The organism is Corallococcus sp. BB11-1, assembly GCF_026626625.1.
Classification (GTDB): Bacteria; Myxococcota; Myxococcia; order Myxococcales; family Myxococcaceae; genus Corallococcus; species Corallococcus soli.
Genome location: NZ_JAPNJY010000023.1, coordinates 1 through 55,190, shown reverse-complemented (window position 1 = coordinate 55,190; position 55,190 = coordinate 1). Strand labels below are relative to the sequence as shown.

The 55,190-nt window shown below is 67.8% G+C and carries 53 protein-coding genes, 1 tRNA gene and 3 pseudogenes (1 of these 57 running past the window's edge); 25 read left to right on the top strand and 32 right to left on the bottom strand.

The features are described 5' to 3' along the window. Positions 1–1,348: the 5' portion of an HD family phosphohydrolase gene (locus OV207_RS18705; protein ID WP_267556521.1), read on the bottom strand. It extends 167 nt beyond the left edge of the window; 1,348 of the gene's 1,515 nt are visible here — the first part of the coding sequence; its start codon is at positions 1,346–1,348; its stop codon lies beyond the left edge, outside the window. Positions 1,349–1,522: 174 nt separating this feature from the next. On the opposite strand from OV207_RS18705, the gene rpe reads away from it, so the two are divergent. Beyond that, positions 1,523–2,179, top strand: a complete 657-nt coding sequence (gene rpe, locus OV207_RS18700; protein ID WP_267556520.1) for a ribulose-phosphate 3-epimerase — start codon at positions 1,523–1,525, stop codon at positions 2,177–2,179. Positions 2,180–2,186: 7 nt separating this feature from the next. Here the strand turns inward: rpe and OV207_RS18695 are convergent, their stop codons facing one another. Continuing rightward, positions 2,187–2,573: a response regulator gene (locus OV207_RS18695; RefSeq protein WP_193429021.1), complete on the bottom strand. Its 387-nt coding sequence runs from the start codon at positions 2,571–2,573 to the stop codon at positions 2,187–2,189. 253 nt (positions 2,574–2,826) lie between these two features. Between OV207_RS18695 and OV207_RS18690 the strand changes: the two genes are divergently transcribed. Further along, a tRNA-Pro gene (locus OV207_RS18690) sits at positions 2,827–2,903 on the top strand. Here the strand turns inward: OV207_RS18690 and OV207_RS18685 are convergent. Both OV207_RS18685 and OV207_RS18680 read right to left on the bottom strand, forming a co-directional pair. Beyond that, complete coding sequence (locus OV207_RS18685; protein WP_267556518.1) at positions 2,882–3,091, bottom strand: hypothetical protein; 210 nt, start codon at positions 3,089–3,091, stop codon at positions 2,882–2,884. The two genes, OV207_RS18690 and OV207_RS18685, sit on opposite strands and share 22 nt — an antisense overlap. 10 nt (positions 3,092–3,101) lie before the next feature. Next, positions 3,102–3,650: a tyrosine-type recombinase/integrase gene (locus OV207_RS18680; protein ID WP_267556517.1), complete on the bottom strand. Its 549-nt coding sequence runs from the start codon at positions 3,648–3,650 to the stop codon at positions 3,102–3,104. Between the two features lie 872 nt (positions 3,651–4,522). Between OV207_RS18680 and OV207_RS18675 the strand changes: the two genes are divergently transcribed. Continuing rightward, entirely contained in the window at positions 4,523–5,491 is a 969-nt protein-coding gene (locus OV207_RS18675) for a hypothetical protein (protein WP_267556516.1), read from the top strand. Between the two features lie 161 nt (positions 5,492–5,652). Here the strand turns inward: OV207_RS18675 and OV207_RS37810 are convergent. From OV207_RS37810 to OV207_RS18665, 3 genes and pseudogenes are all read right to left on the bottom strand, one after another. Further along, positions 5,653–5,874: pseudogene (locus OV207_RS37810) on the bottom strand (IS701 family transposase); the annotation flags it as partial. Between the two features lie 32 nt (positions 5,875–5,906). Further along, a pseudogene (locus tag OV207_RS18670) lies at positions 5,907–6,197 on the bottom strand (transposase); the annotation flags it as partial. Continuing rightward, on the bottom strand, positions 6,157–6,867 hold the full coding sequence (locus OV207_RS18665) for a DUF2306 domain-containing protein (RefSeq protein WP_267556515.1): 711 nt from the start codon (positions 6,865–6,867) through the stop codon (positions 6,157–6,159). The pseudogene OV207_RS18670 and the gene OV207_RS18665, both read right to left, overlap by 41 nt. Positions 6,868–7,005: 138 nt before the next feature. On the opposite strand from OV207_RS18665, the gene OV207_RS18660 reads away from it, so the two are divergent. Together OV207_RS18660 and OV207_RS18655 are read left to right on the top strand one after the other, a co-directional pair. Beyond that, a complete protein-coding gene (locus OV207_RS18660; RefSeq protein ID WP_193429017.1) occupies positions 7,006–7,893 on the top strand; it encodes a LysR family transcriptional regulator in 888 nt (295 codons plus the stop codon). 444 nt (positions 7,894–8,337) lie between these two features. Next, positions 8,338–8,589, top strand: coding sequence for a hypothetical protein (locus tag OV207_RS18655; RefSeq protein ID WP_267556514.1), 252 nt, complete (start codon positions 8,338–8,340; stop codon positions 8,587–8,589). A 112-nt stretch (positions 8,590–8,701) separates the two neighbouring features. Here the strand turns inward: OV207_RS18655 and OV207_RS18650 are convergent, their stop codons facing one another. Further along, positions 8,702–9,973, bottom strand: a complete 1,272-nt coding sequence (locus OV207_RS18650; protein ID WP_267556513.1) for an acyltransferase family protein — start codon at positions 9,971–9,973, stop codon at positions 8,702–8,704. A 116-nt stretch (positions 9,974–10,089) separates the two neighbouring features. On the opposite strand from OV207_RS18650, the gene OV207_RS18645 reads away from it, so the two are divergent. Then, on the top strand, positions 10,090–10,695 hold the full coding sequence (locus OV207_RS18645; protein ID WP_267556512.1) for a Crp/Fnr family transcriptional regulator: 606 nt from the start codon (positions 10,090–10,092) through the stop codon (positions 10,693–10,695). Here OV207_RS18645 and OV207_RS18640 read toward each other — a convergent pair. Beyond that, the gene (locus OV207_RS18640; RefSeq protein ID WP_267556511.1) at positions 10,673–11,338 is read right to left on the bottom strand and encodes a DUF4386 domain-containing protein; all 666 of its coding nucleotides are present in this window, start codon (positions 11,336–11,338) and stop codon (positions 10,673–10,675) included. The genes OV207_RS18645 and OV207_RS18640 overlap by 23 nt on opposite strands. A 254-nt stretch (positions 11,339–11,592) precedes the next feature. Here OV207_RS18640 and OV207_RS18635 point away from each other — a divergent pair, with 254 nt between their 5' ends. Continuing rightward, positions 11,593–11,985 carry a hypothetical protein gene (locus OV207_RS18635; RefSeq protein ID WP_267556510.1) on the top strand — a complete coding sequence of 131 codons (393 nt, stop codon included), beginning with the start codon at positions 11,593–11,595 and terminating at the stop codon, positions 11,983–11,985. Between the two features lie 82 nt (positions 11,986–12,067). After that, the gene (locus OV207_RS18630; protein ID WP_267556509.1) at positions 12,068–12,601 is read left to right on the top strand and encodes a hypothetical protein; all 534 of its coding nucleotides are present in this window, start codon (positions 12,068–12,070) and stop codon (positions 12,599–12,601) included. A gap of 308 nt (positions 12,602–12,909) precedes the next feature. Here the strand turns inward: OV207_RS18630 and OV207_RS18625 are convergent, their stop codons facing one another. Continuing rightward, the gene (locus OV207_RS18625) at positions 12,910–13,236 is read right to left on the bottom strand and encodes a UBP-type zinc finger domain-containing protein (RefSeq protein ID WP_193429010.1); all 327 of its coding nucleotides are present in this window, start codon (positions 13,234–13,236) and stop codon (positions 12,910–12,912) included. 67 nt (positions 13,237–13,303) lie between these two features. Further along, entirely contained in the window at positions 13,304–14,896 is a 1,593-nt protein-coding gene (locus OV207_RS18620) for an FAD-dependent oxidoreductase (RefSeq protein ID WP_420715235.1), read from the bottom strand. A gap of 464 nt (positions 14,897–15,360) precedes the next feature. Here OV207_RS18620 and OV207_RS18615 point away from each other — a divergent pair, with 464 nt between their 5' ends. The 3 genes and pseudogenes from OV207_RS18615 to OV207_RS37805 form a co-directional block, all read left to right on the top strand. Next, the gene (locus OV207_RS18615; protein WP_267556508.1) at positions 15,361–16,425 is read left to right on the top strand and encodes an aldose epimerase family protein; all 1,065 of its coding nucleotides are present in this window, start codon (positions 15,361–15,363) and stop codon (positions 16,423–16,425) included. Positions 16,426–16,457: 32 nt separating this feature from the next. Further along, positions 16,458–17,594, top strand: a complete 1,137-nt coding sequence (gene galK, locus OV207_RS18610; RefSeq protein ID WP_267556507.1) for a galactokinase — start codon at positions 16,458–16,460, stop codon at positions 17,592–17,594. A gap of 115 nt (positions 17,595–17,709) precedes the next feature. Continuing rightward, positions 17,710–18,054: pseudogene (locus OV207_RS37805) on the top strand (ATP-binding cassette domain-containing protein); the annotation flags it as partial. A gap of 177 nt (positions 18,055–18,231) precedes the next feature. Here the strand turns inward: OV207_RS37805 and OV207_RS37800 are convergent. Both OV207_RS37800 and OV207_RS18600 read right to left on the bottom strand, forming a co-directional pair. Beyond that, positions 18,232–18,708, bottom strand: coding sequence for a dihydrofolate reductase family protein (locus tag OV207_RS37800; RefSeq protein ID WP_420715239.1), 477 nt, complete (start codon positions 18,706–18,708; stop codon positions 18,232–18,234). Positions 18,709–18,788: 80 nt separating this feature from the next. Beyond that, positions 18,789–20,141: a DUF418 domain-containing protein gene (locus OV207_RS18600; protein ID WP_267556505.1), complete on the bottom strand. Its 1,353-nt coding sequence runs from the start codon at positions 20,139–20,141 to the stop codon at positions 18,789–18,791. Positions 20,142–20,567: 426 nt separating this feature from the next. On the opposite strand from OV207_RS18600, the gene OV207_RS37795 reads away from it, so the two are divergent. Further along, positions 20,568–22,781: a Kelch repeat-containing protein gene (locus OV207_RS37795; RefSeq protein WP_420715234.1), complete on the top strand. Its 2,214-nt coding sequence runs from the start codon at positions 20,568–20,570 to the stop codon at positions 22,779–22,781. 116 nt (positions 22,782–22,897) lie between these two features. Further along, entirely contained in the window at positions 22,898–23,350 is a 453-nt protein-coding gene (locus OV207_RS18585; RefSeq protein ID WP_267556504.1) for a hypothetical protein, read from the top strand. Between the two features lie 19 nt (positions 23,351–23,369). On the opposite strand, the gene OV207_RS18580 is transcribed toward OV207_RS18585, so the two are convergent. Together OV207_RS18580 and OV207_RS18575 are read right to left on the bottom strand one after the other, a co-directional pair. Next, positions 23,370–24,965, bottom strand: coding sequence for a hypothetical protein (locus tag OV207_RS18580; RefSeq protein WP_267556503.1), 1,596 nt, complete (start codon positions 24,963–24,965; stop codon positions 23,370–23,372). 25 nt (positions 24,966–24,990) lie between these two features. Next, positions 24,991–27,111 (bottom strand): OTU domain-containing protein, encoded by a 2,121-nt coding sequence (locus tag OV207_RS18575; RefSeq protein WP_267556502.1) that lies wholly within the window; start codon positions 27,109–27,111, stop codon positions 24,991–24,993. A gap of 339 nt (positions 27,112–27,450) precedes the next feature. Between OV207_RS18575 and OV207_RS18570 the strand changes: the two genes are divergently transcribed. Further along, positions 27,451–28,278 carry a crotonase/enoyl-CoA hydratase family protein gene (locus OV207_RS18570; RefSeq protein ID WP_420715238.1) on the top strand — a complete coding sequence of 276 codons (828 nt, stop codon included), beginning with the start codon at positions 27,451–27,453 and terminating at the stop codon, positions 28,276–28,278. A 58-nt stretch (positions 28,279–28,336) separates the two neighbouring features. On the opposite strand, the gene OV207_RS18565 is transcribed toward OV207_RS18570, so the two are convergent. Further along, the gene (locus tag OV207_RS18565) at positions 28,337–29,155 is read right to left on the bottom strand and encodes an SDR family NAD(P)-dependent oxidoreductase (RefSeq protein WP_267556500.1); all 819 of its coding nucleotides are present in this window, start codon (positions 29,153–29,155) and stop codon (positions 28,337–28,339) included. 142 nt (positions 29,156–29,297) lie between these two features. On the opposite strand from OV207_RS18565, the gene OV207_RS18560 reads away from it, so the two are divergent. Next, complete coding sequence (locus OV207_RS18560) at positions 29,298–30,080, top strand: alpha/beta fold hydrolase (protein WP_267556499.1); 783 nt, start codon at positions 29,298–29,300, stop codon at positions 30,078–30,080. Between the two features lie 23 nt (positions 30,081–30,103). Here the strand turns inward: OV207_RS18560 and OV207_RS18555 are convergent, their stop codons facing one another. The 4 genes from OV207_RS18555 to OV207_RS18540 form a co-directional block, all read right to left on the bottom strand. After that, a complete protein-coding gene (locus tag OV207_RS18555; RefSeq protein ID WP_267556498.1) occupies positions 30,104–30,691 on the bottom strand; it encodes a hypothetical protein in 588 nt (195 codons plus the stop codon). After that, a complete protein-coding gene (locus OV207_RS18550; protein ID WP_267556497.1) occupies positions 30,669–31,730 on the bottom strand; it encodes a hypothetical protein in 1,062 nt (353 codons plus the stop codon). The genes OV207_RS18555 and OV207_RS18550 overlap by 23 nt, the downstream gene beginning before the upstream one ends. Positions 31,731–31,825: 95 nt before the next feature. Further along, positions 31,826–33,133 (bottom strand): neutral/alkaline non-lysosomal ceramidase N-terminal domain-containing protein, encoded by a 1,308-nt coding sequence (locus tag OV207_RS18545; RefSeq protein ID WP_267556496.1) that lies wholly within the window; start codon positions 33,131–33,133, stop codon positions 31,826–31,828. A gap of 195 nt (positions 33,134–33,328) precedes the next feature. Further along, positions 33,329–33,772: a bacteriocin fulvocin C-related protein gene (locus OV207_RS18540; RefSeq protein ID WP_267556495.1), complete on the bottom strand. Its 444-nt coding sequence runs from the start codon at positions 33,770–33,772 to the stop codon at positions 33,329–33,331. Positions 33,773–34,397: 625 nt separating this feature from the next. On the opposite strand from OV207_RS18540, the gene OV207_RS18535 reads away from it, so the two are divergent. Then, positions 34,398–34,790: a RidA family protein gene (locus OV207_RS18535; RefSeq protein WP_267556494.1), complete on the top strand. Its 393-nt coding sequence runs from the start codon at positions 34,398–34,400 to the stop codon at positions 34,788–34,790. 70 nt (positions 34,791–34,860) lie between these two features. Here OV207_RS18535 and OV207_RS18530 read toward each other — a convergent pair whose 3' ends face one another. Continuing rightward, positions 34,861–35,031, bottom strand: coding sequence for a hypothetical protein (locus tag OV207_RS18530; protein WP_267556492.1), 171 nt, complete (start codon positions 35,029–35,031; stop codon positions 34,861–34,863). A 64-nt stretch (positions 35,032–35,095) separates the two neighbouring features. After that, a complete protein-coding gene (locus OV207_RS18525) occupies positions 35,096–35,905 on the bottom strand; it encodes a helix-turn-helix domain-containing protein (RefSeq protein ID WP_267556491.1) in 810 nt (269 codons plus the stop codon). Between the two features lie 121 nt (positions 35,906–36,026). Between OV207_RS18525 and OV207_RS18520 the strand changes: the two genes are divergently transcribed. After that, positions 36,027–36,413, top strand: coding sequence for a hypothetical protein (locus OV207_RS18520; protein ID WP_267556490.1), 387 nt, complete (start codon positions 36,027–36,029; stop codon positions 36,411–36,413). A gap of 37 nt (positions 36,414–36,450) precedes the next feature. On the opposite strand, the gene OV207_RS18515 is transcribed toward OV207_RS18520, so the two are convergent. From OV207_RS18515 to OV207_RS18495, 5 genes are all read right to left on the bottom strand, one after another. Further along, positions 36,451–38,877 carry a PAS domain S-box protein gene (locus tag OV207_RS18515; protein ID WP_267556489.1) on the bottom strand — a complete coding sequence of 809 codons (2,427 nt, stop codon included), beginning with the start codon at positions 38,875–38,877 and terminating at the stop codon, positions 36,451–36,453. Between the two features lie 352 nt (positions 38,878–39,229). Further along, positions 39,230–40,099 carry a hypothetical protein gene (locus OV207_RS18510; RefSeq protein ID WP_193428990.1) on the bottom strand — a complete coding sequence of 290 codons (870 nt, stop codon included), beginning with the start codon at positions 40,097–40,099 and terminating at the stop codon, positions 39,230–39,232. Positions 40,100–40,188: 89 nt separating this feature from the next. After that, complete coding sequence (locus OV207_RS18505) at positions 40,189–40,962, bottom strand: hypothetical protein (protein ID WP_267556488.1); 774 nt, start codon at positions 40,960–40,962, stop codon at positions 40,189–40,191. An 85-nt stretch (positions 40,963–41,047) separates the two neighbouring features. Continuing rightward, on the bottom strand, positions 41,048–42,691 hold the full coding sequence (locus OV207_RS18500; RefSeq protein WP_267556487.1) for an Ig-like domain-containing protein: 1,644 nt from the start codon (positions 42,689–42,691) through the stop codon (positions 41,048–41,050). Between the two features lie 253 nt (positions 42,692–42,944). Further along, on the bottom strand, positions 42,945–43,388 hold the full coding sequence (locus tag OV207_RS18495; RefSeq protein ID WP_193428982.1) for a DUF4437 domain-containing protein: 444 nt from the start codon (positions 43,386–43,388) through the stop codon (positions 42,945–42,947). Positions 43,389–43,488: 100 nt separating this feature from the next. Here OV207_RS18495 and OV207_RS18490 point away from each other — a divergent pair, with 100 nt between their 5' ends. Continuing rightward, complete coding sequence (locus OV207_RS18490; protein ID WP_267556486.1) at positions 43,489–44,448, top strand: LysR family transcriptional regulator; 960 nt, start codon at positions 43,489–43,491, stop codon at positions 44,446–44,448. A 9-nt stretch (positions 44,449–44,457) separates the two neighbouring features. Then, complete coding sequence (locus tag OV207_RS18485) at positions 44,458–45,063, top strand: hypothetical protein (protein WP_267556485.1); 606 nt, start codon at positions 44,458–44,460, stop codon at positions 45,061–45,063. A gap of 1 nt (position 45,064) precedes the next feature. Here OV207_RS18485 and OV207_RS18480 read toward each other — a convergent pair whose 3' ends face one another. Further along, positions 45,065–45,568 carry a nuclear transport factor 2 family protein gene (locus OV207_RS18480; RefSeq protein WP_267556484.1) on the bottom strand — a complete coding sequence of 168 codons (504 nt, stop codon included), beginning with the start codon at positions 45,566–45,568 and terminating at the stop codon, positions 45,065–45,067. 110 nt (positions 45,569–45,678) lie between these two features. Between OV207_RS18480 and OV207_RS18475 the strand changes: the two genes are divergently transcribed. Both OV207_RS18475 and OV207_RS18470 read left to right on the top strand, forming a co-directional pair. After that, positions 45,679–46,137 (top strand): hypothetical protein, encoded by a 459-nt coding sequence (locus OV207_RS18475; protein ID WP_267556483.1) that lies wholly within the window; start codon positions 45,679–45,681, stop codon positions 46,135–46,137. A 70-nt stretch (positions 46,138–46,207) separates the two neighbouring features. Then, on the top strand, positions 46,208–46,729 hold the full coding sequence (locus tag OV207_RS18470) for an SHOCT domain-containing protein (RefSeq protein WP_267556482.1): 522 nt from the start codon (positions 46,208–46,210) through the stop codon (positions 46,727–46,729). Between the two features lie 74 nt (positions 46,730–46,803). Here OV207_RS18470 and OV207_RS18465 read toward each other — a convergent pair whose 3' ends face one another. From OV207_RS18465 to OV207_RS18450, 4 genes are read right to left on the bottom strand one after another with little or no spacing between them, the layout of a single operon-like run. Further along, on the bottom strand, positions 46,804–47,562 hold the full coding sequence (locus OV207_RS18465) for an ABC transporter ATP-binding protein (protein WP_267556481.1): 759 nt from the start codon (positions 47,560–47,562) through the stop codon (positions 46,804–46,806). Then, on the bottom strand, positions 47,559–48,530 hold the full coding sequence (locus OV207_RS18460) for an iron chelate uptake ABC transporter family permease subunit (RefSeq protein WP_267556480.1): 972 nt from the start codon (positions 48,528–48,530) through the stop codon (positions 47,559–47,561). The genes OV207_RS18465 and OV207_RS18460 overlap by 4 nt, the downstream gene beginning before the upstream one ends. Further along, on the bottom strand, positions 48,520–49,584 hold the full coding sequence (locus tag OV207_RS18455; protein ID WP_227027761.1) for an ABC transporter permease: 1,065 nt from the start codon (positions 49,582–49,584) through the stop codon (positions 48,520–48,522). The genes OV207_RS18460 and OV207_RS18455 overlap by 11 nt, the downstream gene beginning before the upstream one ends. Beyond that, a complete protein-coding gene (locus OV207_RS18450) occupies positions 49,547–50,560 on the bottom strand; it encodes a siderophore ABC transporter substrate-binding protein (protein WP_267556479.1) in 1,014 nt (337 codons plus the stop codon). The genes OV207_RS18455 and OV207_RS18450 overlap by 38 nt, the downstream gene beginning before the upstream one ends. A gap of 191 nt (positions 50,561–50,751) precedes the next feature. On the opposite strand from OV207_RS18450, the gene OV207_RS18445 reads away from it, so the two are divergent. The 4 genes from OV207_RS18445 to OV207_RS18430 form a co-directional block, all read left to right on the top strand. Then, positions 50,752–52,410, top strand: coding sequence for a hypothetical protein (locus tag OV207_RS18445; protein ID WP_267556478.1), 1,659 nt, complete (start codon positions 50,752–50,754; stop codon positions 52,408–52,410). 69 nt (positions 52,411–52,479) lie between these two features. Then, on the top strand, positions 52,480–54,117 hold the full coding sequence (locus tag OV207_RS18440) for a glycoside hydrolase family 43 protein (protein ID WP_267556477.1): 1,638 nt from the start codon (positions 52,480–52,482) through the stop codon (positions 54,115–54,117). Between the two features lie 24 nt (positions 54,118–54,141). Further along, a complete protein-coding gene (rnhA, locus tag OV207_RS18435) occupies positions 54,142–54,609 on the top strand; it encodes a ribonuclease HI (RefSeq protein WP_267556476.1) in 468 nt (155 codons plus the stop codon). A 141-nt stretch (positions 54,610–54,750) separates the two neighbouring features. Then, on the top strand, positions 54,751–55,190 hold a 440-nt coding region (locus OV207_RS18430; protein WP_267556475.1), incomplete at its 3' end, for a contractile injection system protein, VgrG/Pvc8 family.

Sequence of the window (55,190 nt, the reverse complement as noted above, 5' to 3'; positions counted from 1 at the left end):
CGTAGATGTCGCAGATGGACATCATCCGGGACTGCACGGGGATGGTCGTGTCCGGGATGGCGCGCGGGTAGCCCGTGCCGTCCAGCTTCTCATGGTGCGCGTAGGCGATCTCCGGCACGCGGCGCAGGGCGCGTGTCCAGGGGATCTGCGACAGGAAGCGGTACGTGTGGTCCACGTGGCTCTCGATTTCCCGGCGCTCCTCCGGTGAGAGCGTGCCGCGGGTGATGGAGAGGGATTGGATCTCATTGGGCAACAGCAGCGGCTGCCCGCGGTCGTGCGCGTCCGTGAACGTGAGCTTGCCCAGCTCCAGCAGGCGCTCGAAGTTGCCCTGGGCCAGCACCGTGGGCTTGTTGCAGGTGAGCAGGAAGCCCATCACCTCATCCAACTGGGCCAGCTCCGTGGCCAGCCGCGCGTCCTCCTCCTGGTGGATGGAGGGCAGGGCGGCAAGGCCCCGCGCCTCCACGGCGGAGAGCCGGCGGCGGGAGCTCTGCAGTTGCAGGTCTTTGCGGGCGAGCTGGAAGCGGGCGCGCAGGTTGTCCAGCTCATGCGGGTAGAGCTTCTCCGCCTTGACGAGCACGTTCTCGCGCACGCCCACCTTGCCGAAGTCGTGCAGCAGCGACGCGTAGCGCAGCTCCTGCAGCTCCACGGCGGAGAAGCGCACCTGGGCGTAGGGGCCGGTGGTGTGGTGCTCCAGCGCCTGGGCCAGCGACACGGTGAGGTCGGCGACGCGGCCGGAGTGGCCCGCGGTGGTGGGGTCGCGCGCTTCGATGGCGACCACGGACGCGGAGACGAAGCCCTCGAAGAGGCGGTTGATCTCCTCGTGGAGGAGGGCATTCTCAATCGCGCCGGCGGCCTGGGCGCCCAGGGCGAGGAGCAGCTCCTCGTCCTCGGCGTCGAAAACGATGCCCCCGCGCTTGTTGAGGGCCTGGATCACGCCGGTGACGTCCCCGTTGGCGTCGCGCATGGGGACGCAGAGGATGGTGTGGGTGCGGTAGCCGCTGGAGACGTCGAAGCTGCTGTTGAAGCGGGGGTCGGCGTAGGCGTCGGGGATGTTGATGACGGCGCCGGTGTGGGCCACCTGGCCGGCGATGCCGCTGCCCATGGGCAGGCGGATTTCGTTCTTGGAGCCCTGGGCGACCTTGCTCCACAGCTCCTCGCGCTCGCGGTCCAGGATGAAGAGCGAGCAGCGGTCCGACTCCACGACCTTGGTGGCCTCATAGAGGATGAGGGGCAGCAGCAGGTCGAGGTCCCGCTCGGCGCTCATCGCCTTGGCGACATCCAGGATGGACGTCAGCTTGGCCAGCCGGCGGGACAGGTTGGGGGAGGCGGGCACGGACTGGGGAAGCACCGAGGCGGGCTCCGGAGGATGCGGCGGACGGCCGCGTTGCGTCCCAGGTTGTAGCACGCACCGTGCGGCGGCCGCCCGACCCCCCCACCTGTTGGGTCCACCTCTGTCCGCCAGCCTCCTGTCCAGTCGGGCGGAGGTTCCGGAGCCGTCCGGAAGCGACTATGAAGCGCGGCCATGAGCCGCCCCGTCCGCATCTCGCCTTCGCTGTTGTCCTGTGATTTCAGCCGTCTGGCAGAAGAGGTCCGCGCCATCGAGGCCGCCGGAGCGGACTGGATTCACGTCGATGTCATGGATGGCAGGTTCGTCCCCAACCTGACGTTGGGCCCGGTGGTGGTGGAGGCCATCAAGCGGGTGGCGACGAAGCCGTTGGACGTGCACCTGATGATCGTCGAGCCGGAGAAGTACGTGGAGGCCTTCGCCAAGGCGGGGGCGGACGTGCTGACGGTGCACCAGGAGGCAGGGCCGCACCTGCACCGCACGCTCCAGCAGATCCGTCAGGCGGGGGCGAAGCCGGCGGTGGTGTTGAACCCGGGCACGTCGCTGTCGGCCATTGAAGAGGTGCTGGGCGAGGTGGAGATGGTGCTCCTGATGAGCGTGAACCCGGGCTTCGGGGGCCAGTCGTTCATCGAGTCCACGGTGGACAAGGTGCGCCGGCTGCGCGCGATGCTGGATGCGCGCGGGCTGGACGTGGACATCGAGGTGGACGGCGGCATCAACGCCGAAACGGCCAAGCGCGTGGTGGCCGCGGGGGCGACGGTGCTGGTCGCGGGCAGCTACGTGTTCGGCTCGAAGGACTACGCGCAGGCCATCCGGTCGCTGCGGCCCGCCTGAGGGAGGCTCAGGCGGCGCGGCTGTGGGTGACGGCGGTGGCGAGCCGGGCGATGCGGGTCATGAAGGTGGGGTCGAACGGCTTCACTTCGTAGTCGTCCGCGCCCAGCTCGAAGCACACGTGGCGGGTGAACTGATCCTCCACGCCGCTCAGGATGATGACCTTGCAGTCGCGGGTGGCGGGGTCCTTCTTGAGCTGCGCGAGCAGGTCCCGGCCGTCCTGGTGCTGGTTCAGGTCCAGGATGATGACGGCGGGCTGATGGAGGCGGGCCAGCTCCAGCACGTGCTCGGACGTCGTGTCGGAGACGCACACGAGGCCGGAGCGCTTGGCCTCTCGCGCGAGGGCGGAGACGAGGAGGGGCTCATCATCCGAGATGAGGACGGTCGGGGGCGTCATGGTCCTCTGTGGGGGAACAGGGGGGAATCAACGTGTGACTCCATGGAACTACAGGAAGCCCCGGATCTTGTGAAGAGGGTGAACATTGTCCCGTCCTGAAGGGTAGGTAGGACAACAGTCGAGGGAGCGCCTGGGGTGGGGGTGGGGAGGAAGGGGTGGGCGAAAGAGGGCGTTGACTCAAGAAAGCGGGTCGGATAGATCCGCCTCCGCTTCGCCGGGCCCGAAGGGCAGTTCCTGGCGCAGCACCGGATATCGGGGAGTGGCTCAGCCTGGTAGAGCACTTGGTTCGGGACCAAGGGGTCGCAGGTTCAAATCCTGTCTCCCCGACCATCAGTGAAGCGGGCTGGAGATCTCAAGATCTCCAGCCCGTTTTCATTTTGGGGCTCCGGCTTTGGCGCCTCCAGCATCCGGATGGCCGCCGATCTGGCCACCGGGCTCAGGTGCATGTACCGCTGGGTGGTGGAGAGGTTGTGGTGGCCGGTCAGTTCCTGAACGGCCTTCGCCGGGGCGCCCGCCATGGCCAGCCGCTCAATGCCGGCTCATCCACTTGTTCAGCAGCACCTGGGGCACCTGCGGGTGGCCATCGGCCTGCCAGAGGATGCGCTCGCTCCGGAGGTGTCGCTGCTTGCGGAGTGCGTCCGCCAGTCGGGCGGTCATGTTCACCTGCCGGGCCCGTCCGCCCTTGGGCAGGGTGACGTGCCCTTCCCACTCCGAGGGGCGGATGTGAATGACACCTTGGGTGAAGTCCACCTCCGTCTGCTCTAGGGCGATGATCTCCCCGCAGCGCAGCCCCGCCTCCCCGCCGAGAAGGATGAAGACGAGGTGCTGGTGGTCCACCTTCGCTGCTGCTTCCACCAGCCGCTCGTACTCATGCGGCTCGTAGAACTTCATGGTGGAGGGAGCCACCTTCAACAGCTCGATCATGCCCGGCATCTGCTCGATGACGCCCCACTTGAGCGCCGTCTTGAGGACCGTGTTGAGCACCACCAGCACGTTGTTGACCGTCTTCGGACTGCAGTCCACCAGCTCCGCCTTGAGCTTCGCCACCTCGGCGTTGCTGATGACGTCCAGTCGCATCTCGCGTGGCTCCGGCTCCGGCGGGGGAGCTTTCCCGCGCCGCGTCCTTAGCCCGCCCCGCCCCGGCTTCTTCCTGGCTGGGAATGCCTCCTTCTCCTTGACCTAGTTCCACGGCCGGAGCACCACGTCCTGCTCGCCTCCCTCGCCACTGTCCGGAGTGACGTCGTTGTGTGGAGCCCATAGGTACTGGGGGTCCTCCTCTCCGCGAAGCACCCGCTCGACCTGATGAGGCCGGAGTTCCCGCCAGCACGATGATGGCGCTGATGGAGACGGGCGCTTGTAGCTCCCGCTCTCGACTATGCAGCGAGTGCGTGGCCAGTGCCTCCGCGATGAAGCGCGTCCCCTCGATGGCACACCTCACCTCGGCCGGTTCGGCGGTGAGGCTGATGGCCCCTTGTGCATTGTGCAGTTCTCCCTGGGGTGAGTGGCGTGGCCGCACCTCGACAATGCGACCTTCTCCAAGGGCAAGAGGAGTCCCACTCCATACGCAGCGGGGCTTCCTCCCCGGGTACTACTGCCCGTGCCTCACCCGTTCCCGAAGATGCTCGGCCAGCGCGAAGACGACGGCCGCTACCATCTTTCGGGTGAGTGTCGAGGCCAGCAGCTTCCTCACGGCGCTCAGCATGGCGTTCACCCCCTTCCCGCCCAACTGATCGCGCCTCGCCCGACCCGTGACAGATACGGGTACGAAGCCTTCTCCTGGAGCCTTATTCCGCGAAGGAGTGGGGAATTGCTTGTTTGAGGTGGGCGCCGTGCCCAGCCTGCTCAGGGCCTTGGCTTGCCCTGGAGTGAAGGACTTGGGCTATTATCCGATTATGGCCGCAGTGGCATGTTGCCGAAGTAATGCGGTCCAACTCGCACCTGGGGGGAGTATGCGTAGTGTTTTCATTGTCGCCGTCATCCTGTTGGTGGGCTGCAAGAACCCTCTTCACGAGGGGTGCAAGTACGCAACTGGCCTGACAGAAAAATGTGGCGTCGAGCGAGGAGGTGATTGGTTCAAAGTTCCTCATGGTTTTTCTGCAGAAGACCTGGGCGACGAAGCAACCGAAACAGAGAACCGTGCTGTCGAACAACTGGAGGCCCTAACCCAATCGCCGCAAGTGCCCGAGACAGAAGCAGACGCCGGCCCCGCAGCGAAGCGCCCCCTCGATTCTCTTGAGCAATACGCCGCAGCGACGTATCTTTTGCATTATACGGACGGAAACTCACCTGAAACCTGCATCATGTTTGACGATGCAAAGCGAAAAGCTGCTTACGAATTGCTGACGTCCCGAGACCAGAGCGGTTATTACAATTTTCTTTCCCTTGGGACGCGCTCCTCGCTCTCCTCCAAAGTCTTTGAGTCCACTTTCTTTGCCGCTGACGTGCGCGGCAAGTTGGAGGCAGAGTTTAAGCAGCGCATCAGTGATTCCGCCAAGGCGAAGCTCGCCGCAGATGCAGCCTTTAGTGCGATGACGCAGAACATACGCAGTGAGTTCTCCGCTGGTGTTTATCGCTACTTGGTTCTCAAGAACAAGAATGCCCTCTGGGGAGAACTTGCGCGACAAGGTTTACTGAAGGAGGACTGCCGAGGGAAGAAGAAGTCGGTCTCTTTGGGGATCGTCCTCGTCGCTCTCCACAAGAACACTTATCTTTCGGAAAAGACGCTTGGGATTAACTTTGAAGCCGCAGTGACTGCGGCTGTTCCGGACCTCCAGTCGGCAGTTGCCTCCCAGGTGAAGGCAGCCGTTCAGGCCCAACTCGCGATTACCATCCGAAAAGAACTCCAGAAACAGTACTCGGTGACACTTGACCGCCCAGCTCTCATTCCGTTGACCTGGAAGCCTGACAAGATGGAGTGAGCTGGCTATAGATTAGCCGCTGTCGCGTATCAATCGGGTAGAGAGGGCCGCTGAGGGCGTGACGCAGAGGCCGAAGATGGCCTCCGCCAGTTCCCTCAACTGTGCGCCAAGCTAGTCTTGGAGGCCGTGCAGAAGATTGGGCGCATACGCCTGCCCTAATACTACTTGATCAGATGCGTGACGGCCCGAGAGGAGGAGCGCGGGGATTGAGGTGACGCAGGCAGAGGGGGCAGTGGCCGATGCGGCTGAGCAGCAAATGCTGAAGGCGACGCCGCACCATGGGCAGCGTCCATTGCACTTGCTTCCGGGGGAAAAAGCGCTCGACGTAGCGCGAGGAAGCTGTGGGCCACCATGCAGAGGGTGGCGTGGTGATGAAGGCCTTGAAGTTGCCCCGATTCCGCAGAGCGTGCCGCAGCTTTTTTAGGATGTCGCGCTCCTCGCGCAGCACCCGCACCTCGCACCGCAGCCGCTCAAGCTCGGCGCGCTCATCCGTGGCGGCACTGCTCGCCTTGGGAGCAGCCCTGCTTTCGCCGGTGCTGCTGGGGGGGCCACTGCCACTCCCCTCCAGCTGCTTCTTCCAGTTGCGGATGCTCTGCTCGGTGCAACCGAACTCTCTTGCGAGACTCTTGCCGGACGGGCCGGCCATCATCAGCTCGACGACCCGCTCACGGAACTCCGGCGGGTATGGGGGGCGTGACTTCGGCATCGTGGGACCCTTTTCGCACAGCGGGTGGGACTCCACGAAACCGGGGCAACTTCAGTCGACGAATGACCCGCTCGGCCACGGCGAGGTTGATGACCCAGCCGGCGCCCAACAGCAGCGCTCTGGCGAGCTCTCCCGGTGTGCCGACGATGAGGAACCAGGGCGCGGAGACCAGCACCTGCGTGCCCGCGCCCAGGCCGATGGCGTAGCCTCGAATCATCCAGGCCCGGTGGCCGCCGACGTCCCGCCGCAAGATCGCGGCCAGCCCCAGGATGAGGGACAGGACCATCGCCGAGCCGAACAGGAGTCGCAGGCCGTCGAGGAGCTCACCGTCGCCTTCGGCGCGGGGATAGAACAGCGTCATCCACAAGCCCGAGAGCCCTGCCACGAGGCCGCACGCGACCAGGAGCCGCCCGGCGACGCGGTGCCAGTCGGGCCGTCGGCGGCGAAAGCCCGGGGCGAATTGGAAGGCACCCAGGGCGCAATACACGCTGGCGCTGAGGACGTGCAGCACCACCGGTAGGGGCGATGCGAAGAACCGCGCGTTGCGAGGCGTGAGCTCGGCGCCGCCCGTCAGCTCGGCCAGACGGGCGGCGCCGGCCAGGATGGGCACGAGCGAGAGCGCGACCAGCGCAGCGGGCACGAGCCGCTCGGCCTTGGTGGTGGAGGTCATTGAGGCGCTTCTCCTGTCGGTGTCGGAACGATGGGCAACGCGCGTGATGACGGCGACGCCTCGTCCCATGCGAACAGATAGCCCTCCGCGACCATCAACGGAATTGACTGAGTTCCTTCACCTGATATGCGAAAATGCATGGATTGGCGGGCGGTCAACTTCGATTGGAATCGGGCGCGGGCCTTCCTGGTCACCGCGGAAGAGGGCTCGCTCACGGCGGCGGCGCGTGCGCTCGGCATGGCGCAGCCGACACTCGGGCGTCAGGTGAGCGCGCTCGAGGACGAGCTGGGCGTGGTGCTGTTCGAGCGCGTGGGGCGGAGCCTCACGCTGACGCCGAGCGGGCGCGAGCTGCTCGAGCACGTTCGAGCCATGGGCGACGCCGCGGGGCGTGTCTCGCTGGCGGCCGGTGGACAGTCGCAGAGCGTCACCGGGCTGGTTCGCATCACGGCCAACGAGATCTATTCGGCCTTCCTGCTGCCGGCCCTCGTGGAGAAGCTTCGGCGCGAGGCGCCGGGCATCGACATCGAGCTCATCGCAACCAACACCGCGGTCGACCTGCGCCGGCGGGAGGCGGATATCGCGATCCGGAACTTCCGCCCCACCCAGCCCGACCTCATCGCCACCAAGGTCAGGGACGACCCGATGCGGTTGTATGCGGCGACCCGCTACCTTGCGCGCATCGGCAACCCACGTACGCCGAAGGCACTGAGCCGCGCCGACTTCATCGGGATTGGCGGGACCGACGTCATGCTCAACGGGCTGAACGGGCTGGGCTTGAGCCTGACGCGACGGAACTTCCCGGTGCTGACGGGGAACCACCTCGTGCTCTGGGAGATGGTCAAGCAGGGCATCGGCGTGGGCGTCGCTCCCGAGCGCGTGGGAGACGCCGAGCCGCTGGTCCGGCGGGCCCTCCCCAGCCTCGCCCCGTTGTTCCTTCCCATCTGGCTGACGACCCACCGCGAGCTGAACACCAGCAAGCGAATCCGACGGGTGTTCGACCTGCTCGCGACCGAACTCGGGAAATGAGTGACGGAGCGCTCCTCAGGCCACCGCCGCATGCCGCACAGGTGCTTGTGACAACCGCTTTCCGAGTCCAACGGACCCGCGGCGAGCTCGCGGCAAGGGGAGGCGCGAGGGCGATCTTGCCGTTACCTGTAAAACCCGTTATAGTCAATGAATCAGGATTTCACTGCCAATGAGAATGGTGGTGATTTGCTGGTGATGCTGTGCAGCACGCCTGCTTGAAGAGCCCTTTGATGATGCAGGCGTCTGGTTTTGTGTATGCCGTGCTGTCGCTGGTCGAAGATCCGGGCGGAGCCAGTTCTTTCTTCGCCATGAACCTGCTTGCGCGCCAAGGCCTGTCGCTGGTGAAGCGGATCAGTGAGCCTGTATCAATCCTCCGCGTGTACCAGGGGCCAGCTCGGGTCGGGAGTTCGAATGCCCGTCCGGATCCATCTCGGGAGAGTGAACATGAAAAAGCAGCCCATCGCCCTTGCATTGATGCTTCTGCTGTCCATTCCCGGCTCGGCCCTGGCTGCCGTGGTGTACGTCACGGGCAGCGGACAGAGCCATGACCCCGGCGTCGCGTTGGCGAATGCCCGCGCCGATGCCATCGCCGAATGCACGGCGCAAGGCGGGACGCCTGTGGTGGAGGTGTACAACCACGTGTCTCGGGCCGCCCTGTGGCTCGCATCTTCGGTCTGGAAATGCGAGACGCCCTGACACGCGTGTGCGCGAAACACACGTAGCAGGTAGAGCCGTCTTTCTGGTTCGCTCCTGACGTGCACGGGCCGCCGGCGTTCGGCGGCCCCCTTGTCCTGCTCAGCGTCTTCGCTCAGCCCGGTCGAGGGGGCGCATGGGCGATGGGCGTGCTCAGCAGCCTCGACTTCAGCCGCAGCCACGGCGCCTCGTAGAAGCGGTACGAGAGCATCGCGATGGCGATGACGGGCGGCGCGGACGCGACCAGCATCGCGAGCCACACCAGCGGCAGGCTCCCAGTGGACAGATAGAGCGGTGCGGCGATGTAGCTGGCCAGTGTCCAGAGCACCGGCTGCTGCAGCAGGTAGATGCAATAGCTGTATTTGCCCAGGAACGAGAGCGACACCTGCAACGGGGAACGCTCGGAACCCGGCTGTGGTTCCGCACGCCCCAAGACAAGCCCTACGATGCCGCCGAACGCCAGTGGCATCGCCGTCGCCCAGCCCAGCGCCGGGTGCGCAGCGAGCGAAGGTGTCACGGTGAGCGCCACCGCGACGACAAGCCCCGCGCCAGCGAAAGCGGCACCGGCCTGCGTGGCGCGGCGTCGCGACGAGACGCAAGCGAGCAGCGCGCCGTACATGATTCCATCGAGGTGCGAGAGCGTGAACGTGCGGACCACGGCCTCCCCGGCCCCCGAAAGCGTGAGCTGGAAGCGCAGGGCGATGCTGCCGAAGGCGATGAGCGCGGCGACGTACGGAATGGCGCGCCGAGGCATCAGCGCGATGACGACCGGCCACACCCAATAGAACTGCTCTTCAATCGCGAGAGACCACGTGTGGTCGAGGATGGGCGACTGCCAGGAGCCGCGCGAGAAGATGAGGTGGTTCGAGAGATACGTCAGGTACCACGGCACGTCCCCGAGCGGCGGGTGCTGCCAGAGCGGCAGCGCCAGGCAGAGCGCGAGGAACAGGTAGTACAGCGGGAAGATCCGGCACGCGCGCGAGATGTAGAAGGCGCGGTAGTAGCCAGCGTTGCCTCGCGTATGTAGCAGGATCCGGGTGATGAGGAACCCGGACAGGACAAAGAACAGGTCCACGCCCGACGCAAGCCACTCGGTGACCTCGACGGCGAGCGTCTGCGCGGGGGTGAAGTGGAAGCCGGGTATCCGAACGATCGCCGCCCAGAAGGGAAAAGCGAGCGCGTGGTGGATGAACACGGCGGCAATCGCGATGCCACGGAGCGCGTCGAGCGCGGGGATGTAGCGGAGCCCGCCTTCTTCGACGGAAGCAGACGCGGCAGCAGGGACGGACAAGTCGCTCTCCAGCTTCGTGATGAGGCCGAGGATGCCACAAGGCGCTCCCGTCAGCAGCCGGGGGGCCCCGGTGTTCGGGAACCCCTGGTGCGTCATCGTCCCATCCGGGGCTGCTTTCGGAGGGGCCGCTGTGACGTGCCTTGCTTCCTTTTCGGGCCACGTCCGCCGACTTGGTGGGATGATGGGGCTCCCGCCGGTCGCGCAGGGCTCTCATGAAGCACAAGCTCGTCGACTACTTCCGCCGCATCGCTCCTCTGTCGGACGAGGAAGCCCAGGCCATCCTGGACAGCATGGTGGTGAGGACCTGCCCGAAAGGCACGCACCTGCTCATGGCGGGTCAGGTCAGCACAGAGGCCTACTTCGTCCTCCAGGGCTGCGTCCGCCAGTACTCCGTCGTCGATGATGAGGAGCGGAGCAACGGGTTCTTCACCGAGGACGAATGGGTCCTCTCGATTCACAGCATGCTGAGTCAGACCCCAGCGGATCACTTCCTGGTCTGCGCGGAGGACACCACGGTGGTGGTGGGCACCGAGCAACGCGAGGGGGACCTGTATCGACGCTTCCCTCGCTTCGAGAGCATTTCCCGGAGGGTGATGCAGAAGGTCCTGGCGGAACAGCAGGAGCGGTTCGCTTCCCATCTCACCGATGCCCCGGAGCAGCGCTACCTCAAGCTCGCGAAGACGCGGCCGGACATCCTCCAGCGGATTCCCCAGTACCAGCTGGCCAGCTACATCGGCGTGAAGCCCGAGTCTTTGAGCCGGATCCGAAAGCGCATCGCCACGCGCGGCAAGCCGGCTACGCCGCGACGGAAGGCGTGACCGTCCGGAACCCCTTGGCGATGAGCCAGCCGGCGAGGAGCAGCTCGAACAGGCCCCCGGGCCCGGAGAAGAGGATGCCCCACGGCAGCCCGAAGAGCTCGAACACGGCCCCCAGCGACAGAAGCCCGTAGCCCACCGCGCCCAGCAGTGAGAGCCACGATGGAAGAAGTCGGGATTGATACAGCGACAGGCAGAACGCCACGCTCCCGACTCCCAGGATGATCATCGCGAGCTGGTACGCCCAGAAGTTCCCCTTCGAGAAGAGCTTGAGCAGGGTCATCAGCTCCGGTGTCGTCTGCCCTTGCGCGGATTCTCCGAGCTGAAGGATGCACAGGAGGAACACCACTCCGATGATGAGGGTCAGCGCCTCCATGACCCGCGTGCAGACGTACGCGACGGCGATGCTCGGGCTCCGCTGGCGGAGGATTGGAAAGAACAGCACACCAATCCCGACGACGATGATGGAGTTCAACAGGAGCAGCAGCGCGCCCGCGACGAACGGCGCCCTCTGACCGGCCACCACGGCCAGGTGCTCCGGCTCCTTCAGGACGGAGGTGACGAGCGCGGTGCCGATGCCGTAGGCGAAGAACGCAAGGAGAAAGAGGGTTCCCAGGGAGCGGGAGTGAAGGCGGTGGGTGTTCATCGCGAGGGCTCCAGGACGTTCATCGACTTTGTGGAATCGAGAGTGGGGGAGAGCGCCCTCGCCCGCATTGATGAAGGTCAATAAACCGATCCCTTCTTCCGGGCTGGGCGCGGGTGGGCCGCCTGCCAGCGGGACTGGCGCCGCGATTCACATCGAATCCTGGTGTTCCTTGCTTGACGGGGGCTGAAACGGTCCGCTACGGAGGCCCGCTCTCCCGTGGCTCTTCGGCTGCGTCATTCCAGAGGGAAAACACCATGAAGAAGCAGACACTCATCGCCGGGCTGGCGATTGCGACGTTGGGGTTTGGCGGCACGGCCTGGGCCGGTCTGAAGCTCCCTGTGCCCGTGACCATCAGCGTCGCGGCCCGGACCGCGTTCGGCAGTCTCGGCTCTGCCCGTGCCTCGGCCGACAACAAGCAGTACATCGGTGTCTCGACGAGAATCTATGTGGGCGGCGTGGACGTATACGTCTACGCGGAGGACGCTTCCGGCAACTTCGCGACCTGCTACTCCTCCAATCCCGGGTTCGTCGCGGCGGCGCGCGCGCTGGCCAGCGACTCGTACGTCCTCTTCGCGTGGAATACGGCCGGCGAATGCACGGAGCTCAGCGTCTACACCATGTCGTATTACGAGCCGAAGACGCCGTGATCCCTCTGCGGGCCCGTCCGACGGCCGTCCTCTCCCAGGCCGGCCCACGGCGGGCCCTTCGTTCCAGGGGAAAAACGCGCCCATGAGCACCTCTCGCCTGTGGCCCTTCGTGGGCGTCGCCATTCTCTCCGGAGCCGCTGGCTTCGGCGCCGCTGCCTGGCTCGGGCCCGCGGAGGGACGCGCCGTGCAGTCCGGCGCACTGGAGCGGCAGGAGGCCCGGTTCGAGGAGGCCCTGCGAAAGCTCGAGGCATGCCAGCCCACGACGGAGGCTCCGCCCATGCGCGCGACGGTCGCCGTGGACACCTCCGGGCTGCGCGAGGAGATCCGTCAGATCCTCAAGGAGGAGCTGCGCGCCGCCACCTCCGCGCCAACGCCCCCCGCGCCGGAGCCTCGGCCTCCCCAGCCGACTCCACAGAGCGTGGCCGCTTTCAGCCAGGGGCGACGGTTGGTGGAGAACGCGGTGGCCACCGGACGATGGAGCGAGGCGCAGCGCGATGAGCTGCGCTCGCTGCTGTCCCAGCTCACCCCGGAGCAGCGGCAGGAGATCATCCGCACGCTCGTCGTCAACATCAACGGCGGCAAGGTGAAGGTCGACCTCGTCGGCGCCCCTTTCTGAGCCCCCGGTCGCACGTCGGCGACGCAGCCCATGTGGATGGCTGGAACGCGGGAGGGGGAGCGCGAACATCGTGCACCAGGGCGTGCCTCCGCCAGCGCGGCCGGCGCCTTGAGCTCCAGTGCCGACGACCTCAGTGCCTTCTACCAGGCCCTCTTTGAACACCCTCTGCTCGCCCCGACGCCGCTCGCGGAGAGGACCGCTTGGACGACGCCTGACTCCACCGTGCCCGGGCGCCGCTGGATGACGGAGCGCGGGTAACGCTCAAGGAGAGGCGCGCAGGCGCCCAAGCCCAGGTGTCTGAAGCGCGCTCATGGGGCGGAGTAGTGCGCCGACGGCGACTCGCCTGGGAAGGTGGGGATCCGCTCGAGGAGCTGCTCGTCCACGAAGCACCAGGCCCAGTCCTCCCCAGGCTCGAAGGATTTGATGACCGGGTGGGAGCTGGCGTGGAAGTGGCCAGTCGCGTGGCGTGACGGCGAGTCGTCGCAGCAGCCCACGTGCCCGCAGGTCAGGCACAGCCTGAGGTGGACCCATTCACCTCCGTCCTTCAAACACTCGACGCATCCGTGGCCGCTGGGGTGGGTGGACGCCGTCCGGTGATGCGCGGTCGCTTCCAGGTGGGAACATGCCTTCTTCATCGCTCGCGCTCCGTCTGGGGCCTCCGTCCGAGCGCCCCGGGTGTCGAACATGGGGATGTGAGAGGGCCTATCGCAACGCGTCTGGCGGCCCCTGTGTGCTGGCGCGTCGGGATTCGGACGCAGCAGCGGATGCCAGGCAGGCATGCAGCTGCGACACCACGGCCGAACCCTCGCCGATCGCCGCACCCACCCGCTTGACGGAGTCCGAACGCGCATCGCCGATGGCGAAGACGCCGGGCAGGGTCGTCTCCAACGGGAACGGTGCCCGCCCGGTGGCCGCCCAGGCCTCCGCGCGGAGTGGCTGCTCGCCGGGCGCCACGCCCGTGCGCACGAAGCCCTTCGCGTCCAGCGCGACACCGCAGCCCGCGAGCCAATCCGTGGCCGGGTCCGCCCCGACGAAGAGGAAGAGATGACGCACTTCGTGCTCCTCCTCCCGCCCGCTGGGCAGGTGCCGCCAGCGCACACTCCGCAGGCCCCGCTCGTCCGAACCCGCCAGCGCCACCACCTCCGTCTCCAGCAACAGCTCGATGCGAGGGGACGCGGTCAGGCGCTCGACGAGGTAGCTGGACATGCTCGCGGCGAGCTGCGGACCCCGCACGAGCACGCGAACCCGACGCGCGTGGCTCGCGAGGAACACGGCCGCCTGGCCCGCGGAGTTGCCACCGCCGACGAGCACGACCTCCTCGCCGTCGCACATGCGCGCCTCGATGGGGCTGGCCCAGTAGAAGACCCCACGGCCTTCGAACCGGGCGAGGTCCGCGAGCGCGGGGCGGCGGTAGCGCGCGCCGCTGGCCACCACCACGGTCCGCGCGCGCACCTTGCGCCCGTCGGTCAGCTCGAGCGCGAGCGGCGCATCAGGGTCCGCGCAGCGCAGGGAGGCGACCTCCGCCGGGATGGCCATCTCCACGCCGAACTTCTGCGCCTGCACGTAGGCGCGCGCGGTGAGCGCCTGACCGGTGATGCCCGTGAGGAACCCCAGATAGTTCTCGATGCGCGAGCTGGCGCCCGCCTGCCCCCCGAAAGCCCGCTGATCCAGGACGAGCACCCGCAACCCCTCGGAGGCCGCGTACACGGAGGTGGCGAGCCCCGCGGGACCCGCCCCCACCACGGCGACGTCATAGCGCGTCTCGAAGGCTCCCTCCGGAAGCAGGCCGAGCGCCCGGGCAAGGGTGCTCTCCGAGGGGTTCTTCAAGACCGAGCCATCGGGGCACACCACGAGCGGAAGCTCCTCCACGCGTGGCGCGTAGCGCTCGATCAGCGAAACCGCCTCGCCCCCCTGCTCCGGGTCCAGCGCGAGGTACGGGTGGCCGTTGCGCGAGAGGAAGCCCTCCAGGCGAACCCTGCCCGCGCTCTCGGGAGGGCCCACCAGGACAGGGCCACCGGCTCCTGTCTCCAGCAGGCCCACGCGGCGCAGGATGAGGGCGCGCATGATGCGCTCGCCGAGGTTCGCCTCCGCCACCATCAGCGCGCGCAGCCGGTGCGGGGGGATGACCAGCACCTCCACCTCGCCCACCGCGTGAGCGTCGACGAGCGAGGGCCGGCCGGAGAGCTGGGCCACCTCACCCAGGAACTGCCCCGGGCCCTCCTCCACGATGAGCAGCGAGTGCCCCAACCCATCGCGCCGGGAGATGGCGACGCGGCCCCGGATGACCACGAACATCCCTGGGCTCGGTTGCCCGGCTGCCACGAGGCACTCCCCATCACGGACGTGCCGGACCTCACCGAAGCGGAGCATGTGCTCTTGGTCCCTGGCATCCAGGACGGGGAACATCTGGGCGCGGCGCGACTCGAGGTCTGGGGGCAGGGGAGCGGGAATCATGAGCGTGCCCAAAGCATGGGCATGGGACGCACGGGCGACATGAACAGGGACATCGTGCACTTTCGTGCACGGCGGGGCCTGCTCCGGTTCGGTGGACAGGTGGACGTCGTCGACGCCGTCCACCGGCACGCAGCCGGCCTTGAACTCGTAGCGGCCCTGCCCGTAGCCAGCGAGGGTCTGCTCGTTCGCATCGAAGATGCGCAGCCGCCCGGGCGTGCCGGGGTTGCCGCCGTCATGGTCGGCGCAGTAGCGCTGACCATTCTTCTGGTAGGCGTCGCACGTCCATCTTCATCGCAGGAGGCACCGTGGAGCAGAGTTCCTTCGGTACGGCCCCGGGCGGACAGCCCGTTGATGTCTACACCCTCACCAACCGGCAGGGGATGGAGGCGCGCGTCACCAACTACGGGGGCCTCCTCCTCAGCCTGCGCGTGCCGGACAGGGACGGCCGCTTCGACGACGTGGTGCTGGGCTACGACTCGCTGGCGGACTACGTGGCGGAGTCCCCGTACTTCGGCGCGCTCGTCGGCCGCTATGGCAACCGCATCGCCCGGGGCCGCTTCACGCTCGACGGCCGGCAGTACACGCTGGCGACGAACAACGGGGTGAACCACCTGCACGGCGGGCTCAAGGGCTTCGACAAGGTGGTGTGGACGGCGGCGCCCTTCGAGGACGACCAGGGCATGGGCCTCGTCCTCACCTACGTCAGCCCCGACGGCGAGGAGGGCTACCCGGGGACGCTGACGGCACGGGTGACGTACACGCTCACCGCCGACAACGCGCTCGTCTTCGACTACCACGCCACCACCGACCAGCCCACGCCGGTCAACCTCACCCAGCACAGCTACTTCAACCTCGCGGGCGACGGGCGGCGCGACATCCTGGACCATGTCGTCACGTTCAACGCGGACCGCTTCGTCCCCATCGACGGGACGTCCATCCCGCTCGGGCAGCTGCGCGACGTCACGGGCACGCCGTTCGACTTCCGGCGGCCCACGGCCATTGGCGCGCGCATCCAGCAGGACGACGAGCAGCTGCGCAACGGGATTGGCTATGACCACTGCATGGTGCTCGACAAGGGCGGCCAGCCCGGCGCGCTGACGCTGGCCGCGCACGTCCTGGAGCCCACCACCGGCCGGGTGATGGAGGTCCACACCACGGAGCCGGGCATGCAGTTCTACTCCGGCAACCTCCTCGACGGGACGCTGAAGGGGAAGGGGGGCGCCGTCTACCACCATCGCTTCGGCTTCGCGCTGGAGACCCAGCACCTGCCGGACTCGCCGAACCAGCCGGCCTTTCCCTCGACCATCCTGCGCCCCGGCGAGCAGTACCGCTCGCGCACCCTCTACCGCTTCTCCGTCTCGGGCGCGTGAGCCCCGCTGTCCCCACCCTGGTGAACACCCCGATGACGCTCCGCGAGCAGGTCGAGCAGGACTTCCACACGCGCTTCGGCGCGGCCCCCACCGCCGTCGTGCGGGCCCCGGGCCGCGTCAACCTCATCGGTGAGCACACCGACTACAACGACGGCTTCGTGCTCCCCATCGCCATCGACCGCGAGGTGTGGATCGCGCTGCGCCCGCGCGAGGACCGTCGCGTCGTCGTCCACTCGCTCGACTATGGCGCGTCCCTCTCCTTCGAGCTCGGGTCGCTGTCGCGCGCCCGCACGGAGTGGGGCGAGTACCTCAAGGGATGCGCCTGGGTGCTGCAGGAGGCCGGCCACACGCTGAAGGGCTGGGAGGGGGTGATGGGCGGGGACGTGCCGCGCGGCGCGGGGCTCTCCTCGTCCGCCGCCGTGGAGCTGGCCACGCAGCGCGCCTTCGCCACCGTGAGCGGCCTGCCGTGGCAACCCGCCGCCATGGCGCTGCTGGGCCAACGCGTGGAGAACCAGTGGATGGGCCTCAACTCCGGCATCATGGACCAGATGATCGTCGCGGGCGGACGCAGCGGCCACGCGCTGCTCATCGACTGCCGCGACCTGTCGCTCCAGGCCGTGCCCCTCCCCACGGGCGCCGTGGTGGTCGTGCTCGACACGGGGACGCGCCGGGGGCTGGTGGACTCCGCCTACAACGAGCGACGGAGCCAGTGCGAGGCCGCCGCGCGCTTCTTCGGCGTCAAGGCGCTCCGGGACGTGGACGTGGGGAGCTTCGCGAAGCGGGAGCACGAACTGGACCCGCTGGTGCGCCGCCGCGCGCGGCACGTCATCACCGAGAACGACCGCACCGTGCAGGCCGCCGAGGCGATGCGCGCCGGGGACCTCACGCGGCTGGGCCGGTTGATGGACGAAAGCCATGACAGCCTGCGCGACGACTTCGAGGTCACCAACGAAGCGCTCGACACCATCGTCAGGCTGGCGCGGGCGGAGCCGGGCTGCTTCGGCGCCCGGATGACGGGCGCGGGCTTCGGCGGCTGCGCGGTGGCCCTCGTCACTCCCGGGCAGGCCGACGCGTTCGTCGGGAGCGTCCACGCGAAGTACACGCAGGCCACGGGCAACACGCCGCAGTGCTACGTGTGCCAGGCCGCGGAGGGCGCGAGCGTCGTGTGACGTGCTCCCGCCTGGGGGCTTGAATCCCTCTTGTCAGTTGGGTGGAGGGCCACGAGGCCCCGACGCTGCGCCGGGGCATTTGCCGTCCCCAGGAACGTGAACGCTGGCGGATGTGATGCTTCGGGATGTGCGGAAGCAATATGGCTCCCAGGCGGTGATTCATGGCGTCTCGCTGGAGCTGGGGCACCGCGAGCTCATCGTCTTCGTCGGCCCCTCGGGGTGCGGCAAGTCCACGCTGCTGCGGATGATCGCCGGCCTGGAGCAGCTGGGCGGCGGGGAGAGCCTCATCGGCGGGCGCCGGGTCAACGAAACGCCGGCGGGTGAGCGCGGCATCGCCGTGGTCTTCCAGAACCGCGCCCTCTATCCGCACATGACGGCGGCCGACAACATGGCCTTGGGCCTGCGCGACTTCGGCACGCCGCGCGCCGAAATCAACGAGCGCGTGGCGACCGCCGCGAAGACGCTGCAGGGTGACGCGGCGCTACCTGGAGTCGCTGCCATCCCGCGTGCGAGACCACCTCACCTACCGCGTGGTCGATGCGCTCACGACGCCTTGGACTCTTTCACGCGCCGCCGTCGAACTCCTACCCTGTCCTGGCGGTCACGCACGACGCCGGTGAGCAGGAGGGTCGCGCGACTATGCGGGAACGTACGTCAACCGGATGACGTCCTCGTCCATTTGCTCGCTGGACTGAAGGCGGAGTCGCGGCCGAGGGCCGGCGAAGAAGGGCTTGCCGGAACCAAGCACGACTGGGTGCAGGTAGATTCGATACTCATCAATGAGACCGAGGTCCGTCAGGCTTCGCGCCAGCTCCGGGCCTACAACGTCAAGCTCTCCATCAAGCTCCGCCTTCAGCTGGCGGATCGTCGCCTCGACGTTGTCCGCGACAAGGGTGGCGTTGGGGCCGACGGACTTCAGCGTGCGTGAAACGACCCACTTCGGTTGGTTCCGCCAGGCCGTCGCGAAGTCACGCTCCGCCGCGCTCCACTCAGGATGATCCTCATCCCAATAACGCATCACCTCGTACATGCGGCGACCGTAAACGCTGCCAGTCAGGCCGCGAACCTGCTCGACGAAATGACGAAAGAGGGTGGGGCTAGGCCCAAACGCCATGTGGTCGACGTAGCCGTCCAACGACTGGTTCATTCCAAAGACGAGTCGCGCCATTTCAAGGAATCTCCCTTCCTGGGACTCTACGATGGGCCGGACACCCGGTCCACGCCTGACGCCGGCGTGCGCTGGCCCGAGGCGTCATCACGGCGCATCGGCTGGGCCTTTCCATACGTCAGCGACCGCCACACCCACTCCGCGGGGCCGAAGCGGAACCGGGACAGCCACAGGTGGCTCCACACCCCCTGGACGCAGAAGATGGCCAGGCAGTACGCCACGCACGCGGCGGGGCCCAGCTTCGTGATGAAGCCCAGTCCATACCCGTAGAAGAACAGCACGCTGATGATGGACTGTGACAGGTAGTTCGTCAGCGCCATGCGCCCCACCGGCGCGAGCAGGCCCAGCGCTCGCTGCCAGGTGGCGCGCTGGAAGAGCAGGGTGATGCCGGACACATAGACGGCCGCGAAGCCCAGGTCGCCCAGGTTCCGCAGCGGTGCCATGGCGAAGGACACCCACGTCGGCAGCGTCTCCGGGGTGAAGACCTGCTTCACCATGAGCTGCTGCAACACCAGACCGCTGCCGCTGCCAATCACCCCGGCCACGAGCCCCCACCCGAGGAGTCGGCGAAACAGCCGCAGGTGCTGGGGCACGTCGTGGAAGATGCGGTGCTTCCCCGCCAGCAGGCCCAACAGGAACCGGCCAAACGTCGAGAGCGTGATGGCCAGCAGCAGCGGCAGGTAGTCGCGGAAGAAGAAGAAGCTGGTCGCTTTCGTCGCGTCCAGCCAGCTCCCGTGGGTGAAGGCCGTCAGCGTTCGCGCCTTGATGGCCGCGGAGTTCTCGTTGGCCGCCTTGACGATGGCCGCGCTGGCCTCCGGCGTGTCCGCCAGCAGCTGCGGGAGCTTGAGGATGACCACGCTGACGACGGACCCCCCCAGGGCGAACAGCAGGGCGCTGATGAGCAGCGTCCGGTTCGAGCGCCCCCGGAACAGGAGCAGGCCGAATCCCAGCACCGCGTACGTGCTGAGGATGTCGCCGTACCAGATGAGGAACAGGTGGGCGAGCCCCATCACCAGCATCACCCCCAGCCGCCGGACATAGACCGGCGTGATGGAGGTCCCTCGCGCTTCGGCGCGGTCCATCTGCACCGCGAAGCCGAGGCCGAAGAGGAATGAGAATAGGGTGATGAACTTCCCGCCCACCAGCAGCGAGAACGCCTGCCACGTGACGGTGTCGACGAGCGATGCGTCGTTCATCGCCGTGAGGACCTGCTCTCGCGGCAGGAACACCCTGCCGCTGAACCACACCATCACATTGGAGATGAACACGCCGCACAGGGCGAAGCCGCGCAACGTGTCGAGGAGCGCCAACCGCTCGCTGGACTCCACGGGACGGGCCCCGGCGCTGGGGAGCGAGACCTTGGAGGGGACTGGGGCCATGCTTGGAGAGATACACCGACGAGCCCCTGGCGCTCCATCGGGCCTGGCTCCCCGTGGATGGAATTCGAAGAGGGAGGGTGACTTGCGCTCGCCTCTTGTTCTTTCGGCTGCCTCTGCCTGGAAGAGCGCTACGAGTTCATGCTGCATTCCGCATGCGCGCGGCGTGAGCCCTTCTGGCGCCCCTTCATGAGTGCTGACTCGGGCTCCCTCGCGTCGAGTCCGTCGTAGCCCCCGGAGTTGCTGGGGTGTTCGTCCGGCAGGAAACTGCATCGCAGCTTTCAGGGTGATGGCCGCGCATCCGCCCGGACCCAATGTTCCCTCGCTGCCCGCTGCGGCGACTGCATCCGTGGGGACCTCGACGCACGGGGTTGTTCTTCATCCCGCCACACCTCCGCAGCGAGGAGTGGGAACCTCCGGAGATCCCTGATGATGAATGCATTCACTCGATGGATGCTGGCGCTCGCGGTAGCGTTGCTGGCGGCCTGCACCATCACTCCTCCCGACTCCGGGTCGCACGAGGCGCGGTTCGCGGACTCCACGTCGCAGGCTCTCCCTTCCGACGGCGCTCCCGACTCCTCCCTCTCCAGCACGCCCCAGGGCTGTTCAATGCCGGGTGGACGGACCTGTGGGGGATGGAGCCCGGCGGGCTCCATGGCGGCGCCTCGCTTTCTTCACACCGCGACGTTGCTGCTCAACGGCCGGGTCCTGGTCGCGGGAGGCGAAGCCGCGAGCGCGGAGGTGTACGCCCCGGCCTCTCGAACCTGGAGTCCGGCGGGCGCCATGACCGCGCCGCGCTTCGCTCCCACTGCGACGCTGCTGCCTGACGGAAGGGTCCTCATCGCGGGGGGGCGCAACAACAGTGATGGCGCCCTGGCGACGGCGGAGGTGTACGACCCGGCCTCAGGAACCTGGAGCCCAACAGGCTCCATGGCCACAACGCGCTACTTGCATGAGGCGACGCGGCTACCCGACGGAAGGGTTCTCGTCTCGGGGGGAGCGAACGAGAACGGTGTCCCCTTGGCGACGGCGGAGGTGTACGACCCGGCCTCAGGAACCTGGAGCGCAACGGGCTCCCTGGCCACGGCTCGCGCATTGCACACGGCGACGGGGTTGCCCGACGGCAGGGTGCTGGTCGTGGGAGGGTACAATGTTGGCCCTTCCCTCTCATCCGCGGAACTGTACGACCCGGCCTCGGGAACCTGGAGCACGACGGGCTCCATGGCGCAGGTTCGCAGCGAGCACACGGCGAGCCTGCTGCCCGACGGCAACGTCCTCGTCGCGGGAGGGTTCAGCTTCAGCAATTTCGGCGCTCTCGCAACGGCAGAGGTGTACACCCCGGCCACGGGCACCTGGAGTACGACAGGCTCCATGGCTTCGGCTCGAGGCCAGCATGTGGCGGCGCTGCTGCCTGACGGGAGGGTCCTCGTCGCCGGGGGATGGTCGGGGACCCAAGAGCTCGCGGAGGCTGAAGTGTACGCGCCGGCCTCCGGGCTCTGGAGTGCGACGGGTTCCATGCCCGAGCCTCGTGTCGCGGCTGAGGCCACGGCGTTGCCCGACGGCAGGGTCCTCGTCTCAGGGGGACACAACTCGGGAGGAGGCATCCTCTCGACCGCGGAGGCCTACGGCCCGCTGCGGGGCACCTGGATGGCGACGGGTTCCATGAGCGAGCCTCGCCGTGAGCACACGGCGACGTTGTTGCCCAATGGCAAGGTCCTCGTCGCGGGGGGCGCCGATGAGAACCTTGTCGGCTTCGCGACGGCGGAGCTGTACGACCGGGCCTCGGGCTCCTGGCGCGCCACCGGTGCCATGGCCGGGCCCCGCTATCGCCACACGGCGACGCTGTTGCCCAACGGCAGGGTGCTCGTCGCGGGGGGCATCAGCAACACCGAGTTTCTCAGGACGGCGGAGGTCTATGACCCGGCCTCGGGCACCTGGCGCAGGACCGGCCCGCTGACCGCACCTCGTTGGAGTCACAGGGCGGTACTGCTGCCGAACGGGAAGGTCCTCGTCCTGGGCGGACAGGACGCCAGCGGTGCTCCTGTCGCGACCGCCGAGGTGTACGATCCGGCCACGGGCACCTGGTGCACGACGGGCTCCATGGCTTCAGCCCGCGCCCAACACGCGGCGACGCTGTTGCCCAACGGCAGGGTGATCGTCGCGGGGGGATACAACATCACCAGTGGCCCCCTCGCGACGGCGGAGGTGTACAACCCGGCCACGGGCACCTGGCGTGTCACCGGCTCCATGGCCGGGCCTCGCACCGTCCACACGATGACGCTGCTGTTCAACGGCAGGGTCCTTGCCGCTGGCGGATGGTCCGGGGACCGCTACCTCGAGACCTCGGAGACGTATGACCATCGCTCCGGCACCTGGAGCGCGACGGGCTCCATGGCCGGCCCACGCTCCAGTCACCAGGCGGCGCCGCTGCTCAACGGCGGGGTGCTCGTCATCGGCGGTGTGAACGAGCGCGGGGCCATCGCGTCGGCGGAGGTATACAATCCGTTCTCGGGGACCTGGAGTGCCGCCTGCTCCATGACCAGACCTCGCTATGACCACACGGCGACGCTGCTGTTCAATGGCAGGGTCCTCGTCGCGGGGGGCACCGGCGCCAACGAGACAGCGGAGCTGTACTCACCCTGAGCCCCGTCATTGGCTCGGTGCCGACATGGCTGGTGATGGGCTTGCCCGGGTCCGGTGGCGCTCCCGCACTTGGCGTGGAGCCTGGACTTGAAGCGGGCACGCCCGAAACGAAGTCCATGGGGAGCCTCGTCCAGGTGGCTCACCCGGAGTTGAATGGCTACGGAGAGCCCGTGCCCTGGGTGGTGGGGGCCACGCCGCTCAAGACGGTGATCTCCTTCCTGAACCTCACCAAGTACCCGCCGTCGCTCGACTTCCTGCTGCTGACGTTGGGGGTGGGCGCGCTGCTGCTCGCGCTGCTGGAGCGGATGCCCGCGCGAGGCCTGGCGCTGCTCACGACCTTTGGCGCGGCGCCGCTGTTCTTCTACCTGGCCCATCTCTATCTGCTGCACGGGCTCAACAGCGTGGCGCTCCTGGCGTTTGGACCCAACCAGGGAGCGTTCTTCAGCGTCCCCGACATCGCGGCGCTCTGGGGGCTCGCCGCGGTGCTGTTGTTGCCGCTGGGGTTCGCGTGCCGCTGGTTCGTGAAACTCAAGGCGCGAACGAACAGCGCGTGGATGAGCTACCTGTAGACAGCCCTGGGAACCGGGCTCACTGTCCCAGGGTCTTCAAGCGGACCTGTGCATAGCGCGCCACGGCGTCCTCGAGCAGCTCCTGGAGGAGCTTGCTGAGCTCGAACTCGCTCAGCTTGTCGATGCCGGTATCGGCGGCCGTCATCAGATTCCAGGCGTTGTTCAGGCAGGCATCCACGAGCGCGAAGTAGGCGTCCTTCGCCTCCTTGCGCTTCTTCTGCTTGTCCTCGTGGAGCGCGGCCTTCTTGCGTCGCTCCTCGTACTCCACGGGGTCGTAGATGGCGGGCATGATCTGCGTCAGCCCGTAATAGGACAGGAAGACGGAGAGCTGGTTGAAGAGCAGCCGGATTTCACCAGGATCGCGCAGCACCAGCCCGGGGTATCCAAAGGCCGCGAGAAGCACCCTGCAACGTGAAACCAGACGGAGCTGCGAGGTCTTCTTCGACCCGATGGATTTGCGCTCCTCCGCCTTGTCCTGCTTGTACATGTGGAGCAGCTTCAGGACCTGGGCGTGCAGGGCCTCGAGCTTGTACCGGTAGAACTCGATCATGAAGCGGTACTCGCCCTTGTCGTACCTCGTCTTGTGGCCGTTGTCGGCGTTCTCGAAGAGGAAGCAGAAGTACTCCTTGCCCAACCCGAACTGGATCCGCAGCCCGTCGATGTCCTCGGCGTTGACCAGGCTGCCAGGCTTGATGTTCTTCTGGATGATGAGCGCCTGGGCGTTGGTGACGGCGAACTGGTTGGGATCCTGGTCGTAGTCGGAGTTGAGTGCCTTGCCCTTGGCCTCGGGCTTCTTGCCATGGGGTTCGAGGACGGCCGTCGTCATGATCTCCAGCAGGACCGAGCGCCGCACCAGACAGGAGGAGATCTTCCACTTCAGGTCGCCCTGCGTGTAGGGCTTGTCTTCATAGAACTTGAGTGCCCGGAAGGGTCGCCCGAAGTTCACGAAGACGGAGCTGTCGTCCTTGCGAGGGGCGTCGTATTCGCCAATCTTCGTCCCCGCCGTCGCGAGCACGGGCTTGCCTTCGGTCAGGCCGAAGAACTTGTACTTCAGGAAGCCCTTGTCGTTGTCGACCGGGCCCACGTCGACCTGGGCGATATAGATGCGGACCCAGGGCTCGTCCTCCCCGTCTGTCGGGGGCACCTCTTCGAAGATGCTGAAGTAGCAGTCTTCGTGCTGGCCCTTGCCGCGGACGTCCAGGAGCCGGACGATGGTGTGCACGTTGGTGAGGACCGGGCCCGACTCCTCGAAGGCCTTGAGCACCGGGCCGCCGAGCCCCTGCCACGAGGAGGGCACCAGGGCGGACGTGTTGCGCCGCTCGCGCTCGGCCTGCTCCTGCCTGCGCTCGGTTTCGAGCCGGGCCTGCTGGGCCCGGGCCTGGAATTGGCGGAAGGCCCTCTGGATGGTGCGGGCGGCGTTCTCGGCCGGCTCCAGCATCTCCGCGATGCGCGGCAGGATGCTCTGCATGCCCTCCTCCTCCGCCCACTCCCGCACGTAGACCAGGTTCTGGAGGTCCGCGCCGTCCAGCCGCCCGTGGCGGGTGTGCCGCTCGCGGATCTCCACGTACCAGTTCCACATCACCTGGAACACGAACTGCTTCTTGCCCGCGGGCATGACGACCTCCAGAAGGGTGTTGATTCTAGCCCAGGGGGGGCGCCCCTGGGCGTGGAGCCAGAGGGGTGAAGTGGTTGCCGTGCTCGTGCAGCAGGTAGAGCGTGCCGGCATGGCCATGGGCGGTGGGGGTGAACCACACGCACCGCTCGTCGCGGGAGACCTGCACGTCGACCACGTTGCCGACCTGGTATTGCAGATCCTGGGAGGGCCGCTCGCCCAGGAAGACGCAGATGCGCAGGCGGTAGTAGACCGCGAACGCCATGATTTCGTGCTCGGAGCCCCAGCGCGAGAGGTCAGCCGCGTCAGTGGCGGCCTGCCGCATGTTGAGCAGGTAGGCGCTGTTGATGTTGCACGCCTGCACCAGCGAAGGGGTCTGCAGGTAGGACACGTAGACGTGCGCGCGTGCGCTCAAGTGGTTGAGGGGGCCGCTGGGGATGGCCAGCCGGTTGGCGGCATCCGCGAGCGCGCGGAACAGGCAGTTGCCATCCCCGAGCACGGGGTGCCGCGTGAACCGGGTGGACAGCGTCTGGTTGAACTCGAACTCGTCCGCGAGCGACGCGCCCTTCTCCTGCATCAGGGTGAGGAGCCGCTGGAGCTCGGAGCCGTACGCGAACGAGTAGTCGTGGCCCTGGAACTGGTGATTGGGCTCGCGCTGCCACAGCCGATTGTCGACGGCGGCATCGCGGCGGACCGACATGAGTTCCCTGCTCAGCCCGCCATCCGCACCCTGGTAGACGAGGATCATCCCCCGGCTCTCGGCGATGCGCCGGGCGATCTCGATCAACCTCACCTCGTGGAAGTTGACCAGCCAGGCCTCGATGGCGCGGCTCTCCTGGATCTGCGACTTGTGCGTGGACTCGGTCCGGTTGGGGCTCGTGAACAGCGCTGCCTTGTACTGTTCGAAGTCCTCCTCGGTGAGGCCGTATTTCTCCAGGTGCTGGTCGGTGTACCCGTCGAAGGAGGGGAACTTGGTCACGTGCTCCCAGACCACGCGCTTCCTGGGGATGAAGGACGGGAAGGTCGCCTCGCGCTCCTCGACGATCTCATCCGCCACGCGGATACGGCCCTGGGTGTTGAGGGTCGGCACGTGCAGCGGCGCGTCTTCGATGAACTCGTTGAGGCTGTGCAGGAGGATGTAGACCTTGCCGGAGTAGGGCTTCTTGACGCGTCCGGTCTCCGCCGACCAGCCCGGGAAGAGCCGGTGCTTGACCAGATCGCCGTAGAACTTCATGCCCAATGCATATTTGAGCGCATGCCGTGGCGTGTCCCCCGTGGAGACGAAGGGGTTGGCGCCGTTGAACAGCCCTTCGTACGCCTCCCAGTCACGGGGGAGGTTCTGCATCCCGTACCGTGCCGAGAACCTGGTCTTCCTCTGGATTTCCGGGGGCTTCTTCTTGAGGTGCTCGAGCTTCGTCCGGTCCCTGAGCAGCCCCTGCTTCGAGGCCAGTGCGACCTTGATGGAGCTGAAGGTGTGTTTGTAGTTGTTGGTGTAGATGTGCTGCAGGGCGTCCGCGTAGCTGTCGAACGTGATGCTGCCGTACTTGAAGCCGTCCTTGAGCGCGGCGCGCTTGGCGAGGAGGATCTCCTTGAGCAGGTTCGCGCGCTCCTGGAGCGCCTCCATCAGCACGGGCGTGTCGTCGTAGAGGCCGGAGTTGTAGTCGCTGACATCCACGCCCAATGATTCCAGGACGGACACGCTGTAGATGGGGCGGACGCCGGCCTCGACGTCCTGCCGGTGGTTGCGGCGGGCGATGGCCGAGAAGTTGTTGCGGCCGTAGGTCACGCCCCGGTAGTGGGCGATGCAGAAGCGGGTCTTCAGCTTCTGGAGCGTCTGGAGGTCGCCCTCGCGGAAGGCCGCGTCGGCGCGCTTGAAGTCCCTCTCTGCCTGGGGGGACCACTGGCGCTTCGAGTAGTAGATGCGGGTGTTGAGGATCTGGGCGACCTCGTCCTGCTTGTACTTGTCCGCCTCGGTGGACCTCTTGAGGTGCTCCTTGACGCGATCGGCGAGGACCACGGGCTCAAGCCCGTCGAACCCACGAAAGGCCCGGCCCGGCTGCCGACCGCCCGGGCGGGCTGATGACTCGTCCTCATCATCCGAGTTGTCCGAGTCGGACTCGGTGTCACTGTCGTACCCTGTCTTGGGCATGGCTTCCTCCAGGCGGGCGCATGCTAAACGACCGCTCGCGATTCTCGATGGGGCCCAGGCTGCGCGTCGCGCGGTGACGGCGCGCTGTACGGCGCTCACCACGGTGGCGGTGGCGCGCAGCGGCTCCCGCGCCGCTGGCGCCCGCCTGCCCTCCAGGCTGCTCGAAAATCGTGCTCCGTCGTTTAGCCCGGAAGGAGGCCCCCCTGAAGGACCGGGCACGTTTGGTTGCGGGCAGGCGCGTGGCGGAGTGGGGTGCGCGGCGTCCACGGGACGTTCGTGGACGCCGCCGCGCCGCATCTGCTCAAGTGCGGCTCGCTGACATTCCCTGGGAGGGACTGGATGGGCGACACGTACAAGTCATTGCGCATCGAGAAGGGCGAGGGCGTCGCCGAGCTGGTGCTCACCGGCCCGGGCAAGGGCAACGCCATGGGTCCCGACTTCTGGCGGGAGATGCCCGAGGCGCTCCGCTTGCTGGACGCCGACGACTCCGTGCGCGTGATGTTGGTGCGCGGCGAGGGCAACAACTTCACCTATGGCCTGGACCTGATGGGGATGATGGAGTCCCTCGGGCCGCTGCTCACCGCCGAGGGCAACCTGGCGCTGGAGCGCAGTCAGCTGCTCAAGCTGATTGGTGAGATGCAGCAGGCCACGGAAGGGGTGGCGCGGTGCAAGAAGCCCGTCATCGCCGCGGTGCATGGCTGGTGCATCGGCGGGGGCATGGACCTCATCGCCGCGTGTGACTTCCGGTACTGCTCGCAGGACGCGAAGTTCTCCCTGCGCGAGGTGAAGGTCGGCATCGTCGCGGACCTGGGCGCGCTCCAGCGGCTGCCGCGCATCATCGGCGAGGGGAACACGCGCGAGCTGGCCTACACCGGCGGCGACGTGGACGCGGCGCGTGCGCTGCGCATGGGCCTGGTCAATGAGGTCTTCCCCACGCCAGAGGCCCTGCTCACGGAGGCGCGGGCGACGGCGCGGCGCATCGCCGACAACCCGCCGCTCGTCATCCAGGGCGCCAAGCAGGTGATGGAGTACTGCGCGGACAAGTCCATCGCGGATGGACTGCGGTACGTGGCGGTGTGGAACTCCGCCTTCCTCCAGTCGCATGACCTGACGGAGGCCTTCTCCGCCTTCGCTGAACGCCGGCCGCCCCGCTTCCAGGGACGCTGACGCGCCGGTCCAACCCGGGGAGGCTTCAACCTCCCCGGGCTCGCGAGCGGCGGGCGGCTCAGCCTTCCACGGGCCGGGTGAGGCCCAGCGTGTCCGCGTAGCTGTGCAACCCGCGAATGTGATTGCCGCCGTCGACGGCGAGCGTGTCGCCGGTGATCCACGACGCGAGGTCGCTGCAGAGGAACGACACCACCTTCGCCACGTCCTCCGGCTCGCCACACGGCTTCCCGAGCGGCGTGTGCGCGAGGAACTCCCGCTCCATGGCACCACTCAGGAGGCCGGCACCGTCCGCCAGGGGCGTGCGGATGGCGCCCGGGGCCACGACGTTCACACGAATGCCGTACCGCCCCAGCTCCGAAGCGGCGACCTTCGAGAAGTTCGCGAGCCCCGCCTTGGAGGCGCAGTAGTGCGCGAGCCCGTCCGTCACGGCCGTCTGATTCAGCGAGGAGATGTTGACGATGGAGCCCGGCTGCTTCGCGGCGACGAGCGCCTTCGCGAGTGCCTGGGTGAACAGGAAGGGCCCCTTGAGGTTGGTGGCCAGGACCTGGTCGAACTCCTCCGTCGGCAACTCGAGGAGCGGGCGGAGGGTGGCCGAACCGGCGTTGTTCACCAGGATCCCCGGGAGGCCGAACTCCCGCGTGGCGACCTCGATGGCCCGCGCCACGTCCTCCGCGCGGACCACGTCTCCCGCGAAGGGGACGGCCCGTGCGCGCCCCTCCATCACCCGGTTGAGCTCTCCGGCGGCCGCCTCCACCTTCTCCAGGGTCCGCCCGAAGAGGAGGACGTTGGCTCCGTCCCGCATGAGGCGCGCGGCGATCCCCAGTCCGATTCCCTGGCCTGCTCCCGTCACGATGGCACTGCTCGACATCAGCTTCATGGTGGCTCCTGTGGGCTTCGTGGACGGGTGCGAGGCTACTTCACCGCGACCGGGTGAGGCGAAAGGCACCGCGGCCAAGGCGCTGTGATGCTGCCTCTGTGATAGACCGCGAGGCGGCAACGAGGGAGAAGGACTGCTCCGCATGAAGACAACCACATCAAAAGACGGCACGGTGCTCGCCTACGACGTGCACGGCAGTGGGCCTGCCCTCGTCTACGTCACCGGCGCGAGCTGCTTCCGCTCGTTCATGCCCATCGTCCAGGACGTCAAGCAGTTCGCCAGGGAGTTCACCGTCTACAACTACGACCGCCGCGGGCGTGGCGACAGCGGTAACACCCTGCCGTGGACGGTCGAGCGTGAGGTCGAAGACATCGAGGCCATGATCGACGCGGCCGGTGGCAAGGCTTGTTTGTACGGCCATTCCTCTGGCGCGGTGCTTGCGCTCGAAGCCGCCTTGCGGCTGGGAGACAAGGTCCAGAAGGTGGTCCTGTACGACGCCTCCTACGTGCATGACGAGACGGAGAAGGCCGAGTACGAGGTGCTGGGGCAGGCGGTTCACAAGCTGTTGGAGGAGGGCAAGAAGGCAGAGGCGATGCGTGCCTTCTTGAAGGGCATTGGAATGCCGAAGGCGTTCGTCTTCCTGCTGCCCTTGTTCCCCGGCTGGCGGACCATGAAGGCGCTGGCGCCAACCCTGGCGTACGACATCGCCTTGACCCGCGATGTGCCGCCCGTCGAGCGGGCCGCTGGGGTCGCCGTGCCCACCCATGTCATGGTCGGGCAGAAGAGCCCTGCCGGCCTGCACGACGTCGCAGGCCAGTTGGCCAAGGCGATACCCAACGCGAGGTTCACCGAACTCGCGGGCCAGGACCACATGGTGGGAGCAAAGGTGTTGCTGCCCAGGCTCGTGGAGTTCTTGAAACGCTGAAGAGCGCCCAGAGCTGAGCTCGCTCAGCTCCAGGCAGCCCCTTGCAGCAGGGCCTTCAGCAGGGGATAGCGGTCGTCGATCTGCAACGCCTGGCACCATTGCTGGAAGTATTCCGCCAACCTGACGCGATTCGCGTGAGCCTGTGCATGGTGCAGCTCGAAGTCCTTGCGATTCTGGACCTTGTCGCCCGCCAGCATCGCGTTGACCTCCACCAGGGGCGACAGCCGGATGCCCTCGGGAGGCAGCTCGGCGTGGGAGAGATAGGCATTGGCCACCGACCGGTACTCCATGGCGAGCCCCAGCACGAAGGCACCCCCGGGAACAGGTTCCACGGCCTGGGCGACCCGTGCGTAGTGGTCCCGCAGCTCCCCGTCGCCCTGGACGAGTGGATGCAGGCAGAACGCTCGCATGGCCTGCGGCGAAGCCTGGAGGTGAAGCATGACGGCCAGCCCTTCATGGATGTGATTCATGAAGAGGACCTGGCTGCGCCGGGCGCGTTGTTGACCGTAGAAGTCCTGGATGAGCCGGTGCTCGGTGCTCTGAAGCACACCTGAGGCTTCCAGGGCGGCCCAGGTCGTGGGATGCAGGTCAGGTGGGAGCGGGGTTGGCATGCGAGCGGGCCCTCCTCCATGTTCGGAGCGCCACCCATGTGGCACCGCAGAGCGCCGCGAGCGCACCTGAGAGGCAAGCGAGGATCCCCAGTCCCAGGGCGAAAATCCAGGGGGCCGGCTCAAGCATGCCCGGCCAGCTCTCGCTCTGGCCCGGTCCCTTCACCGCCGTCTCCGTGAAGAGGCCGCCCCCGACAGAAGCCAGCATCGCGTCCTGCACCGTGAATGGGCTGCCCTGCAGTTGGTAGCGCAGGCGCAGTGAGGCGAGGCCCTTCACCGGCAAGGACACCGTCCGGCATTCACCCGGCAGCAGGCGACCCAGCTGGACCGGAGGAGACCCCGGCGATTCGGGAAGCAACCGCGCTTCGACCTGTTCGAGCGGATCCGATGCCACACGGTTGCAGACGGTGGCCTCGAAGGGCGGTGAGAGCCAGGGCGCGAGGTTCCAAAGCAGCACGGCCAGCGCGAGGAGTCCGCCGGATGCGCAAAGCCAGGCAACCAGCGCTCGCGTCCAGGCCGTGGTGTGCTGGCCACCCGCGGCGGGTCCCTGGGGAGGGTGGGCCTTGCGCAGGCGCCGCCACAGGGCCCACCCGAGTGCACCCGCGACGAGCATGAGTGTCGCAGGAATGCCGACGAGCCCCCCGTAGACGAAGAGCGGAGCGGTCATCGAGCACTGTCCCGCAGCCAGCTTCCCGTCTTCGTGCCTCCGTGCCACGACGAGGTAGGTCCATCCCATCCTGAGATGGGCGCCACAGTCGCCCGAGCCCGCAGTAGAGCCAGCCCAGAGCTCCACGGGACGCTCAGGCGACGAGCCCCGCAGGAAGAGCCAGGGGCGAACCAGCAGCAGTCGCTCCAGGGTGAAGAAGCTCCCCGTCCGGGCACTCCCCTTCATCCCATCCACGGTCCCGATGAAGACGATGGCCCGTTCATCGGTGAGTTCTGACTGCAGGATCGACTGCGTCGAAACGCAACTGCACGCAGCCGCCGCCGAGGGGAGGAGGGACGCAAGAAGCACCGCGAGCAGAGCCCAGCGCATGGCCACGAACATAGCCTGACACGGGGGCGGCTTCCTCTGCTTCGCGTCAGTCGCGGGCATCTTGGGTGTCACGGAGCCCAGCCGCTCCCAGGCGTCTTTTCCTATTGCCGCGACTCCTCCCTCGTCAGCGTCGCGGCTCGGATGAACGTGTCAAGAAGCTCGGGCCCAAAGTACTGAAGCCGGCTCTCTCCTCCCGCGTTCTCAACGTGTTCTGACGAGTCCATGTAACCGATGTATCCATTGACGAGCGAGACCGTGCGGGTGGCGTGCGCGGCCTCCTCCAACTCCCTGCCAGCCGAAAATGTGGCTTCGCCCGGGATGGACAGCAGGCGAAGCGGCCCCAGGGCGAGGAGGGAGACGCCAGCTTCCGCTGGCGCGTTCCAGCACAGCAGGTTGTTTCCAACACCGACGAGGAAGCCTGGAACGAGGCGCCTTGTATCCGCCGCAGGCAATGGAACCTTCATTCGTATGAACGAAAGTCCCGGTGATTCCCAGGACTGGAGTCGGATGCCCCTGACGACGTGGGCAAGCCGGGTGGCGAACTGCACCGCATGGGCGACCGCAGGGCCGTCGGGCTGTGCCAACCGGCTTCTGGCGTTGCCTACCGCGCCCTGCCAGAACAGGGTAACTCCACCCTCTGCTTCTTCGATGAGCCGCGAGTAGTGGCCAGGATAGTCTGGAGACAAGGCCTCGACTGTGCGAGGAAAGAGGGTGGGGTGGGCGGAGAATATCGTCACCTCCGCGATCTTCTTCTGTGCTGAGCGGAAGACGGCGCGAGTAATCCGGGCGTCCACCTGGGGTTCGTCCTGATTTCGCGAGGAAACGAGTTCTGGTGCTTCGCCCTCACCTGTTTCAAGGATTGCTGGAACGAGAGAGCTGGCTGCCTCCTGCAAGGCGCCCGTGATTGCATGGACAAGGGCCGCGCGTGCAGCCTCACGATAGGGGCCTACACCGCTGAGCTGGAAGAGCGCGTCTGGCTCATAGCTCCCCATGGATGAGTGGGTGTGGGTGGCAACCACCCATAGCTCAGAAAGCCCGAGGTCTTGGACGGCCTTGTGGACTTCATGCATGGCAGGGGACGGCGGCGTGAGCAGGTCCACCGCAACAACCCCGATGCGCAGTTCATCCACTTGCAACACCAGGGCACGAGCGAAGAGCGGGGCCTGTGCGCCGTGGGCGCTGGGCCGGAAGGGGCCGTAACCGGCGGCGGCGATTGGAAAAGGCGGAGTCAACTCCTGTCGGCCCGCTCCGGCATACAGCTTCCCCTTCGCGGAAATAGAGGCCTGGACTGTCGGCCTTGCGTCCCGCCTGAGGGCACACCAGTCCCGGGAAGCAGCCAGGTACGTGACAGTGATTGAGAGGAGGAAGAGCCCCCAGCGCCTGAGCCTGGAACGGAGGAGCGGCTTCACCGTCAGGCGCCCACGAAGTGCCCGCGCCTGGAAGAGCGAGTCCTGACGGCTTGTGCGCTGAAGTCCCTGGGCTCCATGAGATTCGCCTACCAGCAGGCACCCGATGCGTCAACTCGCGCGGCCTCAATGAACGCATGGACCAGCTGCGGCGATCAGCACCACAGCCAGTCCATGGATGACGAGGATGGGCCCAGGTCAGTACAGACAGTCGCCATTGCAGGCATAGACCCAGTTGGTCCCGCAGCCCCACGCCGTGTAGGTGCAACTCGTGCCAAGGGTGCAGAACGTCAGGGGGTAGCAGTAGTCAGAGGCGGTGCTGCAGCTGCAATTGGCATCCGCCACGGACCCCTCCCGCTGTTCCGGCGGCCCCAGGGTGGCGAGGAGCCGTCTGGCCTCCTCCGCACCGAACAAGGCGGTGGCCTTCTCCTTCAACGTTGCCTGCGCCGTGTTTCCAGAGGCCGGGGCGGCCGACTTCGTGAAGAGCGCCGGGGAGAGGGCAGCCAGAGCTTCCTGGATGAACTCCACCTGTGCCTTGTTCAGGTCGGGATGCGCATCAAGGTACTGCTTGTAATGCTGCTTCCAGAGTTCGCTCCTGGCCTCGGGGGAGAGCGAGGAGAAGATGGCCTTGCGATAGGTCATCGAGTAGCGGGCGAACTCCGCATAGACAGTCGGAAGCTAGTTGGCATTCGCTTCGACCCAGGCCCGCGCCTCCGCGCATTCCTGGGCAGAGGCACGGACAGGGAGGAATGCCGCTGCGCAGCCGACCGCCAGGGCCAGCGTCATGACGAGCAGTTTGACTTGGGTTTGAACATTGCGTTGCTCCTGTTGTTTTGGTGAGAGTGGACGCCTCTCGAAGCCAAGCCCAGGGCAGGCGCCGAAAGGGTGCCTTGGGTGGTTTGCCTGTTTTGATGGATTGGCTGGTTCATGTCAAGCGGGTTGGTTGTTCGGGAGGTTGTCATTTCTGTCCTTCTTCGCGCAGCTCATTTGTCAGTCTTTCCATGGGCGCCTTTGATTGATGTGGGAATCCAGGGTGCCTGTTGTGACCTGTGCCTGAAGGCAGCCGGTGCAGTGAGAGGGATATTCCAAAGAGGCACAGGCCGAAGACGTTGAGGAGGACGGTGCGCGTCAAGCGCTCCTGGTGCTCCGACACCGCGTGGTACTGCGGCAGGGAGGCGCGCCCCGCGCGCAGTGTGTCCAGCCCCAAGCTGGCCAGACCGTGTCCGGAAGGGCCCGCGCGCACCCGCGCAACTCCAAGGAGAAGCCCATGACGTCCGTGAAGCACCAGCCCATCGTCTCGCCGGACCTGCCCAAGCCCGCGGGCCCGTACTCTCCTGGCATGCAGCTGGACCGGCTGCTCTTCATCTCCGGACAGGCCGCCAGGGACCCTTCCACCGGCGTGCAGGCCGAGGGCATCGAGGCGCAGACGGAGCAGGTGCTGCGCAACCTGGAGCGCATCCTCGTGGCCGGCGGCTCCAGCCTCCAGCACGTCCTGCGCTGCGGCGTCTTCCTGGTGGACATGCAGGAGTTCGCCCGGATGAACACCGTCTACGAGCGCGTCTTCGCCGGCCACCGGCCCGCGCGCACCACCGTGCAGGTGTCCGCGCTTCCAGAGGCGGGGCTGCGCGTGGAGATTGATTGCATCGCCTACGTGCCCTGAGTCGCCTGTCACGGGCGAAGCTCCGCGCCCACCGTTCAGCGCGGAGCTTCCGGTGTCGAAGCGAAGGCGCTTAGACCGGCGGCGGGTAGGGGCAGATCAGCGCGTTGGTGATGGGATGCCGATAGCAGCCGGACGGCAGCTCCGCGGCCTGCGCCGAGCCCGGAACCAGGGTGAGCCCCGCCACGCCAACGCCGACGATGGCGGAGAGAAGGGCAACGATGCGAAGGGTCTTCTTGGACATTCACGCGCTCCTGACAATGTGTCGGTACTGCGAGAGCATCGTATCCTGAAGAGGGGGCCACGGCTCAGCGCGGGTGAAACTGCTCGATGGTGATCTCCTCGGCCATCGCATGCAGGGGGGCCCCGAAGGTGGTGACCGTGGTGAACCAGTGCGAGGTGACGCCGTGGAGGGTGAAGGTCAACGGCACCAGCACGGCCCCTGAGCCGCCAGGCATCGGCGGGAGGTTCCGCGCGTCGGGGAAGGTGAGCACGCGCGCCAGCACGCGCGCGACCTCGGAGTGGGGGCCGCGCAGCCGGGCGTTCTCCCGCAGCCGGTAGAGCAGGAACCCCGCCACCTCCTGCCAGTTCCCGATGGCCGAACGCACCCGCCCCGGGGCGAAGACCAGGTCCATCAGGTTGACCCTCCCGAGCGCCTCTCGCCCCTCTCCCATCAACGTGAGCGCGCCGACGTTCGCGTCGAGCACCGTCGAGGCCGCGTTGAGCACCAGGGCAGGGTGGGGGTCGTGCGCCGCGAGAATCATCGTCGCCGCCTGACGAAGCTCCTTCAGCTCCTCGCTGTCCCAGGCGCCTTCACCGAACTGCGGCGCGTAGCCCGCCGCCACGAGCAGGACGTTGCGCTCCCGCAGGCCGAGCAGCAGCGCGTCGGCCAGCCGCAGCACCATGTCCTGACTGGGCGCCGTCCGGCCGGACTCGATGAAGGCCAGGTGGCGGGGGGAGACCTCGGCGTCGAGCGCCAGGGTGAGCTGGCTCTTGCCACGCAACGCGCGCCACTCCTTCAACAGCGCGCCCAGCTCGCTGACGGCCCCCGTCGCGACCTTTCGTCGCGCCGTGGCGTGCCTGGCGCCCATCGCGTCCCTGTCATTCGCATCACGCATCACGGGCTCCTCCTCGCGAGCGTGGATGATGAACGATGCCGCACTTCCCTCCCAGGTCATTGCGGGGCATCCCGGGCCCCGGGGAGTCTTCGGGCCTCACCCACACACCGGAAACGCCCCCATGAACGACCGCCTCGTCTACCGCCTGGATGCCCTCGCCGCCATCGTCATGGGCGCCGTGCTGCTCGTCTGGGCCACGCCGCTCACCACGCTCGCCGGCTGGCCGCTGCCCCCGGCCTTCCTGTTCGGCGTGGGGCTGTTCCTGGTGCCCTGGGCTGGGTTCAACGCGTGGGTGTCCGTCCAGCCAGCGGTCCCCTTGCGCGCCGCGTGGGTACACCTCGCGGTCGACGCCTCGTGGGTGCTTGGCAGCGGAGCGCTCCTCGTGGCGTACGCACCTGGGATGTCGGCCATTGGCGTCGCGAGCGTCGCGGTCCAGACCGTCTCCGTCCTTGGCGTCTTCGCGCTCAAGTTCGCGGGGGTCGCCCGCCCCTGCCTCGCGCGCGGGTAGACGGGGTGTGACCTCGTGGGGGGCCGGAAGCGGGCCCTCAGTGCGCCAGGGAGCACGGCGGCAGCTCCACGGTGAACTTCGCGCCGAGCCCCGGCGTGCTGTCCACGGAGATGGTTCCGCCGTGTGCTTCGACGAGCTGTCGCGTGATGAAGAGCCCCAACCCGAGCCCTCCATAGTTGCGGGAGGCGGCGCGCTCGAAGCGCTCGAAGATGCGGCCCTGGGCCTCGGGTGGAATGCCCATTCCATGGTCCTCGACGGTGAGCCGTGCCTTTCGCTCGTGGAGCGCCACCTCCATCCGGATGGGCCGCCCCGCGCCATACTTCATCGCGTTGGTCAGCAGGTTGAGCATGACCTGCTCCAGGCGCAGCCGGTCCCAACGCCCCCGCACCGGCTCCCGCGCCACCAGCTCGAACTCGCAGCCCGTCTTCCGCAGTTGCTCCGCGAGGTGGTCCGCCACGTCCCGCGCAACCGCCACCAGGTCCATCTCCTCCAGGCGCAGGTCGAGCCGCCGCTCGTTGATGCGGGAGACGTCGAGCAGGTGCTCCGCCAGCCGCGCCAGCCGCCGGAGCTGGTCCTCGAAGACCTCCAGTATCTTCTCGACCTTCTCCCTGGGCAGCGGAGGCGGGGCCGTGAGGGCGGACTTCAGCTGCTGCACTCGCAGCTTCATGGAGGTCAGCGGGGTCTTCAGCTCATGGGAGGCAATGGACAGGAACTCATCCCGCGCGCGGATGGACTCCTGCGCAGAACAGTAGAGCTGGGCATTGTCGATGGCGACGGCGGCCCGACGCCCCAGCTCCTCCGTCAGCGCCAGCTCTGTCGGCGCATACGCCCGTCCCGGCTTGGGGGAGATGAGGAACAGCACGCCCAGGGTGCGTCCTCGGGCCTGGAGCGGCACCCCCAGCGATGGCCTGTCCAGCAGCGTCCGCACCCCCGCCCACCGCTCGCCGTCCAGGGCCACGGGGTCCAGCAGGCCCTCGGACGTTTCGGAGGTCTCCGACCTTCCGGTGGACAGGACCCGGCTCGGGCCATGGGGGGCTCCCGACGCAGGCGGGTGACGCCGGAGGAACTCCCGCACGTCCGCTGCGCGGGACGGCGCACTGTCCGCCACCGCCACCGGCCGCAGGAGCGCCCCGTCCGTGCGCACGAAGACGACACACAGGTCCGCCAGCGCGGGCACCGCCAGCTCGGCGACGCGCTGGAACGTGGTCTCATGGTCGAGCGACGTCACCAGCTCGCGGCTCGCCTCGGCCAGGAAGCGCTGTGAGACCTCCATCTTCTTGCGCTCGGTGATGTCGGTGGCGATTCCGCAGAGCGCATAGGCCGTCCCGGTGGCGTCGAAGAGCGGGAACTTCTGCGTGAGGTGGACGTGGATCCCGTCGTCGTGCGCCAGCTGCTCCTCCCGCTCCACGGGGATGCCCGTCTGGAGGATGCGCCGGTTGGCGTGGTGCAGGGTCTCCGCGATTTCATGGGGGAAGACATCGAAGACGGTCCGCCCGGCGACCTGTTGTCGGGTGCGGTGGAAGAGCCGCTCCCACTCGCGGTTCACGAACATGAAGCGCTCCTGCGTATCCAGCAGGAAGAACACGGTCGGCGCGTTGTCCAGGATGGAGCGCAGCCGCTTCTCGCTTTCGAGCAGCGCCTCCTCCGTCCGCTTCCGCTCGGTCACGTCGATGATCACCGCGAGTGAGCGCACCACCCTCCCGGAGCTGTCCTGCTCCGCGATGGCGGACAGGAGGACGTCGATGGGCTGCCCGCCCTTCTTCACGAGCTGGTACGGCACGTTCCAGCACGCCCCCGTCCTGAAGTATTCGGGGAGGATGACCTCGCGGGCGTACCGCCGGGACTCGGGCGTCAGGAAATCCACCGAGTCGTGGCCGAGCACTTCCTCGCGCTCATAGCCCAGGGTGGTCAACCAGCGGTCGCTGACGCTGATGAGCCGCCCCTGCTGGTCGATGGAGTGCATCATCACGGGCGTGTTGTTGTAGAGCGAGCGGTACTTCTCACGACCCTCGCGCAACGCGTCCTCGGTCGCCTTGTGGTCGGTGACGTCGCTGACGATGGAGACACCGCCACGGACCACGCCAGCCTCGTCGCGAACCGGATTCGAGCTGACGTTCAGCCAGGTGCCCGCTGGCCTCGCGGCGTTGCGCAGGAAGATCTCCGTGCGGCCGACCGTCTCGCCGCGCAGGGCCCGGCTCATGGGCAGGCGCTCGATGGGATAGGGCGTGACCTGGTCCGGCAGGTAGAGCCCGAAGTGTGCTGGCCACCGGCTGACGGGCACGTCCTTGGCCCCCACGCCCAGGATGTGCTCCCCCTTCGGGTTGATGAACACCAGGCGCTGGTGCTCATCCGCCACCAGCACGCCTTCGCCCATGCTGGTGAGGACGGCATCAAGGATGCTGCCGTGCCCTGGCGGCGTGCGACGCGGGGATGAAGGCGCTGGGCTGTCGTGCAGGCGAGCCATGGTGCGCGGGAAGGGACGACCTCTTCGTTCTTCAACGATGGGGGCGCCTTCCCCCATCCGCCAGTCGTCGCCTCCTCCCTGGCGCCTGTCACCGCGCCACGAAGCCACCCGCCAGGGAGGCGAGGACCCGCCGTTACGCCGCGCGAAGGAGTCCCTGGCGCTCCAAGAAGCCTTGCAGCAGGGGCCACCGGGCGGCCAGGAGCTCAACGTCACCGGGGCGCATGGGCTTGCAGGGATGCCAGCTCTCCCTGAGCGGATTGGCAGTGGAACGATTCCAGACGCATCCGTGCAACGTGAACGGGGAGAGTCCGTGACCGGGTGTCCCGCCTGGCGGAGCGTGTTCACCCGAGGCTCAACGCCCCAAATCCTCCAGATTGAAGCGGGCGGCCTCCGCGCCCACGCCCGACATGCCGTAGAAGTCCACGAGGTTCTTGTGGAAGTCCCGCGGATCGAGCCGGAACAGCATGAAGTCCTGTCCCTGCGTCGAGTGGTCGACCCCTCCCATCTTGAGCGTCCGGGGCTTGTCACCGAGGGGGTCGTGGTACTTCCCACTCGCGAAGGTCCGCACCTTCGCGGTGTCCAGCAGGGTGAAGGTCTGGAAGATCCATTCCCGCTGCGACAGGCCGATGAACCAGCGGATCTCCCGGAGCTTGTTGATGTGCTCACAGGGATCGCCGCGCTTGCGCGAGCGGGGGGACGCCAGCCATTCATTCAAGGTCAGGAACGGCATCGCCTCGTTACAGTTGTTCTGGTAGTGATGATAGACATAGTCCCCGTTCGTCTTCCCGGGAGGCAGGTAGAGGACGTAGGAGTGGCCGAGCGGCTTCGAGTCCACCCGCAGCAGATGGTGGTGACGCTCCGAGCGGCTCTGGAGACGGAACTTCACGAGCTCGAAGTCCGACATGATGGAGGAGGGGGTCACCTGCTTCTGCTTCGACATGTCTGTTTCAAAGGACTTGAGCATCATCCCGCACAGCCAGTTCGCGAGCTGGCCGCACGTCTGCGGCAGGTAGATGTCCGGAGTCGGGAGGGGATTCTCGTAGTCAGGGCAGCTGAAGGGCCACATGTCATCCAGCTCCTGGCGCGGGTTCTCCGGCGCGCCTTCCGCCTTGGCGAGCGCAGGCGGCAGGCCGATGGCGTACCAGGCATTGAGCTGCTTGAACCGGGGCTCCTTGCGGCTGCAGTCCGCCACGAGTCCCCGTACCCACGTATCCAGATCCACGGTGTGCCTCCCGTGAGACGAACCGCCCCCTCACGCGCGTGAGCCTATCCAGCCGCGTGTGGCGCACGCCATCCACAGGCGGGTCGGAATCACAGCGAGCGGCCGGGCTGACCTATGAGGTAGGTGATGATCATCCCCTGGGCGCGATGAACGCCGCTGCTCCAGCGGTAGCCGTCGACGTCCAGCCCCGTGGTCAGCCTTTCGAGGTCCGCCGGAGCATAGGTCCGCAGCGAAGACACCACGCCATCCCAGAGGATGAGCAGGGGGATGATGGGCACCAGGTAGGTGAGGACCAGTCGCCACCAGCGCACCGGGCGGATGAGCGGGGTGAAGAGCCACACCAGGGGCACGACGAGCAGGAGCTGGATGAGGATGTACGGCAGCGAGCGCTGCGTCAGTTCGAAGGCGGCGAAGGGGACCCCTTTCGCGGCGGCGTCCGCGAGCAGCGCGCGGGCCTGCTCCGGAGGGAAGTGGTGCAGCCCCTCGAAGAGGGTCCGCACCCCCGTCAGGTCCTCGGGGATGCGCGTGGCGTCGACCGGGGTGTCGCGGTAGTGCGCGCCGGGAGGCAGCTCCTGCGCCGGGGTGGGGTGGAGGTCGGTGAGCACCACCTCGGCCGCGGGATGCCTCGCCCGCAGCGCCGGGAGCAGGGTGCGCCACGGGCCCCCCGTGCCGGAGCAGAGGTCGACGACGCGGTCCGTGCCCGTGCCGCGCAGCAGCTCCGCCAGGAGCTGCGCCATGCTGTCGTAGGGCCGCACGCGGTCGAGCACGACGCGGAGGTAGTCGACCTCGCCACGGCGCAAGGGGCCGGGCAGCCACGACTGATCAAGGAACTCGAAGAGTTGGAGGCGGGGGAGCAGGGGCATTGGGAAGAGGATAGGGCCGACCCGCGACGCCAGTCCCCTGATTCCTGGGCGGGGCTCCCATTCGAGCCCCCCCGCCTGTCTCAACTCAGGGGACGGTCACCGTGACAGGGTTGCTGCGCCGGGTGTTGCCCGCGCGGTCCGTGGCGATGGCGACAATCTGGTGCGTGCCGGACTTGCCCGTGGTGTCCCAGGTCTTCGTGTATGGCGCGGTGGTCGCGTAGGGCGTGAGGTTCACGCCGTCGACCTCGAAGATGACGTAGGCCATGGACTGGCTGTCGCTCGCGGAGGCCGCCAGCGTGACGACGCCGCTGACCACCGCGCCGTTGGCCGGCGACGTGATGACCGACAGCGAAGGCTTCGCGTTGTCCACGATGAGCTGCCGGGTGGTGAAGGCGGACACGTTGCCCGCGGCGTCGGTCGCCTGGAAGCCGAGGGTGTAGGGGCGGTTGCCCAGCACCAGGGTGTTCCAGGAGAGGGAGTAGGTGATGCCGGAGCCGGCGGGGTTCGACGTCAGCACGGCGCCGTCCTGGAAGGCCTGCACCAGGGCCACGGGCGCGCCACCCTGCAGCGCCACCGACCACGACACGTTGACGTTGCCGCGCACGTAGTTCTGGGTCGTCGGGTTGTACTGGGGCGAGCCCAGGATGATCAGCGGGGGATTGTTGTCCACCGTGACGCTCACCGCGCTGGAGGTCCCGCTGTTGCCGGCGGCATCGAAGGCCTGCGCCGTCAGCGAGTTCACGGCCGTCGTCGCGGTCGTCGTGTTCCAGAGCACGGTGAAGGGCGCCGTGGTGGACGAGCCGATGAGTGACGCGCCATTGAAGAAGTCCACGCGCGCGACGCCCACGTCATCCACGGCGTTCGCGGTGATGGCCACGGTGGAGCGCACGAAGCTGCCCGTGGCCGGCGCGGTGATCTCCGCGGTGGGCGCCTGGGTGTCATCGGTCAACGAGGCGCTCGGGGCGGCGGCGCCGCGCGGGTCTGCCTTCGCGTCGGCGGTGCGCAGCGGGCCGGTCGCGCTGATGGTGGCCCGGCCCGTCCCGGCCGTGAGGCGGTCGGTGATGTCCTGGAGCGCGGCGTTATAGGCCTCGGTGCCCGGCGTCAGCGACGCCAGCGCCTGCCAGCGCCGAGCCTGCTCGCGCACGTCCGCCTCGCTCCGCGCGGGCAGGTCGTACGCGAGGGTGACGGTGAGGCCCAGGGGCTGGCCGCTCGCATCGAGCAGGTCGAAGACGAAGTGCCCCTCACCCGCGCGACCGCGCGACACGTCGCACAGGTCCATGCGGTTGACGATGGCCCGCAGGCGCAGGGGCGCCTTCGCCAGGTCCAGCGTGCCGTCGGCGCGCGTCGGCCAGTCCCGGAGGACCTGGGAGATGCGCTCCCGCGTGGCGGCGTCCTGGCCGTGGACGCTGGAGCCTGCCTCCCGCGCGAGCCAATCCCGCACGAAGTCCTCGGGCGCCAGGGTCGCGCTCATCCGCGCCACCAACCGTCCGAAGCTCCACGCCCCCTCCGTCGTGCGCACCGCGTCGCTCACGACGCCCGGGTCCTGGATGACCAGTTCCCGCTCCGGGGCACTGGCGGAGAGGCACTCCAGGGAGGTCTGTTCCTGACGGGCCTGGGAGGCACCGCGCTCCGGCGTGCCCTGCACCTCACCGCAACTGGCCGCGGCCAGCGCACCCGCACCGGCGAGCGCGGCGGCGAGACCACGGGACCCTCTCGAAACGATTCTCATGTGGATTGCCCTCTGGGAACGGGCGCCCGCGTGGAGTGGGGCACCCATGACGAAAGACATATCAACGTTGTCTTGCGTTGACCCCATGGGCTTTCACATGAAGAAGATTGCAACCCCAAGCGTCCAGCCGCTGTGCGCCTTCCAGACGGAGGGCATGTTTTCCCACATCCCCCGTCATGCGCTCCCAGCGCGACGTCTGGCGTGACCCTGGAGAGGCAGGGTCGCGACGGACGTCCTGGGCGGAGCAGGGCGGTTACTTCGCCTTCGCGGGCGCGAAGTCGAACGGCTTGTCCTGGGCAATGAGCATCACGCACTCGGACTCCGGAGCGCACTGGTTGCGGTGCACCACCTTGCCCGGCTGATCCCAGGTGCTGCCGGACTCGACCGCGCCCGCCGGGGTGACGCCCTCGCTGGTGTTCGTCATGCGGCCCTTCACCAGCACGCCGTGGTAGTCGGCGGAGTGGGTGTGCAGGCCGGAGTCGAAGCCGGCGGGAAACTTCATCAGGAGCCCGTACGGGCCCTTCTTCATGTCGCCCCAGAGGACGTGCACGGCCGGACCGCCCGGCATCAGCTCCGTCCAGGCGAGCTTGTCATACGCGGTCTGCTGGAAGGCCGCGGTGGACTTGCCCCCGGCGACGGCAAAACCAAAGGCGGATACGACGACGAGGGCGGCGACGAACCTGGAAACGGTCTTCATGGGTGGAGCTCCTCGGTGGGAGAGACGCCAGGGAGGATGGCGACAAGGGGCCTCTGCGAAAATGCCCGTTTCCGCAGGGCGCCTCTGCAAGAATGCAGGCATGCCCCAGTGGAGCGACCTGCAGCACTTCCTGGCCATCACGAGGAGCGGGAGCCTCTCCGCGGCGGCCCGCCAGTTGAAGGTGGACCAGACCACCGTGGGCCGGCGGCTGGCGGTGCTGGAGCGGGAGCTGGGCGCGCGGCTCTTCGACCGCACGCCGTCAGGGTTCCGGCCCACGGCGGTGGCCCTGCGCATCCTGCCGGCCGCGGAGGCGGTGGAGGCGGAGGCGCTGCGGGTGGAGCGGCTCGCCAGTGGGGAGGACCTGCGCCCCTCCGGGCCGGTGACGGTCACCGCGACGGACACCTTCCTGGTCCACAACGTGCTGCCGTGGCTGGCCGGTTTCCGGGAACGACATCCTGAAATCGAGCTGCACCTGCTCTCCGGCTACGAAACCCTCTCACTCGTCCGGCGCGAAGCGGACGTGGCCATCCGCCTGGTGCGTCCCCAGGAGTCCTCCCTGCGGGCCCGGAAGGTGGCGGCCATCGGCGTGGTGCCCTTCGCCTCCCAGGCGTACCTGGACCGCAGGGGGGCCGTGCGCTTCGACGCGGGCCTCCAGGGCCACACCGTGGTCGGGTACGCGCAGGACTCCAGGCGCTGGCCCGAATCGAAGTGGCTGGACGTGCACGCGGCGCGGGCCACCGTCGCGGTGCGGCTCACCTCCATCCTGGGCCTGCTCCAGGCCGCGCGCGAGGGCCTGGGCGTGGCGCTGCTGCCGGCCTTCTTCGGTCATCTCCATCCGGAGCTCGTTCCGCTCCGCGACGCCCTGCCCGAGTTGGAGCGGACCGTGTGGCTGGTGTTCCACGAAGACCTGGCCAACAACGCCCGGGTGCGCGCGGTGGTGGACTTCCTGGCGGAGACCATTGGTGCGCAGGCGGCATCGCTGGCGAAGGCGCCCGCGCGTCCCAGGAGCGCCTCGCGTGGAGCGGCCCGCCGCGTCGGCAAGCCCCGGGGAAACAAGTAGATTGGCGGGATGCCCAATCGCCTCCTGCTGCTGCTGACCGTCTGTGTTCCACTTCTTGCTTCGGCGAAGGAGCCGAAGCCTCGCACGTACGACATCATCATCGTCGGGGGCGGGAAGACCGAAGCGGAGGCGCAGGCCGCGTTGGACGGGCTGAAGGCAAAGGTGCCCTGGGCTCGCTTCGCGACTCCGAGCGGGGACTTGCTGGCCGTGAAGAAGTCCGACGACTACCCCGGGCTCAACAAGGGGCTGTACATCGCCGTGCTCGGGATGTGTGCCCGGGACGCGGAGGTGGCCGAGGACATGAAGCGCTTCATGAAGGCGCTCAAGGCACATGCGCCGGGGGCGTACTCCAAGAGCATCAAGGGCCAGTATGGCGACCCGTGCCCTCCGTCCAGTGCCTTCATGCCGCCGGATGCGGAGGAGAAGCCGTTGCTGGAGCGCATCGCGAAGGAGCCGAAGTCCGCGGACGCGTACTTCGCCTACGGCATGTACCTCAAGAATGAGTCCCGTCTGGACGAGGCCAACGCCATGGTCGGTCAGGCGCTGGAGCTGGACCCCCAACACGCGGAGGCCAAGGCCCTGGGCCATCTGCTGATGGTGCTGCTGACCGATTGAGCTACGGGGTGCCCAGCCGCTTGCCCTGGACGAACTGCAGGCCCAGCAGGTTGCCCCGGTGGTGCATTGGATCCAGCGTGACCTTCTGGATGCGCCACCCCTCCTGGGCCGTCTTGACCACCTCGTGCGTGTAGCGTCCCACCAGCGTCCACTCCTGCGGCACGCCGTTGAGCTGGAAGAAGTGGGACACCTCCGCGTAGGCATGCACCGTCGCTTGCGTGTCGCTCTTGAACTCGGTGCGCACCGTGTTGGCCGTGGCGTGCTGCGTGCGCGTGAAGCACTCCAGCGACACGTCCGCGAACTTCGCCAGCACCGCGCGCGGCTGGGTGACGGGCGGCACGCCCATGAAGCGCGAGTAGTCCGACGTCACCTCCGGCGCGAAGACCCGCTCCCAGCGCGTCCAGTCGCCCGTGTCCTTGCCATGGTCGATGGCCTGCCCGTACTCGGCCACCAGCTCCTGGATGGCAATCCAATCCAGCGTGTACTCCAGGTTCTTCTCGCGCATCGGTGTCTGCCTTTCTGAAGGATGCGCAGGCTTTCACCGTGGGTGGAGCCGTGACAACCCCCGGGGGCTTCTTCGCTTCCGCGGAGGCCCTCCGGACTATGCTCGGTGGCATGTCCCTGACGCTCATCGGATGGCTCCTCCTCGCGCTCCTCGCCGGGGGCGCGCTGGCGCTCCTGCAACGTCGCCTGCGTGAGTCCTCCTCCCGCGAGGAGCAGGAACTGGCTCCGCCGCCCGCGGCGGCGCCGCCCCCACTGGCCCCGGAGGTGTTCCAGGCCCGCCTCAGGGAGCTGATCGACGCGGGGCAGACCATCAAGGCCATCAAGCTGTACCGCGAGCAGCACGGTGTGGGCCTGAAGGAGGCCAAGGACTCCGTGGAGGCGCTCATGGCGGAGCGGCACCCCTTCGGACGTGAGCCCTCGGGGGCCGTGGAGGGGGATGCGGACATCGAGCAGGCCCTGCGCGATGACAAGCTCATCGAGGCCGTCAAGCTCTACCGCGACCGCTACGGCGTGGGACTGAAGGAGGCGAAGGACGCCTGCGACGCGATGCGACGGCGCCTGCGCGGGTGAGCCACCGCGTGTGTCTGGGGCAGGGCGGTGGCGTCCGGTAGAGTCGTGGGAGCCGCCACAGGGACATGCCATGTTCGACGCCCCCCTCACGACCTTCGACTACGTCTTCTTCCTGGCCCCGCTCGTCGGCGTGGTGCTGTTCCTGGTGCTCCGCTCGAAGTCCGTGCAGGAGCTGCTCAAGGGCATCCACCTCGAAGACCCGCTGCTCCAGAACGGAGAGGCCGCCGAGGCCACCGTCCTGGAGGTGCGGGACACCGCGCTGCGCATCAACAAGCAGCCCGTCCTCTCGCTCCTGCTGGAGGTGCGTCCGTCCGGACGCGCGCCCTATCAAGTGAAGGTGCAGAAGCGGTTGACCCGGTTCTCGAGCACGGCGACCTGGCAGCCGGGCCTGCGCGTGGACGTGAAGTTCGACCCGAAGCACCCCCTCCGCGTCGCGCTCGTGGGGCCGGTCACGACGCCCCTGGCGAGCCCTCCGCCGGCCGCGAAGGACCCGATACAGGCGATGACGGACTTGAAGCGCATGGCGGACGCCGGGCTCATCACCGCGCGGGAGTACGAGGACAAGAAGGCGGAGCTCCTCGCCCGGCTGTAGGGCTTCTGGCATCGCACGCGACGTGGAGGTCCGCTGGTGCCTGGAGTCGAACCCGTCGCGTGGGCCCGGCGGCGCTACCGGTAGTGGACGGCGATCCACTTCCCGTCGAGTTGGTGGATGGCGATGTCCAGGTCGTAGATGCCGCGCAGGACCTCCGTGCGCATCAGCGCCTCCGCGTTGCCCTGGAAGGCGACCTTCCCGTCGCGCATCGCGATGATGTGGTCGGAGTAGCAGGAGGCGAAGTTGAGGTCGTGCAGGACCAGGATGACGCTCTTGCCCAGCGCGTCCGCGGCGCGCCGCAGCTCCTGCATCATGGACACCGCGTGCTTCATGTCCAGGCTGTTGAGCGGCTCATCCAGCAGCACGTAGTGCGTGTCCTGACACAGCACCATGGCCACGAAGGCGCGCTGGCGCTGGCCTCCGGACAGCTCGTCCAGGAAGCGGTGGGCGATGGGCTCCAGGCCCAGGTGGTGGATGGCCCCCTCCACGAAGGCCCGGTCCTCCACCGTCGGGCGCCCCCGCGAGTGCGGATAGCGGCCGAACGTCACCAGGTCGCGCACCGTCAGCCGCGCGGTGAGGTGGTTGTCCTGGCGCAGGATGGCCAGCCTGCGGGCCAGCGCGTCGCCGGGCGTCTTCGTCACGTCCAGGTCGTCCACCAGGACCACGCCCGAGGACAGCGGCAACAGCCGGCTGATCATCGACAGGAGGGTGGACTTGCCGGCGCCGTTGGGCCCGATGATGGACGTGACGCCGCGCTCGGGGATCCGCAGGGAGACGTCGTCCACCACCAGGGTGTCTCCGTAGCGGCGGGAGACGTTCCGGGCCTCGATCATCGCAGGGCGCCTCTCATGAGCAGGGCGATGAACATCAGCCCGCCCAGGAACTCGATGATGACACGCAGGTTGGCGCCAAAGGAGAAGACCTGCTCCAGCAGCAGCTGCCCGCCCAGCAGGCCAATCACCGCGAGGAACACCGCGGCGGGCAGGGTGTGGACGTGCCGGTGGGAGCCCACCAGCCCGTAGGCCAGGTTCGCCACCAGCAGGCCGAAGAAGGTCACCGGCCCCACGAGCGCCGTGGACACCGACACCAGCACCGCCACCACCACCAGCAGCAGCGACACCGTGCGGCGGTGGTCCACGCCCAGGTTGATGGCCAGGTCCCGGCCCAGCCCCAGGACGTCGCAGGCGCGCAGCAGCGACAGGCCCAGGGCGGAGGCCCCCACGGTCACCACCGCCGACACGACGAGCAGGTCCGGATCCGGGTTGTTGAAGCTGGCGAAGAAGCGGTCCTGGAGGAAGGCGAACTCGCTGGGGGAGATGACGCGCTGGAGGAAGGTGGACAGGCTGCGGAACAGCACGCCCAGCACCACGCCCGTGAGCAGCAGCAGGTGGATGCTCCGGCGCCCGCTCCAGAACAGCCACCGGTGCAGCACGCCGGAGAAGAGCACCATGATGGCGACCTCCACCGCGAACAGCAGCCGCACGTCCAGGGCCGCCACCGTGGTGGAGCCCAGGAAGAAGAGCAGGCACGTCTGGAGCAGCACGTAGAGCGTGTCGAAGCCCATGATGGCCGGCGTCAGCACGCGGTTCTCCGTCACGGTCTGGAACAGCACCGTGGAGACCGCGATGGCGTAGGCCACCATCACCACCGTCAGGACCTTGCGCGCGCGGAAGGGCAGCACGAAGTCCCACCGCCCCTGGGCGCCCACGGTCATGAACGCGGCGACGCACAGGAGGGCCAGGCCCCCCATCAGCAGCAGCCGCCGCTCATGGCCCGCGGGCTTGAGCGCGCTAGCCCACACGGGCGTCCCGCCTGAGCAGCAGGTGGAGGAACATGAGGCTGCCCACCACGCCCGCCACGGTGCCGACGGGAATCTCATACGGGTAGCGCACCACCCGTCCGACGATGTCACAGAGCAGCACGAAGCCCGCGCCCATCACCGCCACCCACGGGATGGAGCGCCGCGCGTTGTCGCCCAGCAGCAGGCTGACCAGGTTCGGCACGATGAGCCCGATGAACGGAATCATCCCCACGGTGGCCACCACCATGGCGGTGACCATCGCGACCAGGGCCAGCCCCAGCGCGACGATGCGGCGGTGGTTCAGGCCCAGGTTGGTGGTGAAGGCCTCGCCCATGCCGGCGACCGTGAAGCGGTCCGCGACGACGTAGGCGATGCCCGTGAGGACGAAGGCGCTCCACAGCAGCTCATAGCGCCCGCGCATGACGCTGGAGAAGTCCCCCGTCGTCCAGGCCGACAGCGACTGGAGCAGGTTGAAGCGGTAGGCGAAGAACGTCGTCGCCGCGTCGAAGATGGCCCCCAGCACCAGCCCGACCAGCGGCACCACGAGCGCCGAGCGCAGCGGGATGCGCCGCAGGATGAGCAGGAACAGCGCCGTGCCCGCCAGCGCGAAGCCCGCGGCCACCAGCGTCTTGGCCAGGACGGGCAGGTCGGGCGCCAGCACGGTGACGGCGAGGATGCCCAGGCTGGCGGACTCCGCGGTGCCCGCGGTGAAGGGCTCCACGAAGCGGTTGCGCGCGAGCATCTGCAGGATGAGGCCGGCCACGCCCAGCGCCATGCCCGAGAGCATCAGGGCCAGGGTGCGCGGCACGCGGCTGATGACCAGCACCTGCACGGCCCGGTCGTCCGCTCCGGCCGCGAAGAGCGTGTCCCACGTCACCTGGCTGACACCAATCAACAGGCTGAGCCCGGCGAGCACCAGCACCGCGAGGACGGCCACGAGCAGGCGCGGCACGGCGAGCGCCGGCTCCGTGGCCACGACGGAGCGGGGAGGGGCGCGTCTGGCGAAGGTGCCCGACTCAGGGAGCGGGGGGCTGTCGAGGCTGTGCATAGACATCCGAGATCTGCTCCATCAGGCGCCGCACCGAATGGATGCCCCCGCCAATGAGGTAGGTGTTGGCCGGCTCCAGGTAGACGACCTGCCCCCGCTTCCAGGCCGCCGTCTGGTGCACCAGCTCGTTGTCGAGCAGCCGCTGGGCACCGCCCCCCTCGCCGATGGCCGCGTCACGGTCGATGACGAACAGCCAGTCCGGGTTGGTCTCCAGGATGAACTCCGACCCGATGGCCTCCCCATGCAGGGACGCCTTGAGCGCCGGGGCCGCGGGCGGGATGCCGAAGCCCTCGTGCAGCACCCCGAAGCGGGAGCCCGGGCCATAGGCCGTCATCCGCCCGCCCGTGGTCAGCACGACGAGCCCCCGGCCCCGCGTCGCGGTGGTCTTCTTCAGGGCTTCAATGGACTGGCGCAGGTCCGCCAGGAGCGCCCGGCCCTTCTCTTCCTTGCCGAACACCGCCGCCAGCCGCTCCGTGTTGGCCGTCATGGTGGCCAGGTAGTGCGCGTCGTCCGTGGGCTGATCAATGGTGGGCGCGATGTCCTTCAGCTTCGAGTAGCGCGCGCTGGAGCGACCGCCGGTGATGATGAGGTCGGGCCGCGCGGCGTGGAGCGCTTCGTAGTCGGGCTCGAACAGGGTCCCGTACCGGGGGTACTTCTTCACGTCCGCGTACTTCGCCAGCTGGCCGGGGAAGTACTCCCCCGCCACACCCTGGACGTCCACGCCCAGCGCGTCCAGCGTGTCCAGCGCCGCCAGGTCGAAGACCACCACCTGCTTCGGGTGCTCCGCCACCACGGTGCTGCCCTGGCCGTGGGTGAAGGTGCGGCCCGCGGCCACCGCGGGGGCTGGCGCGGCGGGCGTGGCCGCTTCCGGGGCGTCCGGGGTGGCGCGCGAGGCCCGCAGGCCCAGGACGGCGAGCGCGACCACGGCGACGCCACACGCGGCCGCGAGGAGGGGGGGGACACGCCGGGGGGAGGTGCTCACGGGTCTTTCAATCCAGACTAATCACTGATATCAAATGATTTTGATAATCATTATCGCATTGGGTATAGCGGATCGCGGCCAGACCGTCAAAGGCCGTTCGTCCCTGTGTCGGAGGCGCCCGGGCAGGCAGGTCTCCCGGGAGGGGGCTGGCTTGACGGGTTCGAGCCCGGGCAGGGAGCATCCGGGGCGCGATGTTCTTCTACTTCGAGTGCAAGACCTGCAAGAAGGTCAGTGACCTCTTCACGCAGGGCGAGCGGCCCGCCGAGGTCCCCAAGTGCGGCCCGTGCACCACGAAGCACGGCGACAGCATCGTGGAGACGCGGTCCGTCAACTACTTCACCTGGCACTGCAAGCGGTGCGACCACACCTCCGGGCTGTGCACCTCCTCCGACTATCCGACGCTCAAGGGCGCCAGGCCCACGTGTCCGAAGTGCCACCAATCCGACGCGGTCTTCCTGGTCAAGCCGCGGGTGGCGGGCAACGCGCATCGGATGGCGAAGCGCAAGGAGGTGGGCATCCTGGGCAAGCGCGACCGGGACGACCTGGACCTCTACGCGGACCCGGACGGCCTGGAGCAGGCCGCCCTGGAGGAGATGCCTGGCGGTGGCAAGGGCAAGAAGCGGAGCCTGGCGCTCTTCCTGGACGGCGCGGACGAGCACCCCCAGGAGGTCGTCTTCGGGCCCACGGCCTCCAACGCCCTGCTGGCGAAGAGCGAGGCCCTGTATCAGGACAAGAAGCGCTTCCGGGAGAAGTACAAGACGAAGTACGGGGCGCTGCCGGACAAGAAGAACCCGCTGAAGACCGAGCTTCACGACGGCACGGTGGTCCCCCTCCAGACCTACAAGAACGACCTGTCATCCACGGAGAAGGTGGGCACGACGGTCTACCCGAAGATGAACAAGTCGGCGCCCACGGTGGTCAACGCGGCGAAGCTCGTCGACCGGAGCGTCCAGTGGGACTACCGGGAGCTGGGCCCCAACTCCTTCCTGCGCAGGCTCTGCTCGCTCCTGTACGTGGTGGAGTTCAACGGCGGCGGGGACGGCAACAACCCGGTGGAGCTCCAGGCCATGTGGGCCGGCGGCTCCCTCTTCCTGTCGACCAACAACCTCGCGTTCTCCACCAGCCTGCTGGCCGCGCTCAAGAAGGAAGGCTCCGTCAGGGCCTTCCTGGCGCAGGTCAAGCTGGGGGGCACGTCGACCGGGACCTACGTCACGGCGATGCGCAACTTCGGCAAGGAGCACACGGCGAAGCTCCCCGTGTACCAGGCCGAATTCAGCAGCGGGAAGTACCCGGACTACTTCCGGTTCAAGTGGGAGTACGTGTTCAGCGAGCTCCAGGCGTCGCTGACGCTTGGGTCCCCGGACATCCAGGAGCTGGTCGTCGCGAAGAGCGCGACCCAGGAGGGGTTCAAGCACTGGTCGGTGACGTCCCCGGTGGTCGCCGGCAAGGTCTACGTGGTCCTGCCCAAGGCGCGGACGAAGGGGGAGGGCGACACCTACTTCACGAAGAAGAAGATCCACGCCGAGGAGCTCTTCCACCCCATCCTGATGGCGCTCGACGGTGCCGGCATCCTGAGCGACGTGCTCCCCGCGTTCGTGGGCGGCGTGAAGACCCCCTGCCGCACCTGCTCCATGGTGCTGGAGGACGCGTCGGCGGCGCTGGGGACGAAGCTCATCCTGCCCACGAACGCCTTCGGTCACTACTGGAAGGCCTCCGGCATGCACGTCCCCAACCCGGTGTTCCCGCCGCAAGCCCAGACGCTGGTGTTCGGCTCGAAGAAGTCCATCGATGACGGCTCCATCAACATCTACAACACGGAGATGCCCCCCTCCCCCTCGCGGGACGACTGAGGTCGCCCTCCCGCCTTTGTCCTGATATTTCTAGAAATCCTAGATTTATTGGTCTGAAGGAGAGGGCTCATGAAATCCGTTCGTGTTGGCAGGTGGATGTCCACGCTCTTCGCGGGCGTCGTCGGGTGTGGAGGCGGGCAGGTCCCCGCGCCGGAGGAGGCCGTGTCGGCCGCGGCGCTGGTGGTGGGTGACACCGCGCGGACGCTGCTGGTGCCGGGGCTGGCGGACCCGGACGTCCTCAAGGAGAACGACGACCTGTTCTTCCTGTCCGGCACCGGCAACGGCCAGCAGCTGCCCATCTATGAGACGAACGACCTCACGACGTTCCGCCTCAAGCGCGCCTACGACCCTTCGCTGGCCGACCCCACCTACGACTACTGCTTCCTGTGGGCGCCGGACCTCAACAAGTCCAACGGCGCCTACCAGCTCCACTTCTCCGCGCACCGGGTGCCCAACGGCGCGGCCTGTCCGCCGGCGAACCAGGACGTGACGACCTTCGTCGCCACGGCGTCCGACGTGAACCTCCTCTTCGGCGCGCCCCAGCCGCTCAACGCCAACACGACGCTGCCGCGCACCTCCACGGCCCCGGGCTGCCTGCCGCAGGGCTGCAACCGGAACATCCGCATCGACGCGGCGACGTACAACGACACGTCAGCCCGCTGGTTCTTCTATGTCTGGTTCGACCGGGGCAACAACATCTCCTCCTTCAACACCGCCGCCCCCGGCACCGTCTACAACCACGCGGGCCCGGCCGTGTTCGCGACGCCCGCGCACGATGAGGGCATCAACGAGGCGCCGGAAGTCTTCAAGCGCGACGGCCGCTACTACCTGCTCTTCAGCACCGGCTGGTACAACAGCCAGTACGCCATGTCCTACGTGATGGCGGACTCCATCCCCCAGCTCACGCGGGCGCGCGCGGTGCGGCGGCTCTCCCTGCCGCTGCGCAACTCCGCCGGCAAGCTGGTGCAGAGCCACGGCCACAACGTCATCGTCGAGCGCCGGGGGGAGTACTTCAATGTCTTCCATGTCGGGGCCTTCGACACCGCGGGCAACCTCACCTCGCGCAGCACGTACAAGCAGCGCGTCGGCTTCAAGCCCGACGGCGCCATGACCTCCCTCAACCAGGTGAGCGTCCGCTGGAACAAGCTCAACGGCTACAGCTACTCGCTGGACGTCGTGCTGCGGGACGGGTCGGTGGTGGGGCCGTGCAGCTCCGTGGCGCTCCTGGGGCAGTCGAACAAGACGGTCTTCGACGGCGTGTGCCGCAGCGCGGGGGACCGCGTGGTGACGAAGGGGGACATCGCCGCCTTCCGCATCTTCTATGCCGTCAACGGCGCCTGGGGTGCGTTCGTGGAGAAGGCGTATGACGGCATCTCCGACGACGTCTCCCTGGAGCTGCCGGGGGGCTTCACGCCGTTCGTGGACCTGGAGTGGAGCGAGCTGCAGACGACCGCGCAGTACTCCATCGACGTGCAGCGGCGCGACACCGGCGCGTGGATTGGCCCCTGCATCGGGGTGGCGTCCGTCAACAAGAGCCTGGCCTGGACCTACCAGGGGCGCTGCGACACGCCGGGCATCAACGTGGCTCCTTCCAACATCCAGGCCTTCCGCATCTGCTCGGCGGTGAATGGGGACTGGGCGCATGCCCGCTGCGGCGCGGCGGCCTACGACGGCCGGGGCCTGCACTCGCGCATCGTCATCCCCTGAGGCCCGGGGTAGGGTGCGCGTTCGATGTCGCTCCCCCTCGTCCACATCTACTGCGACGGTGCCTGTTCACCGAACCCCGGCCTGGGCGGCTGGGGGGCCATCCTCATCGCCCCGGAGCGCAAGGCCTACCGCAAGGAGCTCCAGGGCTCCGAGGCGGACTCCACCAACAACCGGATGGAGCTGACCGCGGCGCTCGTGGCGCTGAAGGCCCTGAAGATGCCGTGCCGCGTCCAGGTGTTCACCGACTCGAAGTACGTGTGCAACGCCTTCGAGGCGAAGTGGCTGGACAAGTGGCAGGGCAATGGCTGGCGCACGTCCGACAAGAAGGCCGTGTCCAACGCGGACCTCTGGCGCGAGTTGCTGGAGGCCGTCCGCACCCATGAGGTCTCCTGGCACTGGGTGCGCGGCCACTCGGACGACGTGGAGAACAACCGCGCGGACGCGCTGGCCGTGGCGGCCCGGTTGGAGCTGGCGGCCCGGCTCGGGCGGTAGCGGGCGGTGCTGGGGGCGCCGCTGCCTTCAGCCTGTGGGTGTCTGGACGACAGGCATTCGCAGGCGCGGAGGTGAAGGGCTTTCACACTGGGGGTATGATATTCCTTTCCGTCGCTGGCCTTGCAGTGACGGGGGAAATCCATGCCCAACGCCAAATCACCCGCCTTCACCCTGCGGGTGGGAGCCCTTGAAGCCGAATCGCTCGTCGTCGAACGGCTGAAGGGCGAGGAGGGCCTGAGCCGCCTCTACGACTTCAGCGTGGACTTCGCGCCCCTGGCGCCAGAGTCCCTGGACACCGCGCCCCTGGTGGGAGCGGAGGCGCTGCTGACCGTGGCCCAGCCCGGTGGAACGCCGCGCCACGTGCACGGCGTGGTGCGCGCGGTGGAGTCGCTGGGCCTGCACGGGGGGCGCTGGCGCTACCGCGCGCGCATCGTGCCCGCGCTGTGGCGCCTCACCCAGGTGAAGCGCAGCCGCATCTTCCAGGGCCAGTCCGTGCCGGACATCCTCAAGGACGTCCTCACCGCCGGCGGGGTGGAGGTGCGGGTCAGCCTGCACGAAAGCCACGCCCCGCGTGAGTACTG

Bases quoted from the DNA above. Each gene is read 5' to 3' on its own strand.
- rpe (WP_267556520.1), top strand. From the start codon at position 1,523: ATGAGCCGCCCCGTCCGCATCTCGCCTTCGCTGTTGTCCTGTGATTTC.
- OV207_RS18695 (WP_193429021.1), bottom strand. From the start codon at position 2,573: ATGACGCCCCCGACCGTCCTCATCTCGGATGATGAGCCCCTCCTCGTC.
- OV207_RS18685 (WP_267556518.1), bottom strand. From the start codon at position 3,091: ATGGCGGGCGCCCCGGCGAAGGCCGTTCAGGAACTGACCGGCCACCAC.
- OV207_RS18680 (WP_267556517.1), bottom strand. From the start codon at position 3,650: ATGCGACTGGACGTCATCAGCAACGCCGAGGTGGCGAAGCTCAAGGCG.
- OV207_RS18675 (WP_267556516.1), top strand. From the start codon at position 4,523: ATGCGTAGTGTTTTCATTGTCGCCGTCATCCTGTTGGTGGGCTGCAAG.
- OV207_RS18665 (WP_267556515.1), bottom strand. From the start codon at position 6,867: ATGACCTCCACCACCAAGGCCGAGCGGCTCGTGCCCGCTGCGCTGGTC.
- OV207_RS18660 (WP_193429017.1), top strand. From the start codon at position 7,006: ATGGATTGGCGGGCGGTCAACTTCGATTGGAATCGGGCGCGGGCCTTC.
- OV207_RS18655 (WP_267556514.1), top strand. From the start codon at position 8,338: ATGAAAAAGCAGCCCATCGCCCTTGCATTGATGCTTCTGCTGTCCATT.
- OV207_RS18650 (WP_267556513.1), bottom strand. From the start codon at position 9,973: ATGACGCACCAGGGGTTCCCGAACACCGGGGCCCCCCGGCTGCTGACG.
- OV207_RS18645 (WP_267556512.1), top strand. From the start codon at position 10,090: ATGAAGCACAAGCTCGTCGACTACTTCCGCCGCATCGCTCCTCTGTCG.
- OV207_RS18640 (WP_267556511.1), bottom strand. From the start codon at position 11,338: ATGAACACCCACCGCCTTCACTCCCGCTCCCTGGGAACCCTCTTTCTC.
- OV207_RS18635 (WP_267556510.1), top strand. From the start codon at position 11,593: ATGAAGAAGCAGACACTCATCGCCGGGCTGGCGATTGCGACGTTGGGG.
- OV207_RS18630 (WP_267556509.1), top strand. From the start codon at position 12,068: ATGAGCACCTCTCGCCTGTGGCCCTTCGTGGGCGTCGCCATTCTCTCC.
- OV207_RS18625 (WP_193429010.1), bottom strand. From the start codon at position 13,236: ATGAAGAAGGCATGTTCCCACCTGGAAGCGACCGCGCATCACCGGACG.
- OV207_RS18620 (WP_420715235.1), bottom strand. From the start codon at position 14,896: ATGTTCGTGGTCATCCGGGGCCGCGTCGCCATCTCCCGGCGCGATGGG.
- galK (WP_267556507.1), top strand. From the start codon at position 16,458: ATGACGCTCCGCGAGCAGGTCGAGCAGGACTTCCACACGCGCTTCGGC.
- OV207_RS37800 (WP_420715239.1), bottom strand. From the start codon at position 18,708: ATGGCGTTTGGGCCTAGCCCCACCCTCTTTCGTCATTTCGTCGAGCAG.
- OV207_RS18600 (WP_267556505.1), bottom strand. From the start codon at position 20,141: ATGGCCCCAGTCCCCTCCAAGGTCTCGCTCCCCAGCGCCGGGGCCCGT.
- OV207_RS37795 (WP_420715234.1), top strand. From the start codon at position 20,568: ATGATGAATGCATTCACTCGATGGATGCTGGCGCTCGCGGTAGCGTTG.
- OV207_RS18585 (WP_267556504.1), top strand. From the start codon at position 22,898: ATGGGGAGCCTCGTCCAGGTGGCTCACCCGGAGTTGAATGGCTACGGA.
- OV207_RS18580 (WP_267556503.1), bottom strand. From the start codon at position 24,965: ATGCCCGCGGGCAAGAAGCAGTTCGTGTTCCAGGTGATGTGGAACTGG.
- OV207_RS18575 (WP_267556502.1), bottom strand. From the start codon at position 27,111: ATGCCCAAGACAGGGTACGACAGTGACACCGAGTCCGACTCGGACAAC.
- OV207_RS18570 (WP_420715238.1), top strand. From the start codon at position 27,451: ATGGGCGACACGTACAAGTCATTGCGCATCGAGAAGGGCGAGGGCGTC.
- OV207_RS18565 (WP_267556500.1), bottom strand. From the start codon at position 29,155: ATGAAGCTGATGTCGAGCAGTGCCATCGTGACGGGAGCAGGCCAGGGA.
- OV207_RS18560 (WP_267556499.1), top strand. From the start codon at position 29,298: ATGAAGACAACCACATCAAAAGACGGCACGGTGCTCGCCTACGACGTG.
- OV207_RS18555 (WP_267556498.1), bottom strand. From the start codon at position 30,691: ATGCCAACCCCGCTCCCACCTGACCTGCATCCCACGACCTGGGCCGCC.
- OV207_RS18540 (WP_267556495.1), bottom strand. From the start codon at position 33,772: ATGACCTATCGCAAGGCCATCTTCTCCTCGCTCTCCCCCGAGGCCAGG.
- OV207_RS18535 (WP_267556494.1), top strand. From the start codon at position 34,398: ATGACGTCCGTGAAGCACCAGCCCATCGTCTCGCCGGACCTGCCCAAG.
- OV207_RS18530 (WP_267556492.1), bottom strand. From the start codon at position 35,031: ATGTCCAAGAAGACCCTTCGCATCGTTGCCCTTCTCTCCGCCATCGTC.
- OV207_RS18525 (WP_267556491.1), bottom strand. From the start codon at position 35,905: ATGCGTGATGCGAATGACAGGGACGCGATGGGCGCCAGGCACGCCACG.
- OV207_RS18520 (WP_267556490.1), top strand. From the start codon at position 36,027: ATGAACGACCGCCTCGTCTACCGCCTGGATGCCCTCGCCGCCATCGTC.
- OV207_RS18515 (WP_267556489.1), bottom strand. From the start codon at position 38,877: ATGGCTCGCCTGCACGACAGCCCAGCGCCTTCATCCCCGCGTCGCACG.
- OV207_RS18505 (WP_267556488.1), bottom strand. From the start codon at position 40,962: ATGCCCCTGCTCCCCCGCCTCCAACTCTTCGAGTTCCTTGATCAGTCG.
- OV207_RS18500 (WP_267556487.1), bottom strand. From the start codon at position 42,691: ATGAGAATCGTTTCGAGAGGGTCCCGTGGTCTCGCCGCCGCGCTCGCC.
- OV207_RS18495 (WP_193428982.1), bottom strand. From the start codon at position 43,388: ATGAAGACCGTTTCCAGGTTCGTCGCCGCCCTCGTCGTCGTATCCGCC.
- OV207_RS18490 (WP_267556486.1), top strand. From the start codon at position 43,489: ATGCCCCAGTGGAGCGACCTGCAGCACTTCCTGGCCATCACGAGGAGC.
- OV207_RS18485 (WP_267556485.1), top strand. From the start codon at position 44,458: ATGCCCAATCGCCTCCTGCTGCTGCTGACCGTCTGTGTTCCACTTCTT.
- OV207_RS18480 (WP_267556484.1), bottom strand. From the start codon at position 45,568: ATGCGCGAGAAGAACCTGGAGTACACGCTGGATTGGATTGCCATCCAG.
- OV207_RS18475 (WP_267556483.1), top strand. From the start codon at position 45,679: ATGTCCCTGACGCTCATCGGATGGCTCCTCCTCGCGCTCCTCGCCGGG.
- OV207_RS18470 (WP_267556482.1), top strand. From the start codon at position 46,208: ATGTTCGACGCCCCCCTCACGACCTTCGACTACGTCTTCTTCCTGGCC.
- OV207_RS18465 (WP_267556481.1), bottom strand. From the start codon at position 47,562: ATGATCGAGGCCCGGAACGTCTCCCGCCGCTACGGAGACACCCTGGTG.
- OV207_RS18455 (WP_227027761.1), bottom strand. From the start codon at position 49,584: ATGTCTATGCACAGCCTCGACAGCCCCCCGCTCCCTGAGTCGGGCACC.
- OV207_RS18445 (WP_267556478.1), top strand. From the start codon at position 50,752: ATGTTCTTCTACTTCGAGTGCAAGACCTGCAAGAAGGTCAGTGACCTC.
- OV207_RS18440 (WP_267556477.1), top strand. From the start codon at position 52,480: ATGAAATCCGTTCGTGTTGGCAGGTGGATGTCCACGCTCTTCGCGGGC.
- rnhA (WP_267556476.1), top strand. From the start codon at position 54,142: ATGTCGCTCCCCCTCGTCCACATCTACTGCGACGGTGCCTGTTCACCG.